This window comes from uncultured Intestinibacter sp. (assembly GCF_902468165.1).
In the GTDB taxonomy this organism is placed as follows: domain Bacteria; phylum Bacillota; class Clostridia; order Peptostreptococcales; family Peptostreptococcaceae; genus Intestinibacter.
In genome coordinates, this window is the sequence record NZ_CABQXJ010000014.1 from 1 (window position 1) to 46,383 (window position 46,383).

The window sequence follows — 46,383 nt, forward strand, 5'->3', positions numbered from 1 at the left end:
TAATAATTTTATTTCTACATGAAAATTAACCCGGATTTTTAGTGGGAAACAGGGTCTCTCTTGATAGAAAATGGGCTGATTAAACAATAGTCCCTAACTATTCACTCATAGGTCAAAAATGAACCCTTAATAATGATGAAAAAGTATGTTTATTAGTTGTTAAAGTTGGGTATAGGTTATGGACATAGGTTTATTATTTATATAGGATGATTATTATGTTTTTAAATTAAAATATATTGTTTTTTACTGAAGTTTTATTCTTAATCATAATAAATATCTATAATATATTCTTACATAATTATAAATTATTTTTACAAAATATTAAATTACATTTTTGTCATTTCAAATATAAAGGGGATAAGTTCACTGTAATTAGATTATGTAAACCTATCCCCTTTATATTTACTAAACTATTTTATATTATATTGTAAGCTTATCTTAATCAATTAACTAATAAGTTATTAATAATTAAATAACAATATATCAATAACTTACTAATGATATAATTCTTCTAAAATATCTTTTGCAAAGTGATTTACTATTACTAAATCGTCTTTTATCTTGTTTTTATCGATTAACCCTGTAAATATATTTGAATTTCTGACTTCAAGTAACATAAAGCTATTTATCTTACATAAAGACAGTATATATGAATAATCATCGTCTATTATAAAGGCATTTTCAAAGTCGTAATCTTTTTTGATTATTTCAAAATCGTCTCCGTATGTCCCCTTTTCTGTATGCACTATTGGTAGATTTTTATGAAATTTGCTTATAGCATGTGATTTTTCATATCTGATTTTTAGCCTTTCGTCTTGTGATAAATCAAAATAATTCTCTCCAAATATTGAAGCCACTAAATTATTTAGATTTTTAAGTTTAAATTGTCTACCTTGTATTATTACTACTAATGGTTCCATATTATCCCCCCTAAATAAAACCAAATTGTATTTTATATATTTTTACCCAGAATTAAGCATATTTACACTTAATTACTTTTAAAATTATATATTGGTTTTATGATTTTTTTGATATCTACTGTGTCCGTTATATTGTTTATTATCTCTTCAATCGGTTTATACGCCTGTGGAGCTTCATCTAGTGTAGATACATTTACACAAGTTGTAAAAATATCTTTCATAGAAGCTTTATAATCATTCATATGGATTTTATTTTTAGCTTCTGCCCTCGAAAGTATTCTCCCTGCTCCATGTGGTGCAGAATAATTCCAATTTGGGTTGCCCTTGCCCTTTCCGATAATAACCCCATCTCTCATATTTATCGGAATAAGAACATCTTCTCCTTCATATGCAGAAATAGCACCTTTTCTAAGCATATACTTGTCTACTTCTATATAATTATGTATACTTTCAAATTTATTTAGACTTTCGTAATCAAGTCCTATAAATTCTACAATTTTCTCTGCCATAAGCTCTCTATTTTTAGATGCATATCTTTGAACTATGTCCATATCGTGAAGATAATCATCTAGGTCTTGTCCTTGTACATAACATAAGTCTTTTGGTATTTTGCTTTCTATTTTAAGAGATTCTTTTAACTTTTTAAGCTCTTTTTCAATTTTCTTTTTATTGCCTGATTTTTTATAGCTTTCTATTATTTCTTTTGATTTTTCTTCATATTCACCATTATTATAATTTAAATTATTATATCCTACATCTTGGTAGTGTTTTGCTACTTGTAGCCCTATGTTTCTGCTTCCAGAGTGGATAACCAAGTATTTATTGTTAAAATCATCTTTATCTATTTCTATAAAGTGGTTACCGCCTCCAAGTGAGCCTAATGCTCTATTAAATTCCTCTGGTTTCTTTTTAATATTATTTATACAGCGTATTTTCAATATTTCGTCTATATAATCTACTACTGCTTTGTTATTTATATTAAATCCATGAGGTATGTTGTTTTTTATAAAATCATCTATTTTATCTAAGTTTAAGTCTATATCTCCAAGCTCAACACATAAAACTCCACATCCTATATCGACTCCAACTAAATTAGGTACGATTTTATCTTTTATAGTCATTGTTGTACCTATAACACATCCTGCTCCTTTGTGACAGTCTGGCATAACCCTAATATTTGAGTTTTTAACAAATTCTTGATCTAAAAGCTGTTTTATTTGAGATATTGTCTCTTTATCTATATTCTCTGTAAATACTTCAGCTTCATTAAAATCGCCTTTTATAATCATTAAAACACCCCTTTAATTTTTAAAAATTAAGTTATATATTAATATTATTATAACAAATTTAAATTTCATCTATTTAAACTTATTACAAATATTTAAGTTTTTTACAAGCATTAAATCCACCTATTATCTTAGTTTTATAGCCTTAAAATATATTTATTCATCCATTATGTAAGTAAAACTGTCAATTTTATTACGTATTTGTAATAAAACTGTAAGATTAGATATAAGGGTTGTATGATATACTTTATTAAAAGGTTGGTATTATATACTTTATTAAAATATTATTAAGGCGGTGACTTATGAATACTATAAATCCAAAAATTAGTGTTATTGTACCTGTTTACAATACAGCACAATACTTACCTCGCTGTCTAGATTCTATATTAAATCAGGACTTTGAAGCTTATGAGGTTATATGTGTAAACGACGGGTCTAGTGACAACTCAATTGAGATTTTAAGGGAATATGAAAATAAATCTTCAAAAATAAAAGTAATAAATCAAGCAAACAGCGGTGTTGCAACAACTCGTAATACTGCACTAAAGCACGCAAAAGGTGAATACCTAGCTTTTTTAGATAGTGATGACTTTGTAAGAGAAAACTACTTAAGCAGATTATATGACGCAGCTATAGATACTAGAAGCGATATAGTAATTTGCAATTTTTATAGATATTACGAACAAATAAATCTAGCTAAACCTGTGCTTTACAAGTTTAGAAGGGGTGTATTTGATAAACATGAAATATTAAAGGGATTAATTCCAGATAACTTAATTCATTCTTATTTATGGAATAAATTATGGAAAAGAGAAATATTTGAAAACTACAGCACATTTCCAAATATGAAATTTGAAGATTTTGCTGTTATGTCACAATTAATGTATAAAGCTGATAAAATAGCCGTTATAAACGACGCACTATATTACTACAGAATTAGAAAGACAAGCATAGTTAGAAGTATATCTCTACAAACACAAAATGATTATATGAAGGCTTATGCTCTTATTCGTCTATTTTTACAAGAATCTGGCGAATATAATAAATTTAAACGCCACTTTTTCTATTTATCGCTTAAAGTCTATATAGTTATGTTGGCTGTGATTTTAATGTTATTTAAAGAACATCCTTCACTAAAACTATTAGCTCAAAACATATACTCTACAAAAATGTTTATAAGAGCGTGTAGAGAAGATAACTTCTTAATGACACAAGAAGAGATATTAAATTACAATGTGCTTTCTTCAAGCGTTAAAGTACCAATACTTAATAGGAAGCTAAATACAAAAACTCCAAAGTAAATAAACTTTGGAGTTTTCTTATATTTTAAAATTTTATCGGTATTATATCGTCTTCGCTATATCTAGCTAGTATATATAAAAAGTCGGATAATCGATTTATATATTTTAGAAGCTCAGGATTTATTTCATCTTGTTTTGATAAAGTAGTTATCCTTCTTTCTGCCCTTCTACATATTGTTCTCGCTATATGTAAATTAGCTGAGCAAAGAGATGTTCCTGGTATTATAAATTCGTTTATTTTTTCTACTTTTGATGTATAATAATCTACTAAATTTTCTAATTCTTCTACATCTTCACTTGTTAAAATGGTTTTTAGTCTTTTATAATTTAAAGATGAAAGCTCTGCCCCCACATCAAATAATTTAGTTTGGATTTTTCTCAAAGCATCTCTATCTTCATTTTTTAAATAATGATAACAAAGACCTATATAAGAGTTTAATTCGTCTATTGTTCCATAAGCCTCTACTCTTATGCTGTCTTTTTCTATTCTGTTTCCTCCTATTAAGGAAGTTGTCCCTTTGTCCCCGCTTTTAGTGTATATTTTCATCTATTAACCCCTTTCTCAATTTATTAAGTATAAATCATATTTTAGATGTAGTTTATACTCTATATATATTTATTTATAAATGCGTCGACTTCCTTCCAATACTTTTCAGGATTTTCGTCTTCTGAGTGTGCGTGGCTCGCCCCATGTATAACTAATTTTTGCTTTTCGCTGCTACATGCTTCATAAAGCTCGTCTAGCATATAAAATGGTACAAACTTATCATCATCTCCATGTATAAACATAATAGGAACTTTAGCTTCTTTTACTGCCTCTATTGGAGATGCGTCATTTAAGAAGTATCCTGATTTTATTTTTACCATTAAATTTGCTATATTTAATATTGGAAATGACGGCATATTAAATAATTTTTTTAATTGATATTTAAATTGTTCCAAAGCTGTCGTATATCCGCAGTCTTCTATTATTACTTTTACATTTTGAGGTAGATTATCTAGTGAAGATGCTATCATAACAGTTGCAGCTCCCATAGATACACCGTGTATTAATATTTCAGCTTCTTTGTCTTTTGAAATTATATATTCAAGCCACTTTATAAGATCTTTTGCATCGTGATATCCCATTCCTATATAATTTCCCTTGCTTTTTCCATGTCCTCTTAAATCCATAGCTAATACATTATATCCCTCGTTATAGTAGTGAAAAGCCTTTGTACTAAGGCTAAATGCATCTGCCATATATCCATGAACAGTCACTGCCCATTTATGTGTGTCTTTGTTTAGTACTTGGTAACCATGTAATTTAAGATCGTCAAATGAAGTTGCAAATACTTCTTCAAATTTAGATGATTTTTCAAGCCATTCTTCTTCTGGTGTTAGCTCGTGGTGACTTAGCCCATCATTGCTAAAAATCATTTTCTTTGAGGAATTTGGATTTATAGCTAAGTTGTAAAAAAAGTTTCCGACAAAAATTGATGCAATTATTAATACAAGTAATAATGTTATAATTACTGCCAAACAAATTTTTAAAGTCATTGTATTCCCTATCCTTTCAATTAATTCACTTTGTCTATAGCTATTGACTTTGTCTTCTTCTTAAAAATTTTATATATTTGTGTAGACTCTGTCTTTTGCTTAGGTTTATATTGATTAAATATATTTAAATTTTATCCATATTCTTGATATTTTACAACTATAACAAAAAAATCTTTATTTAAAAAATAAAGATTTTTTAATTTAGCAACGTACAAAGTCGTTGTCGCTATATTTTTCTAAAATACTGTATATGCATGTAAACAATGGAGTAATATTTTAAAAATTTGGCTTCTAAGATATTCATTTTCCATTTAATATACTTATTAAGAAGAACCTACACCATTTAGTGCTCTTATATCAGATCATACAATGTAGGCCCTAAATTTATTTTTTATAGTAATAATAGTAATCGAATTTGGATTAATTACTACATATTACTTCATTTGTCAATTTTTAAGATCTTCATCTTGTTTCTTTTGTATGTCTTTTTTATCTGCTTTGTTTTCATTGCAGCCTTCTCTTCGGCGATTCAAACATTTACATGTTTGATGCGTACCAATGCTCGCCAGACCACTTAATGCTCCTGCAATTACGATTTCTGCTGTAATCTTCTCATTTAGTGATACATTTATAACTACCCCAACCATTAGCATAATCAAAGGAATATACTTGTTGGGAATAAAATCTAAACTTGTTTTAATTACATAACCTATGCACATACAAAAACCAATAACCAATGGAACCATATATTGAGTATATTGACTCAAATCCATAAATATCACCCCATTTACTATATTCTATTCAAAAAAAATAATAATGCTCCACATTATTTGAAAATTTGACAAAAAATACATAAAACTGCCATAATTAACTTATATAATAATTAGGAGGGGTATTATGTACGAAGAAAACTATGAATTTCCAGCAATAATAATAAATCACAGTAGTGATGACTACGAAATTAGAATATACGACTTTGAAGAAGTTACAGTCTATGACGATAACTTAGACGATTGTTATACATCTATAAAAGAGGCATTAGAAGGAGAAATTTACAAATATATCTGTTTAAATAAAGATATTCCAAAAGCAACATCAAAAGAAAACATAATTTTAGATTACAACCAAACCTTATTTCATATAAAAGTAAATACACAAGAAGCCATAAAAAACTCCAAAAGATTGGGCGTTATAGTACCTAAAGATTTATAATTTTTATCTGTATGTAAAATTCAAATAAACAAACAATAAAAGAAAAACGTATTAAGAGGTGATATAATGTTTATTCCTAAAAGGGTTATATTTGAAAAAGGTTCATTAGATACTGAAATAGGTCAAAATATCTTCAATAAAGTAAAAGACATTCCAAATGTTGAAATTATAAATGCAAGTTCTAACAGAATCAAAAGCAATATCCCTGGAGACAACTTATATGAACAATACAGATCCGGAAAAGAAACATTAGTCGTCGGTTATCGTAAAAGTCTAAAATTTCAAACATGTAAGCCATCTGCAAATTATCAACTGCCTTTAGTCAGCGGCTGTATGGGAAGATGTGAATACTGCTATCTAAATACTCAATTAGGCGATAAGCCTTATATAAGGGTGTTTGTCAATATAGACGATATCTTAAAAAAAGCAAAAGAATATATAGACGAAAGATCGCCTGCTGTAACTATATTTGAAGGTGCGGCGACATCCGACCCTATACCACTTGAACCCTATACTCATTCTTTGAGAAAAACGATAGAATTTATGGGAGCAGAAGAAAAAGCTCGCTTTAGATTTGTGACTAAATACAATGATGTAGATAGTTTATTAGATGCAAACCACAACAACCACACAGAAATTAGATTTAGCATAAATACACCAAAAATAATCGACATTTACGAACATTATACAGCTTCTGCCAGCAAGCGAATTGAAGCTGCTGTAAAAGTAGCTAATGCAGGATACCAAATAGGTTTTATAATCGCACCCGTATTTCTTTATGAAAATTGGAAAGATGAATACAGAGATTTAATTAAAAGTATAAAAGAAAAACTCCCAAAAGATTTTAATCAAAGCATTATATTTGAAGTGATATCTCATAGATACACTACAAAAGCAAAAAATAGAATAAACGAAATATATCCAGAGACTACATTGCCTATGAATGATGATAATAGAAAATTTAAATACGGTCAATTTGGATACGGCAAATACGTATATTCTAAAGAAGAATTAGATGATATGAAGGATTTCTTTAAAAAAGAGATTAAAGAGATTTTTCCAGATAGCTTTATAAAATATGTGATTTAAAATTCGCTTCGCTCATGACGCCAACGAATCAAAGATTCCGTTGCTTAAAAAAATTCCTCCCTTGTGGCTTGCCCGCTAGAGAGGAATTTCTATATACTTTGTTTTAATTTAATTTAATTTACTTTACTTTATATATAATTTTTAAATAGGCTATGTTTTAAATCAATGTTGATTTTATAATGTATTTTAACAAATAAAAAAGTAGGGGCATATACCTCTACTTTTTGGTTCGCATTATATTAATATTGTGCTTTAACTTCCTTTATAAACTTCGTTCTCTTTACATGATATAAAATTAAGTCAATAATCAAATATATAACTATCATTATTATCATCATTTTCAAATCTTTTATTTCAAATAAAAAATATACTACCTCTAATATCAATAATCTCATTGCAGTCTTAATTCGTTGAATACCTTCAAATCTACAATATGTAGCTTTATCTATATTTACGTTATATTTTTTATTAAATTTATCTACATAACTGTCTACTCCAAACATATAGTTTTTTTCTAATATACCTATACTTGCTGATAAAAGACCAATAGCTACAAACAATATACCTATATTTTGCTCCATGTAATTCTCCCCCTAAAATAATAGTTCTTCGCACTTTATAACAATTGTGTACTTATCTTTATTATAGCATTCTTTAAATTCATTTATAACTATTTAGATGAACTGTGGTGCTCTTAACCTAAAATCTTTTACTTTGGTATAAGCATATGTTACATTACTTTGTACAATAAAATTCTTAGTTTTTATAGAATCTCTATCAGTTTCAAAAACTCTTAACCACTTAAACCATTGCATATAGTTTGATATATACTTACTTGAAACACCATTAAATCTGCCCATCCATTTCTTTAAATTACTATGTAAGGCATTTATGTGTTGAATATGATAAATACCCTCTTTATGCTTACCTGTTTTTATGCGTTTGTGCTCTAAATCAAAGTCCGTAGCAAATTTAATATATGACTTATGACTATCGGTACATAATATAGAACCTTCTCCTATATGTCCTTTGTAAAGCCTTTCAAGCTCTTTATGTGTCATTCGACCTTTGCATAAAGGCTCTATTATTAAATTACCTTGTCTATCTAATGCTGTCGCTACACAAATTTGTTCTTTTGATATACCTCTCTTTTTAATTTCTTTACCTCTTTTACGAGATTTTCTTGGCATATTATCAGTTCTTGTACCTTTAAAGCTTTCAGCAAAAAACACTTCATCTGCCTCTATAACTCCATCAACATGACCAGTTCCTAAAAAAGCACTTATACAATCTAATATTTTATGCCTCCAAAAGAAACTTGTTGCTATATTTATACCTACGATTTTAGCAGATTTTCTTATTGACAACCCCATAATCATGCATTTGGCATATTTAAGCCACTTATCTAATGATTTCTTACTTCTATATGTCGCAGAGTTTGTAAAATCAGTAAAAGTCTTTCTACAATTTTTACAGATATATCTTTGTTTACCATTATACTTACCATTTCTTGATATTGATTCAGAGTTGCAATGAGGGCACACTTTCCCCTTGGCAAATCTAAATTCTTTAACTTCTTCACATACTTGTTCTGTTTGAGAACCTAATACAAGAAATTCTTCCAAATGAGATAATAATTCCTCAACTTGATTTAATGGTAATGTTTGTATATCTGTTAATATAGACTTTATACTTGGCATACAATAACCTCCGAAAGATTGATATATCTATATTATATCCTATATCTTAGAAAATATCCATTTTCAACACTATTTTAAAACATAGCCTAATTTTTAAATAAATTATTTAGGATTATCCCATCATAACAGAAGTTGCTTTTATTACAGCAGTTGCTTCTTTTCCTACTTCTAACCTTAGATTTTTTACTGATTCCATTGTTATTGTTGAAGATATAACATCTCCACTTGGTAATTGTAACTTAACTATAGCGTTTACTGCGCCTTCTTTTATTTCTATAACTTTTCCAGCTAATCTATTTCTTGCACTTAAGCCTTTTTCATCTTCTATCATTACTGAAGTCACTTTTACTATTGCAGTTGCTTCTTTTCCTTCTACTAATCCTAACTCTTTTACTGCTTCTATAGTTATAGTAGAAGTTATTATCATATCTTCTGCTATTTGTAATTTAACGATTGCATTTACTGCACCTTCGTCTACTGAAACAACTTTTCCAGTTAATTTGTTTCTCGCACTTAAGTTCATGGTTTTTCTCCCTTTAATAATATATTTTCCCTTTTTACACATATTACCATTTTTGGTTTTTTATTTCAAGTATTGTTTTTGGTTATATATGTATTTTACTTTACATTTGATTAATATAATGTAGTTTTAATTTAATTTTGTATAATACATAGGCTTTTCTATATATCATATGATTTTATTTTATTTTTGTGTCAAATTGTACATAACATGACTAACCATGACTAAGTTGTTAAAACAAATATTATTAAACGTGTTTTAATGAGTTTATATTATGATATTTTATGTTTATTTCTAATTATTTTATTTTATGTTTATATTACATATGTTTGGTATTTTTTTATTTTTTTGTTACCTTAATTTTTATACCTTTTGAATAAATTCTCTATAAATTTTACTTGGCACTTCATTATGCAGTTTAATTTTCATAGTTATAGGTTTTTCACCATTATATTCGACAGTATCACCTGTTCCAATATAAATATATGGTTGTGACTTTTTGTCAATCATCTTATATTTTCTAACAAATAAATGTAGATTAATTTTTCTATCTTTATTAAAAATCAAATTTTTTCCTCTATCACTACTTTGTGTTGTAGAATTTGGACTTTGCCATTGGAAGTATTCTCTATCCAAAAATTTATCTTTGTAATTTATTCTTTCTTCTATGCCTTCTTCTTTATGTAAATCTATAAATAAGAAATACTCATTATTATTTGTTAAAAGTCCACTTCCTCTAAATGCTGAATGTATCTTTCTATAGTTTGATAGTAAAGCTACATCTACCATTTTGTATTGTTCATATAATTTTAAAAATGGAAGTCCATAATTTTCTTCTTTAAACTCATTTTTATATCTCAGAATACCGTAATTTATTGCATCTTCTATATACTTTCTATATTTAATATTAGTTATAATTTCTTCAAATTCACTACTTCTAAATAAAATTTCATTTTTATATTCAACCATCTTTACTCTTTGATTAATCATAGATGAATCATAATATTGGTGATTTAAACATTCAAAAGCATGTTTTATACTATCTTGATTTATTTCTTCTATATATTTTAAAATTTCGTCATTAGCTTCTTTAATAGAAATAGATTTATGCTTTAGTAAATATTTTAAAATTACGAACTCATTAATTCTCTTTAATGGTAAGTTTCCATTTAGCTCTTTTAAAATCTTTTCAAAATTATTATCTAAAAGTAATGCCTTTAAATTTTCGTCTTTTTCAGTTTTTGCAACAAATCCTAAGTATGTCTTTTCTTTATCGATAAATTTTACTGGATCTGGAGCTCCATCATATTTTATATAATCTAATAACATGTATGGAATTTTACCAACACACAAACTTTTAAACTGATTATATTCTTCTTTTAAATATTTCATTTCTCTGAAGTTTTCTCCATCTATCTGAGCTAATATTCTTTCTTTTGCTATTTCATCTATTTGGATATTAGTGCATCCTGGAACATCTGTGAAGTCAGTCGCTACAGCTACTTTTAAGCTATCTTTATCATAATATCTAGCCCCGCTTAATGCTATAGAAATTAAGAATGCTTTATTGTGATTTCCTATAAAATCAAGTACAGTTAAAAACTCTTTATTTTCACTTTTTCTAAGTCCTCTTCCTAACTGTTGAATGAAAATTATTGGCGAATTTGTCGGCCTAAGCATTAAAACAGTATTTATATTCGGTATGTCAATACCTTCATTAAATATATCTACTGTAAAAATAGCCTGTAAATCATCTTTATCACTTTGTAATTTTGCTATATATTTCTTTCTTGTAGCTACGGAGTCTCTTCCGCTAAGTACAACACTTTTTATACCTATTTTTGTAAATTCATCTGCCATATATTGAGCATGTTCTATACTTACACAGAATCCCAGTAATTTTCTAAACTTACCATCATAACCGTAAAAATTCATCTTATCAATTATGAAATCTACTCTTCTATTTATCATAAGACGACTTGCAACTTCAGATATATCATCTAAATTTACTCCTTGTAAGTCTACTCCGTCTATGTCTGTTATTCCAAAATAGTGAAATGGTATAACTAAGTCATCTTCTAAAGCTTCATACAATCTAACCTCTAATGCTACATTGTTGTCGAATAAGTCAAATACGCTTAAACTATCCCCTCTTTCAGGTGTTGCTGTCATACCTAATGTAAATTTTGGATTAAAATATTCCATAATATTTACATATGAATCACTCGCAGCATGGTGGGCCTCATCAACCACAATATAGTCGAAATAAGTTTTATCAAATTCTTCATAATATCTATTCATTGTTTGAACAGTTGCAAATAAATAATCAGCATCGTATTCTTTTTTATTACCTGTAAATAATCCGGTTTTTATATTTCTTTCCTTTAAAACTTTATCAAATGTTTCTTTTGCCTTTTTTAAAATTTCTTCCCTATGAACTATAAAAAGCATCTTCTTTGGATTAAACTGCTTTACATCAAAAGCCGACATATAAGTCTTCCCTGTTCCAGTAGCTGCAATTACTAATGCCTTGCTTTCCCCATGTTCCCTAAGTCTATTTAAATTTTCCATAGCCCTTAATTGCATTTTATTAGGCTGTATAGTTTGTAAACTTTCAAATACTAATTGTCGTTTTACTTCCATTTTTTTAATCTCATTTAAAAATAACATGTACTTTTGAAGAACATCGTCATTTAATTCTGAACTCATATTCCACAGATTATCGTATTCTTTTAATACATCTTTTATAAATGGTGCGTCTTCTTTTGAAATTATTCTTACATTCCACTCTATATTGCTTTTTAATGCACTTTGAGTAAGATTCGATGAACCTATTATAATTTTATAATCGTTCTTATTTTCAAATATGTATGCTTTTGTGTGGAAACCTATATCTTTATTTGCAATAAATACTTTTAAATCTATGTTTTCGAACTCTTGAAGTCTTTCTAATGCCTTTGGTTCTGTAAAATTTAAATATGTAGTTGTAATTATTTGTCCTTTTACACCTTTCATTTCAAGTTCTTTAAACGTATCTAATAATAACTGTAGACCGCTGTAATTTATAAAAGCTACACTAAAATAAAATCTCTCACATTCTTTTAAGTTCTTTTTTAATTCATTTAATAAATTACCTTGTTTTGAATTTATTATTAATTTGTTATTATCCTCCATAAATACCCCTTTATATTCCTCTATTTTTTTAAATATTATAACATTTAGAATAAATTGTTTATAGATCTTTATTTTATGTATAAATATATAATTTCCTTAGAATTAAAAAAGTGATAAATATCGACTTTTAAGTCTATATCTATCATCTATATAAAAATCATTATATTGCCTCGATCTTGCAATGATGCTCTTTACTTTTTGAATCATAACATATTGCAACTGCCAGTACCTCTTTGCCTTCGTTTTCTACTTTAAACTTTTGAATATATTCCTTTTCTTTAATTTGCTTTATAGCAACTTCTGGCACCTCGTCTTTTTTAAGTTCTACTATAAATGCTGTGTCATTTTTTCGTCTTGGGTGGAACGTAAAATCTGCGTATCCTTTACCCGTTTTTTCTTCCCTCTCAACTCTGTAAGTATCTCTTGCAGATAAATATGCAAGTGTGACTACACAAGATAGACTGTTTTCGTCGTTGTATTGAAGAATTGGTATTTCAGAATTATGAATATCATGTAGGATTTTTTCTACTGTTTCTGTATCTTTGTTTACAGTCGCTTTCAACATTGTTCTAGAATTTTCGATTATTTCTGATACATAACCAAAAGATTTATCCCTAAGCGCTTTTATTACAGAACGTGGGTTATAAATTTTTACTCCATTTGCTGTAGTATATCCGTTATACCATAGTTCAAGTTGTATTTATTTAAATTTTCCTCGTAACTATTCACCTTACTTATATTCAAATTATCAAAAATATCTTTTGAATCCACTGCTTTTGAATAGTATGCAGCTACCATATCTGCAACACTTGTTTTTCCAAACCTTCTAGGTCTTGTTATGCATAGATATTTACTTCGTTTTCCGATAATTTTATTTAAACGTTCTATTATTAAAGATTTGTCTACAAAGTAATCACTTCTGTATAGTTCTTCATAATTTTTTAATGATCTATCACTATTTAAATATAACCCCATACAATTTCCTCCTCTCTAAAAGATACATTATTCCATTTTTCTATTATCGTCTTATTTTATATAATTATACCATAACGAATACATACAAACATCATCACATAAAAATCCCCTATAGAGATAGACATTTTTAGCGCCTAATCTATAGGGGATTTTTTAACTTATGATTTATTAGCTTATAGTTTGTAATTTTTAATTAAATCATTTCTAAAATGCATATAAAAATTATAAACTAAATCATATCAGCCAATTCTTTGACTGATTTTAATACTTCATCTATCATATCTTTAGTTATATTGTCGACATGAAACCCGCCTGAGCAAAGTACAACTGCATTTTTCTTTTTACATACTGTTTCTGCAACGTATCTGCATATGTACTCGTCTTTGTGACCTATCATATTTATTACAGATGATGTTGCGCTTATTGTGTTGTCGCCACTTAAAGACAACCTCGGTACAGAAAGTACGCTTGTGCCTATGTGGGGCTTTTCTCCGCCAAAAATCATTATATTATAGTCATCGCCAAGTTTTAATACGTGTAACTTGATTATTGAAAATGACAACTTTTTTTCGTATAAAGTCCCGTCCATCGTCTATACTCCTTTGCCTCAATACCAAATGGTTCTAATAGTTTCGCACCGATATGGTACATCATCTCGTCTATATCTTTTGGTAGATTGTAAAATGTCATCATAGGTGGAATTATTCTCACACCTTGCATTTGTGAAAGTTCGTACATATTTCTAAGATGGATTGGGCTAAGTGGAGTCTCCCTCGCAGCTATGACTAAAGTTCTTTGTTCTTTTATTGTTACATCGGCCGCTCTAAGTATTAAGTTTTCCCCATAACCACTGTTAATTCCGGCGATTGTCTTCATACTACATGGTACAATCAACATCCCATGCGTTTTGAATGAGCCACTAGCTGGTCCTGCTCCTATATCATTTTGATCTAGTACAAAATCTGCATAGCTATACACATCTTCTAATGAATAATTAGTTTCTTGTTTTAGTGTGAGTTTTGCACTGTCACTCATTATTAGATACGACTTAAAATCGTCGTTTTCTTTTATAATTTTTAAACATTGAACTAATAGCGGTAGTCCACTCGCCCCAGTCGCCGCCACTATGATATTTTTCTCCATCTTACAATCTCCTTTTACTAGCTTTTTATTAGATTTTTATTATATTTCCACTAAACTTTTATTAGATTTTCACTAGATTTTTATTATCTTTTTACTAGCTTTTCATCGCTTTAATATAATTTTTTATTAGCGTTATTATTATTTATTTTTCCGTTTGCCTCAATTATTTAATGTATTTTTATTTCTATTATTAAATCCTAAATAATCTAAATTTTACTATTAATTATTCAAGTGTTATATTTTTTCTCATTTTATATATTTTAAGTTATCTATTTCAAGTTATCTATTTCGTGATTTAAACTTTTCATATAACCTAAATCCTTATCCTATAACCAACGATTAGGGTTGACTTCCATAAATCTAGCCCTTTTAAATCTATCTTTTTGGTCAAATGGAACAGTACAATCGAAAATAGTTTTGCAAGCTATTCCATGGTCCCTTATGCTTGGTGAAAAACTAGGGTCGTTTGATGGGTCTAGTGGATGGCATCTCACTCCTGGAATTGTGATAATATCGACATCTCCCTGGAATCTAGTGTTCATCGCCCACAAAACATCATTCATATCAAAACAGTCGACATCTTCATCAACTATAAATATGTTTTTCAACTCGCTAAATGCTGAAAACGCCAACAATGCTGCTTGTCTTTGTCGTCCTTCATCACTTGCAACAGATTTTTTAAATTGAAGTACTGCCATGTATTTTCCTCCGCCTGCTGATGAACAATACACATTTTGTAGTCTGCCCGGCATTGCTTTTTCGACCATTCCATATATGCTCGCCTCTGTTGGAATTCCCGCCATAGATACGTGTTCTTCGCTAGGACCTATGCAAGTTTGCATAATTGGATTTTTTCTGTGAGTTACTGCACTTACTTTAATCATCCAGCATTGGTCGCTTGCCGGCCCTGTATACCCCGGAAACTCTGGCATTGCATACCCTGTGTTACTGTTTTGATCTTCTTTTACTCTTACATTTGGAATTACTTCACCTTCTATAACATACTCAGCATTTGCAATAGCTCTTTCGTTGACAGTTAAGCACTTGCAAAGCTCAACAGCCTCTCCCCTAAGTGCACCTGCAACTGCAAGCTCATCATAACCCATTGGCGTTGTCGGTGGTTCAAAGCATGAGCCGATTTCGATTGCAGGGTCAACGCCTATGCTTATCGAAATAGGTAGCCTTTGTCCTAATTGCTCTGCTCTTTCCGCCATTGCACCTATATGTCTAGCCCCTGGTGTAAAGAATATTGATAATTCATCTTTACTTTGTATACATAGACGGTGGATTGTTACATCACTGCATCCTGTTTCAGGATGTGTTGCATAACACATCCCAAGTGTTATGTATGGTCCGGCATCATCTGGCGTGTTTGTCGGTGCTGGAACTAATTTATATAAATCAAAATCCTCATCAGTTGACTTATGAACGACTTCTTGGCAAAGTGGTTTCTTATCTGTAAGCACTGGTGGTATTGGATTATCGACACTTTTATAAAGAAGTTTTCCCAAATTCTCAGGTTTTTCGCCCAAAAGCATTGCCACTCTTTTTCTACTTGCCAAAAGCCCTATCAAAACTCTCGCATCTTTATGCCCTTTTACGTTGTTAAATATCATAGCTGGTCCTTCTTTTGTCGGTCTTTGTACTGTTCCGCCCGCCCCAACGTGGCGATATACTCCAGAAAGTTCCGCCATTGGATCAACTTCTACATCCGTATCTATTAATTGATTTTCTTCCTTTTGCAATAATTCTAATGCACTTCTCAAATCCCTTACTTTATTCATCTTTCCTCCTATATTAAATATACTTTTATACTTATAAATTTCCTTCTCTTTGCAATTTTCTATATTAATTTTTCAGTTCTCTACATTTAATTAATTTAATTTTCTACCTTAATTATCAGTTTAAAATCTGCAATATAGAAAATCAATTCGACTTATGTTATAATTCATTCAGAAAATGAAACATTCAAATAAAAGATGATAATTATGAATTTATCAACTTTAAATATATTTAAATTAGGGGGATATCATGACTTTTGAACAACTAAATTATTTTATTGCTGTTGTAGAAAGTGATACTTTTTTTGATGCTGCTTACAAAATGAATATTTCACAGTCTAGCCTGTCTAAGCATATTATGAAACTTGAAAAGGAGCTAGATTTAAAACTTTTTGATAGGTCATCTCGAAGTGCAACTTTAACACAAGCTGGGGAATTTTTTTATAATGAGGCAAAACAATTAGTAAAACATTATCAAAATACATTAAAAAATGTCGAAAACTTCAAAACTACTCACGAAAATAAACTACATATTGCAGTTCTTCCAATCCAAACTCAGTATAATTTAAACGAGTTATTTAACAATTTTAAAAGACAAAACCCAAATATAGACCTTCAAATTACTGAGGTTGAAGATGATAAACTTATTGAGGGGATAGAAAAAAATAAATACGACTTGATAATTGCAAGAGAGGCTATGTTTGATAAAGCGAATTTTACAACTTACCTCCTTACACAGGATGAACTTGTTGTCACACTTTCATCAAATCATAGATTTTCACAATATAATAAACTCACTTTTTATGATATTGCTGACGAGGACTTTATCTTGATGAACCCTTATACATCGATTTATCAACTTTGCATAAATGAGCTAAAAAATCATAACATAAACGCAAATATAATAAAGACTGCTAGAACAGAATCCATCCTCGGCTCTGTCTCTATAAATGAAGGAATTAGCTTGCTTCCAAAGAGCAATTTTGAAGTATTTCACAAGAAAAATATAAACACAATTTCACTAGATCCAAGTATAAAATTGTCCGTTGTTTTAGCAAAACACAAAAGTACTAAGTATAATTTTTCAATAAAGAAATTTATAGATTTTGTAGAAGATTTTAAAAGTGAATTGTAAATATAAGTTATTTACTACATTCATAACGCCAATGACTTAGTATATTGTTTAGATAATAAGTTTGAAATTAAAAAGCCCTATACAAAAGCATCCCATGTGCTTTGCGTATAGGGTATTTTAATAATCTATCTCTTAGCTTTTCTATATCCAGCGTTTATCGCATCTTGCTCACTATTGAATACAACAAGATTAGCAGAATCTTTCATATCGTCATAATTTGCTTGACCTGGGCAGTGATATATTTTTGATTTTGAGTTTCCTCTTATCACGCCTGATACTTGTTGGTTTGAATTAGAATTGTTGCTAATGTTATTGTTTTTATTGCTAGTGCTAGCATTAGCATTACTATTAGTGCTAGTATTAGTGTTTTTATTGTTGCTAGTGCTATTATTACTGTTATTAACACTATTATTTTGACTACTATTAGTTGATTGTTTATTATCTACATTATTAGATTTATTGCTATTTGAATTATTTTTATTATTTGTAGTTTGTGCAGGTCTTTCCTCTCCACTTAACCAGCTCTCACCTGTAGCATAGTCAATTTCGATTCCAGGCTGAACATTATAAACAAATACATTGAACATTACACCTTCACCGTCATCTTCAACAGAATAAGCTTCCATTTGAACACCTTTTGCAACTAAGTTGTCACCATCATAAACTGGAGTAACTCTGAATAATACGTGGTTATTTGTTTCTTTTACATAGTCGGCAATCATATTTTCAAACGGCAACATTCCATCAACGTTGAAGTATCTAGTTCCTGTAATTAAGTTTCTCTCGTTGGCATCTTCTCCTGCAAGCTGATGTCCTATAAGGTGACATCTATTGTAGATATATCCACCATCAACTAAGCTAGTGTCGTATTTTTTGTTTAACCATCCACTTGGTTTTACACTACTTATATCGCCTCTTTTTTGAGTAGGCATTAAATCTCTACCTATATTTGCATATGCCTCACCACATCTGCCAAGGCTGTCAAGCGGGCTATATGTTTCAAAAGATGTTGTTGTTTTATCTTTTTCGTCAAAATTAGGTACATTGTTGTTTAAAGCTACAAAATCTTCACCGCTATACTCCGGTATATTATTTACAGAAGAATCTGTAGTTGTCGTACTGCCTTTTACTGCTCCTAATAAGCTGTTATTTAAAGATGTGTCATCCGCCTCGCATCCTACTAACATTAAACTCAGTAAGAATACCATTAAAAATCTCAATAATTTCATTTGTCTATTTCCTTCCTCATCTATACTTCGATTATTTCTAAAATTAAAATTTATTGATTGCATTATTTTAAACATATGATTAGACAGAAATTATTCATAAATCAAATGACTAGTTTGGTTATTTAATTGTAAATTTTCTCTCTTAGTTAGTTTCTGTATTTTTGCTATTTTGTGATGTTTGGCTAGTAGTGTTGTCGTCTTGATTAAGCTCGCTATCTCCTGTTTTGTAATCTATTTTTATACCAGGTTGAACATTATAAACAAAGACATTAAACATTATCCCTTCGCCGTCATCTTCTACAGACTGAGCCTCCATTTGAACACCTTTTGCGACTAAATTATCTCCATCATAAATCGGAGTAACCCTGTATAATACGTGGTTGTTTGTTTCTTTTACATAGTCGGCAACCATGTTTTCAAATGGCAACATTCCCTCAACATTAAAATATCTAGTTCCTGTAATTAAGTTCTTTTCGTTGGCATCTTCACCAGCAAGCTGATGTCCTATAAGATGGCATCTGTTGTAGATATATCCGCCATCAACTAAGCTAGTATCGTATTTTTTATTTATCCATCCAGTTGGCTTTACACTGCTTATATTGCCTCTTTTGTCTGTAGGCATCAAGTCTTTTCCTATATTCGCATATGCAACACCGCATCTTCCCAAACTGTCCAAATCACTATATGTTTCAAAAGACTTTTTAGCCTTGTCTATTTCGTCGTCAAAATCAGGTACATTATTATATAATGCAACAAAAGGTTCCCCAGGATATTCTGGCAAATTATCTAATGTTATTCCCTTATCTCTGTTGTCGTCTATATTGCTGTTTTGTGAAATATTTGTGTTCTCGCCACTATTTTGGTTGGTAGTTGTTTGACATCCGACTAAGGTTATACACAAGATAAAAGCCATTAATAATTTTAAAATTTTCATATTTCCCCCTATATAAACAATCTCTTGTATTATAAATACTAATAATTTTAAATATCTATTTCTTTAAAATAATTTTTTTGGTGATTTTCTCATGTGAATTACCGCAAAATTCTTCCTCAGATATTACTTCCCAATTACCATCTGAAAAATCAATATCAAACTTCAAATCGCTTGGATATCTTCTGTTCCAGTAGTAAACGATTATTTTATCAATTTCTGATTCAAACTTGCCCAATTGTTTGTCTTCAATAAACTGAAGATTATCCTTATCACAAAGAGGCAAATCTTCTCTCACAATAATATCTATCGTTGGATTATCTTTTTCAAACATTTTAAAAGAATAACTGTTCATTACAAGACTTTTTCCGTCCATATTGTTATATATATCTTCTCTTATAACTTTATCTTGGCTAAGTCTTCTCTTGTTAAACATCATTCCATTTTTATCTTCTAAACAAACAATTATATTCATTTGTCTACCTCCTCTCCACTCTCTACATTATAATTAATATACCTATTATTTACAATATAAACCTCCTTCTTAAAATCCTGTTTAAAAAAAGGAGATATCTTTGTTTTGATATCTCCTTTTATATAATTTATATTGTAATATGCTTATTTTATAGATGCTTGATAAATGCTGTCTATTGACTCTTCTAACAAATCATCAAACTCTTTTTCAGTTTGACCTGCGTTTAGTCCTTCTGTCAAAGCTCTTGAGAAACTAGCAATAAGTCCAGGATTTTTCGCAAGTTTTTCATTAGAATCTTCTCTTGTATATCCACCTGATAAAGCGACTACTCTAAGTACATTATCGTGTGCAATAACGTCAGAATAGAACCCTTCTTTTGATGGGATAGTAAGTTTAAGCATAACTTTTTGATCTTTATCTAGTTTGTCTAAATTTGCAAATATTTCTTTTTTAAGTATTTCTTCGCATTTTTCTTTGTCTGCACTGTGGATATCTACTTCCGGTTCGATTATAGGAACTAAATCGTAAGACAATATCTTTTTAGCTATATCAAACTGTTGAGCTACTATAGCTTTTATTCCTTCTTCGTTTGCAGATTTTATCACAGAACGCATTTTTGTTCCAAATACGTGTTTTTCAATACCTTTTTTAAGAAGTTCGTCCAAAGTAGGAATGTCTTTCATAAGTTGAACGCCGTTTGCTTCTTCTTGAAGACCTTTATCAACTTTAAGGAAAGGAACTACGCCCTTTTCTTCCCATAGATAATCTGCTGTAAATTTATCGTCGATTTTTCTTTCGATTGTTTTTTCAAACAAAATCGCACCGATTATTTTATCACCAGTAAATGAAGGACTTTTTATTATTCTTGTTCTCATTTCGTGGATTAAATCAAACATTTCGTCGTCGTTGTTGTATTTATCCTCTGGTATTCCATATAATCTAAGGGCTTTTGGTGTACTTCCGCCACTTTGGTCTAATGCCGCTATAAAGCCTTTTTTAGATTTCATTTGTTCTAATTGTTTTTCATTCATAATATGGATTCCCCCTAATTTTTTATTATTTAGTTACGTCAAATCCTATTATTTAATGTTGTTTTTTTATTTAATTAGTATATGTTTTTCTGCCAATAAACACCATTTTAGTTGTCTTATTAACTTCACAATACTATATGTTCTATACTACTTTCAATTTTCCTCTTTTATCTTACAAATTTTTCAGTATTTTATAAGTATTTTCGCTTATTTTGAATTTTTATGTAAAATAAAGAAAAATACAACAAACAATTAGCAAGCGATAAAGAATCTCTTATACCACACTAAGAATACATATATAGTGTAAATTTTTCTGGCATTGTTACATCTTTCATTAAAGTGGTCATCTAGAAGTTTAACAATTTTTGCTGTATCGAAAAACTCACTAGCATAATCACTTGTAAATGCTTCTTTAACCATATCGTAGTATTTTTGTTCTTTAAACCAGAATCTTATTGGAACTGGGAATCCTTTCTTTTGTCTTTTCGCCCACTCCTCTGGTAATACTTCTTTTGCTGCATATCTAAGTGCAACCTTTGTATTTTCGTCATTAACTTTATATTTAGTTGGTATACTTTCTCCAACTTTCATAACTTCTTTATCTAAGAAAGGAACTCTAAGCTCTATAGAGTGAGCCATACTCATCTTATCAGCTTTAAGAAGTATATCACCTGCTAACCAAAGTTTTAAATCAAGATATTGTTTTTTAGTTACATCATCTTCATTTTTTACATTGTTATATACAGGTCTTGTTATTTCTTTTATTGATGGCGATTTTGTATATGGACTTTGTAATATATCCACCGCTTCTCTTTCTTCAAATATCTGTGCTTGTCCTATGAAGTAGTCTTCAACAGAAGATCCACCTCTTATAAGAGTTGTTCTACCTTTGAAGTAAGGCATTTTTTCAGCAACTTTTGCTACTGGTTTTCTTATAAATGATGGTAGTTTTTTATATTTTTTAAGTTTTTCATCATCATCATACCACTCATATCCACCAAAGATTTCGTCAGCACCTTCTCCAGATAAAACAACTGTTACATGCTCTCTAGCAAGTTGTGCTAAGAAATATAGCGGCACTGAAGATGGGTTTGATTGTGGCTCATCCATGTGGTATTGGATAGTCGGCAACATATCGAAACACTCATCAGCAGTTATCATTTTTCTCACATTTTCTATTCCTAATATGTCAGATAGATCTTTTGCTAAGTCTGATTCGTCGAAGTTTTCTTGCTCAAAACCAACTGAGAAAGTCTTTTGTGGCATAAGGCATTTTGCGATATAACTTGAATCTACTCCACCTGATAAGAATGAACCTAGTGGCACCTCACTGTGGCTGTGTACTTCTACTGATTCGCTAACTGCATCTTTTATTCTATTTATACTTTCTTGTAAGTCTATATTTTCTTGATTAAATTCTACATCCCAATACTGTTCTATTTTTATTTTTCCGTCTTTATAAACCATAAAATGACCTGGTTTTAGTTTGAAAACTCCTTTAAAGAAAGTTTCATCAAGTACTGAATATTGGAATGTTAAGTATGGTTTTAAAGCGTGTTTATTTACTTCCTTTTTAAAATTAGGATGCATCAATAAACTCTTTATTTCTGAACCAAATATTAAACTTTTTTGTCCGTCTTTTTCAACTTGAGTATAGTAGAACGGTTTTATACCAAAATGGTCTCTTGCGGCAAATAGAGTTTTTTCGTTTTTGTCCCAAATTACAAAAGCGAACATCCCCCTTAGTTTTTTAACCATTTCAGTTTTACAATCTTCATATAAGTGTATTAATACTTCACTATCTGTTTCTGTTTTAAATATATGTCCTTTTTTGATTAAGTCTTCTCTTAATTCTTGGTAGTTGTATATTTCTCCGTTAAATACTAAAGCTAAGCTTCCGTCTTCGTTGTATAATGGTTGTAGCCCATTGCTTACACCGATTATACTAAGTCTTCTAAATCCTAAAGCGGCATTTTCATCTATATATTCTCCACTTTCATCTGGACCTCTATGGATTATTTCATCCATCATACTCTCCAAAACATTTTTCTTATTCGGTATATTATCTATAAAACCCGAAAATCCACACATAATTATTTCCCCCTAATTATTTTTATATTCTCAATAAACAAGAAAATCCTTAATATCTACATAATGGATTTTAAGATATGCATTAAATGAATATTTTTAGTTGTAATCTTTTTAATAATTTTTGAATGATTTTTTTGTAATTTATAATTATCTGTTTCTATATATCTTCCTAATTTGAATATAACTTATTTTATAAATAAATTATTAGTTTTCTATTATGTCTATTTTTTTACTTCTTATATTTAGTAATATCTTCGCAATTATAAATAATACCGGCAACTCAATTAATGGGCCTATTATAAGAGCTAAAGATATTAATGGTTTATCTAGAAATGTTGCTACTGCTATTGCTAAAGCTATAGGTGAATTTCTCGCTAATGTCGTCAAATTTAGTGATACATTATCTTCATAACTCAATTTCATAACTTTTCCTACTAATCTTCCTACACAAAAGTTTATTATAAAAAATAGTAATACTGGTATTAATAATATAAGTAATACTTGAATATTTTCTAAAAGTATTTTGCCTTGTGATGCAAACATACTTACAATTGCTGCATTTAGAAAATATCCTTGGTAGTCACAAGCCTTTGTCGCAACTTTTTCATCAAAATCTTCTTGGCTTATTTTATTTAAGATAATTTTTCTAATTAATATTGCGCATACTAATGGAATTATTAATGTCGATACAACGCCTTTTACTAAATCAATCGTATTCATATCTACGCTGTTTCCACCTATTAAAAATACATATACCGGTAATAATACTAATTGTAAAACTAAATTTAGTGGCAATATTGATGAGCCAAGCGCCACATTACCTTTTGCTATACCAGTAAAGATTAAGTACCAATCGGTACAAGGTGTCACCATAAGCATTATATATCCTATTAATAATTCTGGATAATTAGCTAAGAATATTTTACCTAAAATAAAGATTAAAAATGGTGTCCAGATAAAGTTTATTATCACTGCTGTCAAAGTAAATTTTAGATTTTTTGATGATTTTAATATATCTTTTAGCGGGATTTGTAAAAATACTAAAAATAACATAACCATTAAAAATGGTGTTATTAGGTACTCTGCATATTCCTGCACAAATCCTATCTGACCTAATAGTATCCCTAAAGCTACCATGAATAATATTACTAAGCTCTGAAATTTGTTTATATTCTCCATCTTTTCTCCTTAAAAATAATCATGCTTTATTAATAAATATATCTTTTCCCTTAATTTATTGAATTTTTTACTTTTATCTGCTCCACTATACCATAAAGTCGACATTATTTTCCATATTTATTACAGTTTTGTAATATAATGTAATAAATTTGAAAATTTATTTCATCTCAAATCCATTTAAGTTATTGTCGAGCCCTGCTATTTGGACCAGTCTTTCAACCCCGACTGATGCAATTGTGACTATGCTTTCTTCGTGGATGAAATCTGTAGAACCTAAATCAAATAGCATACTTGCTCTAGCTTCAAATTCTTCGTCTTCATCCCAAAATAAAAACTGAATCGGCATACATTCAAATGCATTTATTTCATACCCCATGTCAGATGCTTTTATCCTTTTTGCTCCTATTTTTTCGCATGCGTATTGTAATTTATCCATATGACCTGCGAATGTTTCTGCAAAAGGTTTTAAGACAGTTCTTACGAATGCGGGCTTAAATTGAGATGTATTTTTTAATTTTTCAAACGTTACCCACTCGCCTTTTATTTTAGCCCCTGGTTTCACATAGTAAAACAAAAGATATATGTTGAATTTTTCTGAGATAGAGATTGGAAGATCATCTTCCATTGAAATAATTTCCCCAGTTTCAATATGTATACCGAACTTTCTGCCAAAGTGGTATATTGTAAGATAATCTCCCTCAAGTTTAAGCTCTGGCACAAGAACTCTAAGTCGGTCTTTGTCCATATTCACAAAGACTTCTTGCCATCTTAAGCATGCAGCTTCATAATTTGATGTTATTTCTCTTTTCATATATTCCCCCTATTTATTACTTATTATCTGCTATCTTTTATTTTATCTCTAAAGTAGATTTTTGTAAAACTTCTAACTTATATATGTTTTTATATAATTTTTTGTAAAATGCTTGCAGTTTGTTTATTTTTATCTAAAAAACTTGGCAATTATACTGCTATTATTCAAAATTGATGTATTATACATAAATAAAACATCGCTATTTTCTTTTATTTTTATATATTTTTCAAACTGCGTTGAATTTATATATCTCAAATCTATAAGATGTATTTTTGAATAATTTTTTATTAAAAGTGGCGATAAACTGCTCCCAAACGAATCCCTAAATATATAGAGCTCTTTGCCTGTTGTGTTTGATGGATTTTCGATAGTTAAAAGAGATTTCGCCCCACCTAAAAACACATCATATGAATCTACGTTTTTAAAGTCTTTGTCGTCGTATACTTTTACATATTTTTGTTTTTCATAATCATACACCTTGCAATTTTCTATTGTTTTGTCACTTAAGTATGTCAGCTTGTCTGGTTTTATATTAGACGCCGATTGACCGTAGTATGAACCGTAGAAATTCTCAAATACTTTTTTTCTATAAGCATCATTTCTTTTTTTATCATTATCCATGGATTTCAGTATTTTGTCTGCAACTTGTGTTAGGTTTTCTTGCTTCCAATGCAAGTCAGTCCTATAGTAATCTCCAATTTTTAAATCATTTGTAATATCTATATAATCCATATTATGAGTGTTGTTTTTCATTATATTTATAAGTTTTTCATAATCTAGGTGTAGATAACCATTTTTCTGTGCTACAAAGTAGTTCTTGTCAGGAACTATTGTGTAGTATATATTTGAATTTTTAAAATAAGTCTGGGCTATTTTGTTGTATAAATTAGCACTGTTGTAAATTGAGTTTTCGTTTAATTTATACTCCATTTTATAAATCCCGTTATCTACTATATAGATATCGTTGTTGTCTTTTTCGTGAAATATCTTTGTATTTACAAAAGTCTTTATCTTTCTGAAGTTTTCCCTAAGATAAAATTGATCTAGTAAGTATTCTTCCATCTCTTCAAAATAGTTTCCATTTAATAATTTTTCTATCTTAAATTCTGGAAGTTGTGCTAATTTACGTCTTTCTTCATAAGATATTTCTTTGTCTTTTGCAAAAATATTTACTATCATAAATAAAACTAAGAAAATACCAAAACTACAGCTTATAACTATGTTTTTTATTTTTGTGTTCATCTTAATCCCTCCTAGAACCTAAAATATAAAAACGGATTAAACGAACCGTCTATTAAATATGCTGTCACAACAACTAATAAAACTATGTTTAATATTGGATTTATTGTAGATATGACTTTTTGCCCTGTGACATTTTTGTTTATCTTTTGAATAATATTTTTCAAAATGGGCGTCGCACCTATCACACTTACTATTAAAAGTACTGTGTAGCTTTTTAGATAATAAGTAGAAAAATCGTTGTATAAATCTAATCCCCTAAAATTAAACATATTGTAAAGACTTGACCACAAATCTTTTATATTTTCATTATTAAAAATAACAAAACTTATTATGATAAAGAATTTTGCATATATATGTTGAATTAATGCTGGAAGTTTGTTCAAGATATTTTGTAAAAACAGATTTTCTATTATAAGAAGTAGAGCAAAATAAAGCCCCCACAAAATAAAGTTCCAGCTATCTCCATGCCAAAGCCCTGTCAAACTCCACACTATAAGTAAGTTAAAAATCCATCTTACCCTGCTCACTCTGTTTCCACCTAGAGGAATATATACATAATCTCTAAAAAAACTAGAAAGCGAAATATGCCATCTTCTCCAAAATTCTTTTATGCTCTTTGATATAAATGGATAGTTGAAGTTTTCTAAAAAGTCAAACCCAAACATCCTCCCAAGCCCGATTGCCATGTCGCTATATCCCGAAAAATCATAGTAAATCTGTAGAGAAAAGAAAATCGCCACCATCCAATAAGACAGCACGCTTTTTTCATTACTCTTAGTCATAATGTCGACTATCATGCCTAAGTTGTTTGCCAAGATGACCTTTTTAGCAAGACCAACCACAAATCGATTTACACCGTATGCAAATTTATCAAATGAATGTGTTCTGTTTTTTAGCTCATCTTCTATCGTAGTATATCTCACAATAGGCCCTGCGATAAGTTGTGGGAATAGACATACATAAGTCGCAAAATCTACAAAACTTCTACATACTTTGGCATCTTTTTTATACACATCCACAATATAACTAAGCCCTTGGAAAGTGTAAAAACTAATTCCAATCGGCAACACAAGTCTCAATAGTGTTATATTTGAATTTGAGATATAATTTATGTTTTTTATTATAAAATCCATATATTTAAATACAATTAAAATACCCAAACTCACTACTAAACCGCTTACTAAAAATAATTTTGAATATCCTTTTTCTCTAAATTTCTCTATTAAAATACCGTGAATATACGCACTAAACGCCGATATCAACATCAACACTGTGTATTTTGGCTCTCCATAAAAATAGAAAAATAAACTCGCCAATAATAAGATAATATTTTTATATTTGTCTTTAGATACAAAATATAAAATCAAAGTAATTGGCAAGAAATAATATAAAAAACTTACGCTCGAAAATAACACTTTTAACCTCCAAATTTATATAATAATAGCCTGAAAAATTTCTTCTCAGGCTATTTTTTTCTATTTTGAATTTGCTAAGTTTAAGAAAGCTTCTTTTATTGGAGTCGCTTCTTCTTTATCCGCCATTAAAAATAGTACTACATTTCCTACGTTTTCTACTACTACTTCTTCAGCTTCAACACATATCCATTTTCTTGGATTTGCATTTTCTTTTATTTGTTTTTTCACAGCTTCGACATCTGCATTATCGTCTAATCTAAGTAATACTAATTCATAAGCTATTGCATTCATGCTTGGCTCTGAACATATACCTTCTTTGAAGTCTATGTTGCTATCTCCTAAGTACATATCTGCATTTGATTTATCTAATGTAATATTTTCATATCCTTTTAGATAATCATTCATCTCTTTGTCGTCGAAATTAGCCGTTTCGTAGATTTTTTCTACGATTTTTGTTAAGTCCTCTGATAAAACTGAATCTGATTTAGTTTTATTTGAACTACACCCTACTAATGAAAGTAGCATTATTGTCGCCATAAAAATACTTATAAATTTTTTCATGCGCCTTCTCCTTATTTTTTAAATTATCTTCAATTTATCATAATAATATAAGGTACTCAAGTTACAAAAAGTTACAAGATTTTTTATATTTTTCAGCTTATTTTTTGTTCTCGTCGTGTAAGTCTTTTACATATTTTTGGTCTAAGATGCTCTTTTTGTCGCCATATGCACATTTGCTAAATAGCTGTTCTGCCTCTTTAACATCAAGCCCCTTTATAGTCATCTTTTGTGGCTCGGCCTCTCCAAGATTATCTTTATAAAGCATGTATAGATAATTTACGGCTTGTGGCAAAAATCCAAGCAATCTCGCACCGATACAGTCTGCTGCAACTGGGTCTGTGCCTGCGATTATAAGCCCTGGTGTGTCTACTGCCTTTCCGAAAATTGGCCCAGTTCCTATCATAGCCTTGTCCATACTTATTATAGATAAATCGATTGGAACTTGTTTTGCAAAACTGCGTATAAATCCATGCAAGTCTTCGTGGATTCCTGTGTTCTTTTTCGGAAATCCATGCACACTAGCAGGAGGATACCCAAGACAGATGTTTTTGATGCTCGCTGTGATTGTCGCCTCTTCGTGATATTTAAGTTGAGTAAATGAAATTATAACATCTGCATCTTCAATTACTTTGTTTAAAGGTGTCGATTTTAAAATCGGTCCGTCTAGCTCTATATCAAAGAAAGGACCGTAGTTCATATCTACAAACTTTACGTTTTCTTCTTCTATTATTTTGTCAAATCCCGCAGTTTGTAAGACCTTCATGCTATCAGTTCCTCCAGATCCAAATGCTATGTATATTTCTGATGGTTCTCTTTGTTTGACATATTGTATTAATTTTTTAAGAGTCTTTGGTCCTGATACAACCCCATCTTTCGGCTTTTTATCTTTTACTCCATTTGGTGTGATTATTACCTTGTCGCCCTTTTTTATAATTTTATCCACAGGCAACATATCAAGCGCCTTTTCAAGCGAATGCCCCTCTGTCATTCCTTTTGTAATTGCTATTATCGGTTCTTTTATTTTTCGATTATGTCTCATACTTTCACCTCTAGTTAGAGTTTTTGCAATTTTAGGTTTGTTATGCATTCACTTCTTTCATGGCGCCAACGAATCGGAGATTCCGTTGCTCAAAATTCACTGCGTTCATGGCGCCAACGAATCGGAGATTCCGTTGCTCAAAAAAGGAGTAGATATATTTTATACCTACTCCTTTTTGTTAGATTATTATACCCTCAAAGTGGTCCATTTCGTGTTGGATTATTTGGGCTACGAATCCGTTAAATACTTGTGTTTTTTCTTTGAAATTTGCATCTAGATATTTTACTTCTATTGTTTCGTATCTAGTTGTGGGTCTTGCTCCTTCTAAAGACAGACAGCTTTCTTCTGCTTTGTAAGGTTTTTCTTTTTTTAGTATAACAGGGTTTACCATAGGGACTATTATATTTCCTCCTACAGCAAAAACTAGTATTGTCTTTTTGAACCCTATCATATTTGCTGCAAGCCCTACACAACCGTCAAGATTTGCTTTTAGTGTATCGATTAAATCAGTTACTATTGATTTATCTTCTTTTGTTGCTGGCTCTGATTTTTGTTCTAGAAATAATACATCTTTTACTATTGGTCTTATCATTGCTATCCCCCTTGTATTTCCTATAAATTATAATTATTCGATTTCTGCTTTTTTAATTCCATATATATTCTAAATGTTTTTGCTCTTGATGTCACTATTTATCGAAAACTTCTACTTTTTTCTATTATACTATATTTTTATAGGTTGTTGGGTCAGAAGGGTTTAAAATATACTATTGTTTTTGGATGGATATAGTTTTTTGAAATAAAAAAAGTAGGAGTATTTTAAATGGTATACTCCTACTTTTTACTTGCATAATATAAAAGTTATATACTAAGAATAATTATATTAATTAATATTTATTTAATTTTATTTTATCTATTTTAACTTGTATTCCATCTATATTATATTCTAAGTAAGTATCATTATTATTTATAAGCTCTACATTTCCATAATGTACTTGCCTATGATGATTCGGACATAAACATATTAAATTCTCTACTGACAATTTAGAGTTTTTAGTATCTGAAACAGGTATTATATGATGTGTTTCAACATAATATTCACCATTGTTTTTCTTAAATGAATACGGATTCGCCCCTAATACTTCACACATTTGACACTTATACTGAATATGTTTTTTTATTTCCTTTGCTATACTTCCTCTTTCTATTGTTTTAACAAGTCTCTCTTTTTGTTCTATACTTGAATTTGCGTAAATTCTATTTAAAAGTTCAATACCTTTAACCGAATTTCCTAAGTTTTTAATACCAATAATTTTTTCATATGTATCTATACTCATATTATTGCTTTCATCAATTAATGCGAGTATATTATAAAATACATCTTCCTCTAATGGCATTGTAGCTCTTTGAAATCCATTAACTAAAAATTTATCATTTTCTAGTTCTACTTTATTTTTTTCATTAAATACTATAGGTGAATCTATTAAATTTTTAGTTACTTTTATTTTTACTCTCCATTTTTCTTTATCTGCATCATCTTTATTTGCATAAAATTCACTATCATTATCTTTTACTAATTCAGGCGTAGACATAACTTTTACTATGGCATAAACGCCTGAATTCATCTTTTCTTTAGAATCTAACTGCGATTTATTTCTAGAATCTTTCCCTACTCTTATTACCCCTATATCTCCTATTTTAAATCTGTCTTTATGATGTGTATTAATTGAGTAATAAATTTCACTGTCTGATTTTTTACTCTTTAAAAAATCATCTACATACCAATATTTAGGATTTGCAAAAAACGTCCATATCTTATTTTCCACTTTTATACCCCCTATTAATATAATTTCTCTATAATATATTATATTAAAATTTATATTATAATCATACTTTAAATTTTCACAGCATCTATGTTTTTAATATATAATTTTATTATTAGGCTATGTTTTAATTTAGTGTTGAAAATAGATATTTTTATATATTTAGGTTATAATATAGATATATTAATGTTTAGGAGGTTGTAGAATGCCAAGTATAAAGTCTATATTAACAGATATACAAACATTACCATTGAATCAAGTAGAAGAGTTACTATCTTATTTGGAAGAATTTCTTGTATCAAACTCTCAAGTAGAACAAATTTATGAAGATGTCAAAGAGTTTAGATTTTCTAAGGGAAAGGTATGTCCTCACTGTAGCTCTGAGTTAATATCAAAAAATGGTAAATATAATGGAAAACAAAGATATATCTGTAAAGATTGTAAAAGGACTTTTACTGATTTTACAAACTCTGCCGTATATAGAAGTAAAAAATCATTAGATAAGTGGCTTAAATATGCAAAATGTATGATTATGGGCTTATCAATAAGAAAATCTGCTAAAATTGTAGGCATAAATATAGCGACGAGTTTCTTTTGGAGACATAAAATTCTTGATTGCATAAGTTCCTTTTTAGGAACTGGTCATGTTGATGGCTTAATAGAGGCTGATGAAGTCTTTTTTGCCGAAAGTTTTAAAGGAACAAAAACTATTAATATGCCAAGAGAATCTCATAAAAGAGGTAAATCTATTAAAAAGAGAGGTATATCTAAAGAACAGATATGTATAGCCACAGCCTTAGATAGACAAGGTAATTTAATAATAGAACCATTATGCAAAGGTAGAATGACATATAAAGAGCTTGAAAATTTATATAAAGGTCATATCGGTGAGAATTCTATATTATGCACAGATAGCCACAAATCTTACATTAGATTTGCTACAGATTTCAATTTAAACCATAAACGTATAAAAACAGGTAAGCATAAAGAAGATATTTACCATATTCAACACATTAATAGTTTACACAGTAATTTAAAGAGATGGATGGGTAGATTTAATGGTGTGGCAAGTAAATATATTTCCAACTATATGCACTGGTTTAAATGGCTAAGAATATTTGAAAGTGACAAAGATTCTATTAAAACTAAGAATTTTATTGTGCAAAGCAATGTAGTATATGCTTACACTAGAGTAAAAGATTTCAAATTAAGAACACTACAATTCATATAAATAGTTATAAAGAAATCAGAAATATAGTATAATGAAAAATAATTACGCAATTTTTAATATAATGTGAAGAAGCAGTGCATTTAGAATCATACAGATGACAAATAGCATAAAAGCATAGGAGGGGGATGACATATTGAAAAAGTTTTTTTCAAGTGAAGGTAAATTTAATATTTTTTTTGTAGTGGGACTAATTCTTATAATCTCAGGTTTTTTTTACACAAAATATCCGATTAGTCTTATAGGGTTATTGATTGCATTTATACCTGAAACAAAAAATACAATTAATCATTATAAAGAAACTGGAAAAATAAGTTCTTATTTAGTCGTAGAGGTATTACTTTTTATCACTACTCTTTATATAATAATTTCTACTATGTTAGGTATTTAGACTTAAATTAATAATAGTATTGTTGGGAACATAAAATAGAGAAACAATATTAATAAAATACGAACTAAAAAGCAGAGGTAATTAATACCCCTGCTTTTTTATGATAAAATATAAAAATATCAACATTTATTTAAAACATACCCTATTATTAAAGTACATTCATATCCTTAAAGATGTAGATTTCTTTGAAACGCATTAAAGGAAATTATATTTATCCACAATGTAAAGATGATTATAATTTCCTTTGCACTAAAAAAATAAGTTAGTAAATTTTACTTTACTAACTTATTTGCCCATTTGGGAATGGTATTGTCATTCCAAATTAGATTTCCATCTTTAAAATATATTATTTCTTTAAATCTATCTGTATTATCATATATATTTACTTCATCACAGATTTATATATTGATGTTTTTCCACATCCGTTAACCCCTGCAAATATTGTATACGTTGGCATATTATCTCTCCTCAGGATAAACAAGTCCCCACTCTCTTCTTATCCCAGTCATTATCTCCATAACATCCTTCGTATACTCAAGGTGAGCGACTTCTCTATCGCCCATTACTGCGTTTTCCATGTCTTGCATTTCGTAAAACAGTGCGTCTTCGTGTTTGCCGACTTCTATCTCTTCTCTTGCGCCTGTTTCTGTATAAGTTATGACTGCTTTTTGTGCTCTTGGGTATTCCATAATTTCGATATACCCTTTGTCACAAGATATCATTCCTCGTTTTGGTTGTTTTGAGTGAAGTGTAAGTGATATTGTCGCCATCTGTTGCTCGTCGTTCATAAGAAGGATTCCCGCTTGTTCGTCTACTCCTGTTGGTGCGTATTTCACCTGGCTTAGCACTTGGTTTGGTTTTGATGACATAAACCATCTCACAAATGAAATAGCATAAACTCCTATATCGAGAAGTGCCCCACCTGCTAGGTTCATATTGAAGAATCTATTTTTCATATTGTACTCTTTGTAACTTCCGAAGTTCATCTGAATCATTCTGACTTCACCTAAATCGCCACGCTCTACTATTTCTTTTAACTTTTTATATAAAGGCATGTGGTAAATAGTCATTGCCTCTGCTAACACGACGTTGTTTTTCTCTGCAAGTTCGATCGCTTTGTTTAACTCGTCGCTATTTAATGTGATTGATTTCTCGCAAAGTATATGTTTGCCGTTAGAGATCGCCTCCATCATAAAGTCTATATGTGTGTTGTGCGGTGTTGTTATGTAGATTATGTCCACATTTTTATCAGAAAACATCTCGTGAAAATCGTCGTATACCTTTTTAACTCCGTATTTTTCTGCAAAATCCACTGCTTTGCTGTGTGTTCTATTGCCGACTGCATATATTGATTTGCCCGCTTTTTTCAAAGCATTTGCCATTTCATTTGCAACTACCCCTGTTCCTAATATTGCCCAATTAAATTCCCTTTTGTTCATAATTTCCTCCAAATATTATTTATTGTCTATGTTGTAAGTTTATCACTATATATTTATTTTACCAATATTTTTTGGTGATTTATATTCTTGGTTTAAGTTGTATATTAATATCTATATCAATATACTTATTTATTGAGATACTTATTTATTGACATTTTTGAATTATCCTTGTAATATTGTTTTGTACAAAACAATTATAGATAAATAGTTTTGTACAAAACATTTTTTCTAGGAGGCAAATATGAAATCACAATTTCCAATAGGACTACATATAAATAAGCTTAGTCGTATAATATCGAGAAAGGTGGACGCTGCTGTTTTAAACGTGATTGATGACAATATCACAGTATCTCAGGCATATGTAATAGATTTTATAACTGACAATAAAGACAAAGACATATTCCAAAAGGACTTGGAGCTTGAGTTTGATTTAAAGCGTTCTTCGGTAAGTCTTATGCTTAATAATATGGAAAAACACGATCTTATAAAGAGGGTGCCAGTAGCTGGTGATGCCCGTTTGAAAAAACTTGTTTTAACAGAAAAGGCTGTTGAAATATCAAGGAAAATCTCATCTGCTATAGATTCTGTTGAAGGTAAATTATTAGAAAATATGGAGCAAGACGAGATAAACAGTCTTTTAAATATGTTGGGTAAAATTAGATCAAATATTGAATAGCACTGTTATTTTAAATTAAAGATTATCAATATAAGTCTATATATATAAATTGATTTATATTGATATAAATCTATCTATATTGATATAAACCTTATATAAATCAATGAAAATAACTATATTAAAATTTGGAAAGGAAGGCACATATATGTCAAAGGTTAAAGATTTTACACAGGGAAAAATTTTCTCACCTCTAGTAACATTCATCATCCCTATATTAGCGGCATTATTTTTGCAGACTATGTATGGTGCGGTGGATTTACTTGTAGTTGGTAGATTTGGTCATGCGGCGGATGTTTCTGCTGTTTCGACTGGGAGTCAATTTATGCAAGTTATAACTCTTACAGTTACAGGGCTTGCAATGGGAATAACTATATTAATAGGTCAAAAACTAGGTCAAGGAAAGAAAAAGGACGCTGGTGATGTTGTCGGCAGCGGTATCTCAATATTTGCAGTAATAGCAATCATCTTAACTATTGTTTTCGTTACATTTGCGCCAGGCGTTGCGTCATTTATGAATGCACCAAAAGAGGCATTTGATAGCACTTCAACTTATATCAGAATTTGTTGTGCTGGGTCTATTTTTATAGTTGCATACAACGTAATCGGCGGTATTTTTAGAGGGCTTGGAGATGCAAAAACTCCACTTATGACTGTTTTAATAGCATGTATTGTAAATATTGTAGGCGATTTAGTATTTGTCGGTTATTTTAATATGGCATCTACTGGGGCTGCGTTTGCAACTGTTCTTGCACAAGCTGTCAGCGTTATTTTATCGCTAGTAATAATCGCAAAAAGAGGATTGCCTTTTGAGTTTTCGCTAAAAAGCATAAAATTCCACAAAGGGCTAACTTCACAAATAATAAAATTCGGTGCACCGATAGCTCTACAAGAACTACTTGTTCAAATATCATTCTTAGTAATCGTAATGATTGGTAATTCTATGGGTGTTGTTCCATCAGCTGGTATGGGTGTTGCCCAAAAACTAGCGGCGTTTATAATGCTTGTTCCATCGTCATTCTCACAAGGTGTTTCGGCATTTGTGGCACAAAACTACGGAGCACAAAAATACGACAGAGCAAAAAAAGCACTTATTTATGCAATTGGAACTTCATTATGCTGTGGTGTTTGCATGTTCTTCTTGGCATTTTTCAAAGGAGATATGCTTTCTTCGATATTCTCTACTGATCATGAAGTTATTCTTGCTGCTTGGGATTATCTAAAATCATATGCAATAGACTGCTTCTTTACTGCATTTTTATTCTGCATGATTGGTTTCTTAAATGGATGTGGAAAAACAACAATCGTAATGATTCAAGGTATAGTCGGTGCGTTCTTCGTGAGAATACCTGTTGCTTATGTTATGAGTAAAATTGAACCAGTTTCTTTATTTAGAGTTGGTCTTGCAACTCCATCATCTACAATTGTTCAAATCGTAATATGTGGTGTTTATTTATTCTTCTTGTCGAGAACATTATTTAAAAAAGAAGAAACAAATGATGCCCCTAACCATGAATTATGTGATGCAGAAGCATAAGAAAATTATAATAAAATCTGTATGATAATAAAAAAAATAAGCATGTCTTAGTAATGTCAACAGATACTAAGGCATGCTTGTTTAATTTGTTGTAAGTGATTCGCAATATATTAATATTGTTTAATACTAATAAAATTAATTATTAGTATTAATTTTATACTTATCAAATCTAAAAGTAACAGTAAATTTCACAAAGTATACAATCCAAATAACAATCGATATCCATAAAACTAATTTAGATATTAGAACATAGCCAATTGCTCCTACTAAAAGTATTAAAGCTAATTTTAACATTATTATTCCATAATCTTTACTTAGTTTAAATTCATCATATAATTCTCTTTCATTTTTTGATATGAAATAATATCCAGTGATTAATATGGATGCTTTATCTTTAAGAAGAAAAAACATACATGATACGAATAATAATGCACATGACATAAATAATGAAATTTTCAACATACTAATTCCCCCCTTCATTTCATTCGTAATATATAACAATTGCGAACTTAATTATATTATATATTATTAATCACTAAGTTAGCTATCAGAATCTATTTTCAATCCATTTTAATTATATATTGACAGTTTCACAGGCTTATGTAATAGACTTTATATTAACTTCGCAAAATGCGTATAATATTGCAATCATCTAAAATCTAAAATAAATCAAATATATTAAAAACTCCCACATCGAAATTTAAATCAACATGGGAGTTTTTATCTATTTTACAAGTTTTTCTCTCTCTTCTATACTATGATATTCTGTAACCTTATGACCAATTCTTCCGATAAAGTTAGACATTGCTCTGATTTCATTTATAGCTTTATCTTTTTCTATTCCTTCTGTTACTAATTCTCTACGGCCAACATTACTGTATTTGTAAGTTACATATTTATCTCCAACTTTCCAAACTTCTCTTCTCTCACTACCTACTCCAGTTTTATAGTCTATTTGTGTACCATATACTAATTCTTTTTCGCCAAGTGCTTTAAATTGTAGTTCTATTGCAAATTCGTCTTCTATGTCTTTTTGTTTATTTAAAATTGGAAGTTTATTATATATTTCAATAGCATCATAAAATCCTATTTCATCTCTTTCAGTTTTATCAAATACTATAAGTGGCATTTGTTCAACATCATTAAGTTCGTTAAATTGGATTTTACACATAGCATCTGTATCTGCATATAATCCTGATGCATGCATAGATTTTATAAAGTTTAATATCTCTTCAAGACCATCTAATCTCTCGAATGTTATAAGTTTTGCATCATGTGTCATTACCTTTTCTACGCTTTTGAAGAATTTAAGTACACTATTTGCAACAACTATTGAATTTTCAACCTCATCTATGCTCCAAAAGCTTTTTAATTTAGGTAAATTAGTAATTTCAAGCATTGATCTATTAGATATAACTAAATCAAATTTTTCTTCTTTAAAGAATTTGTCCACTTTTTTTGCATCAACTGCTTCAAACTTTACATTCTCAACCCCTAGTTTTTGAGCTATTTCCTCTGCACATTTAATTCCCTTTTTACACTTATCCACACCAATTATTTCTGAATTTGGATAAAGATTTGCAATAAAACAAGTAGTTATACCATTGTCACATCCTAAATCAAGTATTTTCTTTCCATCTAGGTTTTTATCATATGAATTTTTAAAATCTATAAACCATGCAAAAAATTGTCTATATAAATCATAGTAATATCCGGCAAAATCCATAGTTGTTTCTAAATCTTTATTTTTTACCGTGTATATTTTTCCGTTTCCTTTATCTTTTCTAAGAGCTACTGCCAAATCCAAATCTTGTGTTAAATTCACCTTATGCTTTTCATCTATTTTCTTGAAAAATTCATCTCTATCATTTTCCTCTAGTATTCCTAATTTTTCAAAAAACTCCCCTATCACATTGTTGTTTAATTGTTCCATAATGCTAAATTTCTCCTTTAATATTCCCTTTTCCCATTTTATCTCTTATCAATAACTACTCTATACAACCCCATAAAAATTATTTTTAGTATATCGTAATTATGCCTATTTATATTATAACGTTTTTTATATTCATTTGTATTTTATTCCAACATATAGTTTTTTAATATAAAAAGACCAGGTATTGCTACCTAGCCTTTCGTTTTATAGTTCATTATTAAAGAATATTTTTACTTCGCTGTCTTTGAAGTCAATTCTGTAATAGTCGTATTCGTCATCTTCATCATAATACTCAGTAAACATGTCAAATGCTTCTGTTGCATGTACTAATTTTTCAATAGAATCTACTTTGAATTTTTCCATGTTCACATTTGTGTTGAAATATATACCAGTTATCCCCTTGTTTGTGTCCATCTTTAGCGAACTCGCATCATTTAAATATATATCGAATGCATTTGTTGTGATATATATACATTCTAGATCCTTTTGAGTTATTCTTTCTAACTCTGCTAATATTTCTTCTGGTTTTATTATTTCTATCATGTTATACCCCTCCCATTTTGGTCTTTAATTGTAGTATACCACAATATTCCAGTATCGAAACATTATTTAAATATTAATAGGATTTTGAGTAATTCATCAAAACTCATAAATAACACCCCTTTTCTTATTTAAATTATAGCATTGTTGGGGGTGTGTTTGATAATGAATATCATTTTAAAATAAATCAGCTAGCGTACATTAAAATTAATAATGTAGCGCACATTAAAATTAAAATAAATTGAATAGAATGCATAAAAAATAAATTAAGCAGCGCACAAGCACTGCTTAATCAAACTATATATCTAAAATTTAAATCATTTGTTATTTATAATCGAATTAGCTCCTATAAATGCGGCTACAGTCATTGCTATTGTTGCGATAACTGCTAAATATGCGCCCATTCCATGTGATGCTATTCCGTATGAATCCTGAACAACACTAGCTATAGACATAAAATCGACTATAGTTAAAAGCGCTGCTATTGCTGATAAAATAAAACCAATTCCTCCCCTTCTTGCAATATACGCTCCCATTGCAATCAAAATAAGTATTAATAAGACGATGCCGTTACCAGTTTGTATATATGACACGCTTTGAGAAAATCCAAAAGCCTGTGCTTTTGCATATGGTAAAAACAACGAGATAATTCCTACAACTCCCGCGATTATTGCGATAGTATTTTTTTGCATTTGTGTTCCAAGTAAAATATTTTTTAATCCTTTATCTGTGTTTTGTGGCACTTGGTTATTATTCATATATTTTACCCCCATTTTTATTTTTTGATAAAATTGGTTTTAACAATAAGCTGCTCAAATTTATATTACTCACTTTGTTTTAATGCGCCTACTTCGGGGCCGATACTTGTTAAGTCGATATTATTTATGCTGCAAAAATATTTTAGAAGGTCATCTGCAGATTTTTCGTACTTTGTACCCTTTTTCATGTCTGCAATATCTCTCAAAACTTGTACTGCCATTTGGTCTGTCATATATCTAAACAAGCCAGTTCCCCATCTTGTGTTTTCCTTTTTTCCGCTGTTGCTGTAATAATTCCAAAAGAGCATTTTTTTCGCTTCACCTTCTGAAAGTTTTATTCTATATCTCGATTTTGGAGCAGACATAACGTATCCTTCTTCGTTATTTTCAGGGTCACCCGCAAACACCTCATCAATCAAAAACACCGCAAATATATATCGCTTGTCTTCTGCCATGTCTGGATTTACAGTTGTTAAGATTGCAAGGTGATTTTCCTTCGCTCCGACTATTCTTCTTGGAACTGACTCACTTTTTTCATCGAGGGTAGCGCCTGCATATGCAGTCCAATTCTTCAACAAATCACTTTCATAGCAAATACCCTCATTTTCATAAATTTGCTCCAACTCATCTCTATCAATCATATTGTCGTAATAATGTCGACATGCGCAGTCTTGGAATTTGCACCATTCGCCCCTGCCCCTATCGATATTTTGAGCAATCGTTCTGTTACTACATATCCCACTAAATCCAACTTGTTCGCTGGACTTACCACCATCACAATAATTGCACTTAAATGCTATATTATGCCCTTTATAACTCTTGTTATGTTTGCCCTTTTCCTTTGTAGAAGTTATTTTCTTACCTTCCTTTTTCGCTCTCTTTCCTACTTTTGTCTTTCTAATTATCGGCTCATCCCTAATAAGATTTTTCTGTTCTTTTTCAATCTCTCTTTGTCTGATGATTGCCTCTTTTCTATCTATATCTTCCTTTTTTTGTACCAAATCAGCCACATAAGCCTTGAATTTTTCGTCCTTCGCTCTAATAATGTTTTTAAAAATATCTGGGAATTGGAATTCTTTTTGGTCACCAGAGAAATCAACGATAATATATGACTCTCTCTCTCTGATTTTATGATCACAAATTTTCCCCTCCCCAAGAGATTTGTGCTCAACAACTTGACCTATAACATTCATTTTATCTTCCCCCTTTTTATAAATAATCTATCTTTTTTAATTAAATTAGACTATATTTATGCTCGAACTAAAACTGCCCATACTATAATTATACATTAAAATTGTTCGAAAAATAATCAAATAAATTTGAAAATTTTTGAACCTGGCTTTGCTTATATTACTCCCACCTGTAAAATAAAAAAATTCACTTCGTTCATTGCGCTAACGAATCAAAGATTCCGTTGCTTAAAATTCACTTCGTTCATGGCGCCAACGACTGCGTCCGTTGCTTAAAATTCACTTCGCTCATGGCGCCAACGACTGCGTCCGTTGCTTTAGTTAATAGGTTGGAAATTATACATTATCCACAAACCAGATAATATATAATTTCCTTAGAATTAAAAAAGCCCAGGATAAATTTAAATATCTCTGGGCTTTTTCTATTTATTTAAACGTCTTCTTCTTTTTGTAGCTCTTTTTAATCGTTTATTTAGCGCTATTTTGTCGCCCTTTACCAAATCACTTCTAAATCTAGACATTTCTGCCATAAAGTCATCAATTACTTCTAGTAAATTTTCTTTGTTTCCTAAAAATAACTCAGTCCATAAATCTTCATTTATGTCTGCAACTCTTGTCGCATCTCTATAGCTTCCTCCCATATAGATTTCTGTATTTCTAGCTTCCACATCACTATTTATCAATGATACTGCCATAACATGCGGCAGATGTGAAGTAAATGCGATAATCTGGTCGTGAAAATCTGAGCTAATTCTTATAATTCTTTTAAAACCAAGCTTATATATTATAGATTGTAAAAAGAGGACATTGTCATCATCATTTCTCTCTGTATCTACTAATAGATAATTGGCACCTTTATAACATTGGGCGCTTGCATGGTCAATTCCCTTATTTTCACGCCCTGCCATAGGATGACCAAAAATAAAATCTATATTATCTGGTATAATATCATCTAATTCTTTAATTAAGGTTCCTTTAATCCCTGCAACATCTGTAACTATAGCGCCATCTTTAAAATTATTTTTATTCTCTAGGATAAAATTTTTTATTATTTTCGGATAAATGCATATAATCACTAAGTCAGATATTTTTAGAAACTCTCTTGCATTATCTGAACCATCTTTTATAATTCCCATATCTTTTGCTTTTTCTATTGATTCTTTATTTAAATCTATAGCATATACATCGTCAAAACCAGCTTCTTTAAATGCCATGGCAAAGGAGCCACCAATAACTCCTAAACCGACAATTGTGATTTTCATACTATATTGTTACACCTTCTAATTCAGTGTATACTTGCAATTGCTTCATTATTTTATCAAATGTATCTGGTTTTATTGATTGTTTTCCATCACATAGTGCTTTTGCTGGATTGTTATGTACTTCTATCATAAGTCCATCTGCACCAACTGCTATAGCCGCTTTTGCAAGTGGCTCAACTAAGTCACGTTTACCAGTTGCATGAGATGGATCTATTATTATTGGCAGATGTGATTTTTGTTTTATAACTGGTACTGCGCTTAGGTCTAATGTATTTCTTGTCGCTGTTTCAAATGTTCTTATTCCTCTTTCACAAAGAATTACATTTTCATTTCCTTCAGCCATTATATACTCTGCACTCATCAGCCATTCTTCTATTGTAGAACTCATTCCTCTTTTTAATAATACTGGTGTTTTAGTCTTACCAACTTCTTTTAATAAATCAAAGTTTTGCATATTTCTTGCACCGATTTGTATTACATCTACATCTTCTACAAATTTATCTAAGTACGCTGTAGACATTAATTCTGTTACTATTGGAAGATTAGTTTCTTGTTTTGCTATTTTTAATAATTCTAATCCTTCTAGTTCTAAACCTTGGAAACTATATGGTGATGTTCTCGGTTTAAAAGCTCCTCCTCTTAAGAAGTTTGCCCCTGATTTTTTTACTGCTTTTGCTATTTCTACGATTTGTTCTTCACTTTCTACAGAACAAGGTCCAGCCATTATTCCAAGATGTCCTCCACCTACTTTTGTTCCGTTCACATCTACTATTGTAGGTTCTGGATGGAATAATTTATTAGCTTTTTTATATGGTTCTTGTACTTTTAATATTTTTTCTACACATTTAAATGTCAATAATTCATCTGGATCTATATATGATGTATCCCCCACTAAGCCCAATACAGATGTTGCAATACCTTCTATTTTATCGACTGCTGCTCCTCTGCTTTCTACTGCTTCAACAACTTCATTTAATTCTTCTTGTGTGAATCCTGGTTTCATTACTATTATCATATCTATTCTCCTCCCACATCCACTTTGAATGCTTTATATTATTTTAAACATTTAATTATTTACCCCTTAAAACTTCTATTATTTTTATAGTATTATTGTATCTCCTAATACTATCTCTTTACCTTCTACTTCTGCATATTTTTTTACAGTTTGCATTATTTTATCAAATGCGTCTGGTTTTATTGATTGTTTTCCATCACATAATGCTTTTTCTGGATTGTTGTGTACTTCTATCATAAGTCCATCTGCACCAACTGCCATAGCAGCTTTTGCAAGTGGTTCTACTAAGTCACGTTTCCCAGTTGCATGAGATGGGTCTATTATTATTGGCAGATGTGATTTTTGTTTTATAACTGGTACTGCACTTAGGTCTAATGTGTTTCTTGTCGCTGTTTCAAATGTTCTTATTCCTCTTTCACAAAGAATTACATTTTCATTTCCTTCAGCCATTATATACTCTGCACTCATCAGCCATTCTTCTATTGTAGAACTCATTCCTCTTTTTAATAATACTGGTGTTTTAGTCTTACCAACTTCTTTTAATAAATCAAAGTTTTGCATATTTCTTGCACCGATTTGTATTACATCTACATCTTCTACAAATTTATCTAAGTACGCTGTAGACATTAATTCTGTTACTATTGGAAGATTAGTTTCTTGTTTTGCTATTTTTAATAATTCTAATCCTTCTAGTTCTAAACCTTGGAAACTATATGGTGATGTTCTCGGTTTAAAAGCTCCTCCTCTTAAGAAGTTTGCCCCTGATTTTTTTACTGCTTTTGCTACTTCTATTATTTGCTCTTCACTTTCTACTGAGCAAGGACCTGCCATTATTCCTACAAAATTTTCACCGACTTTACTTCCATTTACATCGACAATAGTGTCTGCTGGGTGGAATAATCTATTAGCTTTTTTGTATGGTTCGCTTACATTCATAACTTTTTCTATATATGAGAAAGCTAATATTTCATCTGGATCTACTAATGTAGTATCGCCTATAACTCCTATAACACACATTTGTTTCCCATGAGATATAGATACTCTTAATCCTCTTACTTTTAAGAAGTTTAATATCTCATTTAATTGGTCTTGTGTATATCCTATTTTTAATACAACTATCATAACTTTATCCTCCACAATAAATTTTATATTTTTAATGGCATATTTATCTCTTTATTTTAAATGATTATTTTTATATATATGTGTATTAATTTAAAATTTATTTACACTTAATATCTCTATAACAACCTAAAAGTTTAAAATATTTAGAGTTTCTTGCAATTACATTTACCGCTTGTTTTATATTTTCATCAAATAGATTTCCATCAAAATCTACAAAGAATATATAGTTCCAAGGGTTATTTCTATTTGGTCTAGATTCAATTTTTGACATATTTAAACCAAATTCTTTAATATCTCTTATTAAATTATATAATCCTCCACTAGTATCTTCAACTGAGAATAATATACTTACTTTATCACAGGTTTCATCACACTCTAAATCTCTACCTATAACAATGAATCTTGTATAATTGTTTTTTAAATCATTTACATCTTTTTTAATTATTTTTAAATCATATAATTTTGCAGCTCTTTCAGATGCTATCGCTGCCTTACTCTTATCTTTTAAATCAGATACTAATTTTGCTGATATTGCTGTATTAGAATAAGGAATTAAATTATAATTTTTATGCTTATCGAAAAATTTTGTACTTTGTTCAAATCCTTGTGGATGAGAGTAAACTTCTTTTATATCATCTACTGTAGCACCTTTTATTCCAACTAGATTTTGACTTATTTTTATACATTCTTCTCCAACAATATATAAATTATATTCCTTTAATAGATCTTCTACAGTTCCAATTCCACCAGTTGATGAATTTTCTACTGGCAGTATTCCATATTCTATTTCCCCACTTTCAACGGCTTTAAACACTTCTTCAAATTTTTCATATGATTTAGCTTCTTTTATATTTTTAAAATATTTTAGCATAGCTTCATTTCCAAATGAGCCTGCTACACCTTGATATCCTACTACTAAATTTTCCCTATCATTTTTATAAGGTTTAGTATATATTTTATTTTCTGGATATATTTCTTTTTGTTGTACTAATCTACTCAAATACATCAGGTTATCATAAAAACTTTCTACTAATTCTTCATACTCCTTATTTTCTAAATATCCCTTGTTTTTTTCTATAACCATTTTCTCTCTATCCGGATGAAAAATTTGCATGTTATTTTCCATTTTATATTTAGAAATAGCTTTTGCAACGTTCATTCTCTTTTCTAATAATTGTGTTATTTCTCTATCTATTTTATCGATCTCTACTCTATAGTCTTCTAGTAACTCCATCCTATCACCCTTCCTATATCTAAATGCATCATTTACTATGTGTTATTAAAAAAAGAGAACTCCTAAGAGTCCTCTTTTATAAAATAAGTATTATTTACCAATTCCATATTTTAAGATTTAACCTTTAAATTAAGATTAATATGAACTCATTAGAAAAGATTTATTTTTTATATTTTTACAGTAAAAGTGTCCAGCGCTAAAATAAAAGCCCCAGAACATAAAGTAAAAAAAGTTATATAATTTTGCAAAGTCTTTTCTAATTACTTTCATCATTTTTTCCTCCATTTAAAGTATTTTTATAAATGAAACTATCTATTTATTGTTATTTGATTAAATATATAGTTTCAAAAATTTATATTTATAAGCTAAATACTTTTTATTATTAGCTTATACCTTAATTTTATTATATTAAAAAAAGTTGTCAACTTAAAAATTAATTTTATATATATAAAATACATATTT

The 46,383-nt window shown here is 29.7% G+C and carries 45 protein-coding genes; 8 read left to right on the top strand and 37 right to left on the bottom strand.

The window, feature by feature from the left end:
• Positions 1-494: 494 nt before the first annotated feature.
• Together RDX53_RS04160 and RDX53_RS04165 are read right to left on the bottom strand one after the other, a co-directional pair.
• Positions 495-920, bottom strand: a complete 426-nt coding sequence (locus RDX53_RS04160) for a hypothetical protein (protein ID WP_195930906.1) — start codon at positions 918-920, stop codon at positions 495-497.
• 68 nt (positions 921-988) lie between these two features.
• Positions 989-2,209, bottom strand: a complete 1,221-nt coding sequence (locus tag RDX53_RS04165; RefSeq protein ID WP_307993752.1) for an RtcB family protein — start codon at positions 2,207-2,209, stop codon at positions 989-991.
• A 299-nt stretch (positions 2,210-2,508) separates the two neighbouring features.
• Here RDX53_RS04165 and RDX53_RS04170 point away from each other — a divergent pair, with 299 nt between their 5' ends.
• Entirely contained in the window at positions 2,509-3,507 is a 999-nt protein-coding gene (locus RDX53_RS04170) for a glycosyltransferase (protein WP_307993753.1), read from the top strand.
• Between the two features lie 25 nt (positions 3,508-3,532).
• Here RDX53_RS04170 and RDX53_RS04175 read toward each other — a convergent pair whose 3' ends face one another.
• From RDX53_RS04175 to RDX53_RS04185, 3 genes are all read right to left on the bottom strand, one after another.
• Positions 3,533-4,054, bottom strand: a complete 522-nt coding sequence (locus RDX53_RS04175; protein WP_195930909.1) for a cob(I)yrinic acid a,c-diamide adenosyltransferase — start codon at positions 4,052-4,054, stop codon at positions 3,533-3,535.
• Between the two features lie 59 nt (positions 4,055-4,113).
• Positions 4,114-5,028, bottom strand: a complete 915-nt coding sequence (locus tag RDX53_RS04180) for an alpha/beta hydrolase (RefSeq protein ID WP_295572025.1) — start codon at positions 5,026-5,028, stop codon at positions 4,114-4,116.
• 464 nt (positions 5,029-5,492) lie between these two features.
• Positions 5,493-5,819 (bottom strand): phage holin family protein, encoded by a 327-nt coding sequence (locus RDX53_RS04185; protein WP_195931227.1) that lies wholly within the window; start codon positions 5,817-5,819, stop codon positions 5,493-5,495.
• Positions 5,820-5,943: 124 nt separating this feature from the next.
• Here RDX53_RS04185 and RDX53_RS04190 point away from each other — a divergent pair, with 124 nt between their 5' ends.
• Together RDX53_RS04190 and splB are read left to right on the top strand one after the other, a co-directional pair.
• A complete protein-coding gene (locus RDX53_RS04190; RefSeq protein ID WP_195931229.1) occupies positions 5,944-6,258 on the top strand; it encodes a type II toxin-antitoxin system HicB family antitoxin in 315 nt (104 codons plus the stop codon).
• Between the two features lie 66 nt (positions 6,259-6,324).
• On the top strand, positions 6,325-7,347 hold the full coding sequence (splB, locus tag RDX53_RS04195; RefSeq protein WP_295762558.1) for a spore photoproduct lyase: 1,023 nt from the start codon (positions 6,325-6,327) through the stop codon (positions 7,345-7,347).
• Positions 7,348-7,586: 239 nt separating this feature from the next.
• Here splB and RDX53_RS04200 read toward each other — a convergent pair whose 3' ends face one another.
• The 9 genes from RDX53_RS04200 to RDX53_RS04235 all read right to left on the bottom strand — a co-directional run bounded on the left by RDX53_RS04200 (position 7,587) and on the right by RDX53_RS04235 (position 16,643).
• Positions 7,587-7,928 carry a hypothetical protein gene (locus RDX53_RS04200; protein WP_195929732.1) on the bottom strand — a complete coding sequence of 114 codons (342 nt, stop codon included), beginning with the start codon at positions 7,926-7,928 and terminating at the stop codon, positions 7,587-7,589.
• Between the two features lie 93 nt (positions 7,929-8,021).
• The gene (locus tag RDX53_RS04205; RefSeq protein WP_270771720.1) at positions 8,022-9,047 is read right to left on the bottom strand and encodes an IS1595 family transposase; all 1,026 of its coding nucleotides are present in this window, start codon (positions 9,045-9,047) and stop codon (positions 8,022-8,024) included.
• A 112-nt stretch (positions 9,048-9,159) separates the two neighbouring features.
• Complete coding sequence (locus tag RDX53_RS04210) at positions 9,160-9,570, bottom strand: TOBE domain-containing protein (protein WP_307993754.1); 411 nt, start codon at positions 9,568-9,570, stop codon at positions 9,160-9,162.
• Positions 9,571-9,930: 360 nt separating this feature from the next.
• Complete coding sequence (locus RDX53_RS04215; RefSeq protein WP_307993755.1) at positions 9,931-12,741, bottom strand: DEAD/DEAH box helicase; 2,811 nt, start codon at positions 12,739-12,741, stop codon at positions 9,931-9,933.
• Positions 12,742-12,901: 160 nt separating this feature from the next.
• Entirely contained in the window at positions 12,902-13,306 is a 405-nt protein-coding gene (locus RDX53_RS14030) for a PD-(D/E)XK nuclease domain-containing protein (protein WP_331606715.1), read from the bottom strand.
• Between the two features lie 86 nt (positions 13,307-13,392).
• Positions 13,393-13,716 (bottom strand): AAA family ATPase, encoded by a 324-nt coding sequence (locus tag RDX53_RS14035; RefSeq protein ID WP_331606717.1) that lies wholly within the window; start codon positions 13,714-13,716, stop codon positions 13,393-13,395.
• Positions 13,717-13,945: 229 nt separating this feature from the next.
• Positions 13,946-14,305, bottom strand: coding sequence for a hypothetical protein (locus RDX53_RS04225; protein ID WP_307993756.1), 360 nt, complete (start codon positions 14,303-14,305; stop codon positions 13,946-13,948).
• Positions 14,263-14,859 carry a UbiX family flavin prenyltransferase gene (locus tag RDX53_RS04230; protein WP_307993757.1) on the bottom strand — a complete coding sequence of 199 codons (597 nt, stop codon included), beginning with the start codon at positions 14,857-14,859 and terminating at the stop codon, positions 14,263-14,265. Before RDX53_RS04230 ends, RDX53_RS04225 begins: the two co-directional genes overlap by 43 nt.
• Before the next feature lie 326 nt (positions 14,860-15,185).
• Positions 15,186-16,643 (bottom strand): UbiD family decarboxylase, encoded by a 1,458-nt coding sequence (locus tag RDX53_RS04235; protein WP_307993758.1) that lies wholly within the window; start codon positions 16,641-16,643, stop codon positions 15,186-15,188.
• Between the two features lie 247 nt (positions 16,644-16,890).
• Here RDX53_RS04235 and RDX53_RS04240 point away from each other — a divergent pair, with 247 nt between their 5' ends.
• Positions 16,891-17,775, top strand: coding sequence for a LysR family transcriptional regulator (locus RDX53_RS04240; RefSeq protein WP_295779345.1), 885 nt, complete (start codon positions 16,891-16,893; stop codon positions 17,773-17,775).
• 125 nt (positions 17,776-17,900) lie between these two features.
• Here the strand turns inward: RDX53_RS04240 and RDX53_RS04245 are convergent, their stop codons facing one another.
• The 13 genes from RDX53_RS04245 to RDX53_RS04305 all read right to left on the bottom strand — a co-directional run bounded on the left by RDX53_RS04245 (position 17,901) and on the right by RDX53_RS04305 (position 31,602).
• Complete coding sequence (locus tag RDX53_RS04245; protein ID WP_307993759.1) at positions 17,901-19,004, bottom strand: DNA/RNA non-specific endonuclease; 1,104 nt, start codon at positions 19,002-19,004, stop codon at positions 17,901-17,903.
• Between the two features lie 142 nt (positions 19,005-19,146).
• Positions 19,147-19,938, bottom strand: a complete 792-nt coding sequence (locus RDX53_RS04250; protein WP_307993760.1) for a DNA/RNA non-specific endonuclease — start codon at positions 19,936-19,938, stop codon at positions 19,147-19,149.
• A 55-nt stretch (positions 19,939-19,993) separates the two neighbouring features.
• Positions 19,994-20,410 (bottom strand): ribonuclease Z, encoded by a 417-nt coding sequence (locus RDX53_RS04255; RefSeq protein ID WP_295571696.1) that lies wholly within the window; start codon positions 20,408-20,410, stop codon positions 19,994-19,996.
• A 143-nt stretch (positions 20,411-20,553) separates the two neighbouring features.
• Complete coding sequence (locus RDX53_RS04260) at positions 20,554-21,441, bottom strand: fructose bisphosphate aldolase (RefSeq protein ID WP_295676801.1); 888 nt, start codon at positions 21,439-21,441, stop codon at positions 20,554-20,556.
• Positions 21,442-21,693: 252 nt separating this feature from the next.
• A complete protein-coding gene (gene asnB, locus RDX53_RS04265) occupies positions 21,694-23,532 on the bottom strand; it encodes an asparagine synthase (glutamine-hydrolyzing) (RefSeq protein ID WP_195929724.1) in 1,839 nt (612 codons plus the stop codon).
• Between the two features lie 204 nt (positions 23,533-23,736).
• The gene (locus RDX53_RS04270) at positions 23,737-24,711 is read right to left on the bottom strand and encodes a bile acid:sodium symporter (protein ID WP_307993761.1); all 975 of its coding nucleotides are present in this window, start codon (positions 24,709-24,711) and stop codon (positions 23,737-23,739) included.
• A gap of 157 nt (positions 24,712-24,868) precedes the next feature.
• On the bottom strand, positions 24,869-25,522 hold the full coding sequence (locus RDX53_RS04275) for a DUF3786 domain-containing protein (protein WP_195929722.1): 654 nt from the start codon (positions 25,520-25,522) through the stop codon (positions 24,869-24,871).
• A 129-nt stretch (positions 25,523-25,651) separates the two neighbouring features.
• The gene (locus RDX53_RS04280) at positions 25,652-26,764 is read right to left on the bottom strand and encodes a DHHW family protein (protein WP_295734872.1); all 1,113 of its coding nucleotides are present in this window, start codon (positions 26,762-26,764) and stop codon (positions 25,652-25,654) included.
• 11 nt (positions 26,765-26,775) lie between these two features.
• Positions 26,776-28,029 (bottom strand): MBOAT family O-acyltransferase, encoded by a 1,254-nt coding sequence (locus RDX53_RS04285; protein WP_307993762.1) that lies wholly within the window; start codon positions 28,027-28,029, stop codon positions 26,776-26,778.
• 210 nt (positions 28,030-28,239) lie between these two features.
• Entirely contained in the window at positions 28,240-28,740 is a 501-nt protein-coding gene (locus RDX53_RS04290) for a hypothetical protein (protein WP_195929719.1), read from the bottom strand.
• A gap of 97 nt (positions 28,741-28,837) precedes the next feature.
• Complete coding sequence (locus tag RDX53_RS04295) at positions 28,838-29,779, bottom strand: DUF362 domain-containing protein (protein ID WP_195929718.1); 942 nt, start codon at positions 29,777-29,779, stop codon at positions 28,838-28,840.
• 178 nt (positions 29,780-29,957) lie between these two features.
• Positions 29,958-30,371: a peptide deformylase gene (locus RDX53_RS04300; RefSeq protein ID WP_195929717.1), complete on the bottom strand. Its 414-nt coding sequence runs from the start codon at positions 30,369-30,371 to the stop codon at positions 29,958-29,960.
• 292 nt (positions 30,372-30,663) lie between these two features.
• On the bottom strand, positions 30,664-31,602 hold the full coding sequence (locus RDX53_RS04305; protein WP_195929716.1) for an EVE domain-containing protein: 939 nt from the start codon (positions 31,600-31,602) through the stop codon (positions 30,664-30,666).
• Between the two features lie 202 nt (positions 31,603-31,804).
• Between RDX53_RS04305 and RDX53_RS04310 the strand changes: the two genes are divergently transcribed.
• Both RDX53_RS04310 and RDX53_RS04315 read left to right on the top strand, forming a co-directional pair.
• The gene (locus RDX53_RS04310) at positions 31,805-32,830 is read left to right on the top strand and encodes an IS1595 family transposase (protein ID WP_307993763.1); all 1,026 of its coding nucleotides are present in this window, start codon (positions 31,805-31,807) and stop codon (positions 32,828-32,830) included.
• 133 nt (positions 32,831-32,963) lie between these two features.
• Positions 32,964-33,218 (top strand): hypothetical protein, encoded by a 255-nt coding sequence (locus RDX53_RS04315; RefSeq protein ID WP_195930808.1) that lies wholly within the window; start codon positions 32,964-32,966, stop codon positions 33,216-33,218.
• A gap of 458 nt (positions 33,219-33,676) precedes the next feature.
• Here the strand turns inward: RDX53_RS04315 and RDX53_RS04320 are convergent, their stop codons facing one another.
• Positions 33,677-34,657 (bottom strand): Gfo/Idh/MocA family oxidoreductase, encoded by a 981-nt coding sequence (locus tag RDX53_RS04320; RefSeq protein WP_307993764.1) that lies wholly within the window; start codon positions 34,655-34,657, stop codon positions 33,677-33,679.
• A 241-nt stretch (positions 34,658-34,898) separates the two neighbouring features.
• Here RDX53_RS04320 and RDX53_RS04325 point away from each other — a divergent pair, with 241 nt between their 5' ends.
• Positions 34,899-35,333: a MarR family winged helix-turn-helix transcriptional regulator gene (locus RDX53_RS04325; protein WP_195930807.1), complete on the top strand. Its 435-nt coding sequence runs from the start codon at positions 34,899-34,901 to the stop codon at positions 35,331-35,333.
• Positions 35,334-35,478: 145 nt separating this feature from the next.
• Complete coding sequence (locus tag RDX53_RS04330; RefSeq protein WP_195930806.1) at positions 35,479-36,867, top strand: MATE family efflux transporter; 1,389 nt, start codon at positions 35,479-35,481, stop codon at positions 36,865-36,867.
• A 135-nt stretch (positions 36,868-37,002) separates the two neighbouring features.
• On the opposite strand, the gene RDX53_RS04335 is transcribed toward RDX53_RS04330, so the two are convergent.
• From RDX53_RS04335 to RDX53_RS04375, 9 genes are all read right to left on the bottom strand, one after another.
• Positions 37,003-37,329 carry a DUF3784 domain-containing protein gene (locus RDX53_RS04335; RefSeq protein WP_022071309.1) on the bottom strand — a complete coding sequence of 109 codons (327 nt, stop codon included), beginning with the start codon at positions 37,327-37,329 and terminating at the stop codon, positions 37,003-37,005.
• Positions 37,330-37,591: 262 nt separating this feature from the next.
• Entirely contained in the window at positions 37,592-38,800 is a 1,209-nt protein-coding gene (locus tag RDX53_RS04340; RefSeq protein WP_195930805.1) for a class I SAM-dependent methyltransferase, read from the bottom strand.
• Between the two features lie 204 nt (positions 38,801-39,004).
• On the bottom strand, positions 39,005-39,343 hold the full coding sequence (locus tag RDX53_RS04345) for a hypothetical protein (RefSeq protein WP_195930804.1): 339 nt from the start codon (positions 39,341-39,343) through the stop codon (positions 39,005-39,007).
• A 314-nt stretch (positions 39,344-39,657) separates the two neighbouring features.
• Positions 39,658-40,098 carry a hypothetical protein gene (locus RDX53_RS04350; protein ID WP_295677718.1) on the bottom strand — a complete coding sequence of 147 codons (441 nt, stop codon included), beginning with the start codon at positions 40,096-40,098 and terminating at the stop codon, positions 39,658-39,660.
• A 65-nt stretch (positions 40,099-40,163) separates the two neighbouring features.
• Complete coding sequence (locus RDX53_RS04355) at positions 40,164-41,291, bottom strand: hypothetical protein (protein WP_295761905.1); 1,128 nt, start codon at positions 41,289-41,291, stop codon at positions 40,164-40,166.
• Between the two features lie 419 nt (positions 41,292-41,710).
• Entirely contained in the window at positions 41,711-42,550 is an 840-nt protein-coding gene (locus tag RDX53_RS04360; RefSeq protein ID WP_195929465.1) for a prephenate dehydrogenase, read from the bottom strand.
• A gap of 1 nt (position 42,551) precedes the next feature.
• A complete protein-coding gene (aroF, locus tag RDX53_RS04365) occupies positions 42,552-43,565 on the bottom strand; it encodes a 3-deoxy-7-phosphoheptulonate synthase (RefSeq protein ID WP_307993765.1) in 1,014 nt (337 codons plus the stop codon).
• 84 nt (positions 43,566-43,649) lie between these two features.
• Positions 43,650-44,687 carry a 3-deoxy-7-phosphoheptulonate synthase gene (gene aroF / locus RDX53_RS04370; RefSeq protein WP_307993766.1) on the bottom strand — a complete coding sequence of 346 codons (1,038 nt, stop codon included), beginning with the start codon at positions 44,685-44,687 and terminating at the stop codon, positions 43,650-43,652.
• 97 nt (positions 44,688-44,784) lie between these two features.
• Positions 44,785-45,921: a chorismate mutase gene (locus RDX53_RS04375; RefSeq protein WP_307993767.1), complete on the bottom strand. Its 1,137-nt coding sequence runs from the start codon at positions 45,919-45,921 to the stop codon at positions 44,785-44,787.
• Positions 45,922-46,383 lie beyond the last annotated feature (462 nt).

What these genes read in the sequence shown, in the direction of transcription:
- RDX53_RS04160 (WP_195930906.1), bottom strand. Translation starts at nt 920, where the DNA reads ATGGAACCATTAGTAGTAATAATACAAGGTAGACAATTTAAACTTAAA.
- RDX53_RS04165 (WP_307993752.1), bottom strand. Translation starts at nt 2,209, where the DNA reads ATGATTATAAAAGGCGATTTTAATGAAGCTGAAGTATTTACAGAGAAT.
- RDX53_RS04170 (WP_307993753.1), top strand. Translation starts at nt 2,509, where the DNA reads ATGAATACTATAAATCCAAAAATTAGTGTTATTGTACCTGTTTACAAT.
- RDX53_RS04175 (WP_195930909.1), bottom strand. Translation starts at nt 4,054, where the DNA reads ATGAAAATATACACTAAAAGCGGGGACAAAGGGACAACTTCCTTAATA.
- RDX53_RS04185 (WP_195931227.1), bottom strand. Translation starts at nt 5,819, where the DNA reads ATGGATTTGAGTCAATATACTCAATATATGGTTCCATTGGTTATTGGT.
- RDX53_RS04190 (WP_195931229.1), top strand. Translation starts at nt 5,944, where the DNA reads ATGTACGAAGAAAACTATGAATTTCCAGCAATAATAATAAATCACAGT.
- splB (WP_295762558.1), top strand. Translation starts at nt 6,325, where the DNA reads ATGTTTATTCCTAAAAGGGTTATATTTGAAAAAGGTTCATTAGATACT.
- RDX53_RS04200 (WP_195929732.1), bottom strand. Translation starts at nt 7,928, where the DNA reads ATGGAGCAAAATATAGGTATATTGTTTGTAGCTATTGGTCTTTTATCA.
- RDX53_RS04205 (WP_270771720.1), bottom strand. Translation starts at nt 9,047, where the DNA reads ATGCCAAGTATAAAGTCTATATTAACAGATATACAAACATTACCATTA.
- RDX53_RS04210 (WP_307993754.1), bottom strand. Translation starts at nt 9,570, where the DNA reads ATGAACTTAAGTGCGAGAAACAAATTAACTGGAAAAGTTGTTTCAGTA.
- RDX53_RS04215 (WP_307993755.1), bottom strand. Translation starts at nt 12,741, where the DNA reads ATGGAGGATAATAACAAATTAATAATAAATTCAAAACAAGGTAATTTA.
- RDX53_RS14030 (WP_331606715.1), bottom strand. Translation starts at nt 13,306, where the DNA reads ATGTTGAAAGCGACTGTAAACAAAGATACAGAAACAGTAGAAAAAATC.
- RDX53_RS14035 (WP_331606717.1), bottom strand. Translation starts at nt 13,716, where the DNA reads ATGGGGTTATATTTAAATAGTGATAGATCATTAAAAAATTATGAAGAA.
- RDX53_RS04225 (WP_307993756.1), bottom strand. Translation starts at nt 14,305, where the DNA reads ATGGACGGGACTTTATACGAAAAAAAGTTGTCATTTTCAATAATCAAG.
- RDX53_RS04230 (WP_307993757.1), bottom strand. Translation starts at nt 14,859, where the DNA reads ATGGAGAAAAATATCATAGTGGCGGCGACTGGGGCGAGTGGACTACCG.
- RDX53_RS04235 (WP_307993758.1), bottom strand. Translation starts at nt 16,643, where the DNA reads ATGAATAAAGTAAGGGATTTGAGAAGTGCATTAGAATTATTGCAAAAG.
- RDX53_RS04240 (WP_295779345.1), top strand. Translation starts at nt 16,891, where the DNA reads ATGACTTTTGAACAACTAAATTATTTTATTGCTGTTGTAGAAAGTGAT.
- RDX53_RS04245 (WP_307993759.1), bottom strand. Translation starts at nt 19,004, where the DNA reads ATGAAATTATTGAGATTTTTAATGGTATTCTTACTGAGTTTAATGTTA.
- RDX53_RS04250 (WP_307993760.1), bottom strand. Translation starts at nt 19,938, where the DNA reads ATGAAAATTTTAAAATTATTAATGGCTTTTATCTTGTGTATAACCTTA.
- RDX53_RS04255 (WP_295571696.1), bottom strand. Translation starts at nt 20,410, where the DNA reads ATGAATATAATTGTTTGTTTAGAAGATAAAAATGGAATGATGTTTAAC.
- RDX53_RS04260 (WP_295676801.1), bottom strand. Translation starts at nt 21,441, where the DNA reads ATGAATGAAAAACAATTAGAACAAATGAAATCTAAAAAAGGCTTTATA.
- asnB (WP_195929724.1), bottom strand. Translation starts at nt 23,532, where the DNA reads ATGTGTGGATTTTCGGGTTTTATAGATAATATACCGAATAAGAAAAAT.
- RDX53_RS04270 (WP_307993761.1), bottom strand. Translation starts at nt 24,711, where the DNA reads ATGGAGAATATAAACAAATTTCAGAGCTTAGTAATATTATTCATGGTA.
- RDX53_RS04275 (WP_195929722.1), bottom strand. Translation starts at nt 25,522, where the DNA reads ATGAAAAGAGAAATAACATCAAATTATGAAGCTGCATGCTTAAGATGG.
- RDX53_RS04280 (WP_295734872.1), bottom strand. Translation starts at nt 26,764, where the DNA reads ATGAACACAAAAATAAAAAACATAGTTATAAGCTGTAGTTTTGGTATT.
- RDX53_RS04285 (WP_307993762.1), bottom strand. Translation starts at nt 28,029, where the DNA reads ATGTTGATATCGGCGTTTAGTGCGTATATTCACGGTATTTTAATAGAG.
- RDX53_RS04290 (WP_195929719.1), bottom strand. Translation starts at nt 28,740, where the DNA reads ATGAAAAAATTTATAAGTATTTTTATGGCGACAATAATGCTACTTTCA.
- RDX53_RS04295 (WP_195929718.1), bottom strand. Translation starts at nt 29,779, where the DNA reads ATGAGACATAATCGAAAAATAAAAGAACCGATAATAGCAATTACAAAA.
- RDX53_RS04300 (WP_195929717.1), bottom strand. Translation starts at nt 30,371, where the DNA reads ATGATAAGACCAATAGTAAAAGATGTATTATTTCTAGAACAAAAATCA.
- RDX53_RS04310 (WP_307993763.1), top strand. Translation starts at nt 31,805, where the DNA reads ATGCCAAGTATAAAGTCTATATTAACAGATATACAAACATTACCATTG.
- RDX53_RS04320 (WP_307993764.1), bottom strand. Translation starts at nt 34,657, where the DNA reads ATGAACAAAAGGGAATTTAATTGGGCAATATTAGGAACAGGGGTAGTT.
- RDX53_RS04325 (WP_195930807.1), top strand. Translation starts at nt 34,899, where the DNA reads ATGAAATCACAATTTCCAATAGGACTACATATAAATAAGCTTAGTCGT.
- RDX53_RS04330 (WP_195930806.1), top strand. Translation starts at nt 35,479, where the DNA reads ATGTCAAAGGTTAAAGATTTTACACAGGGAAAAATTTTCTCACCTCTA.
- RDX53_RS04335 (WP_022071309.1), bottom strand. Translation starts at nt 37,329, where the DNA reads ATGTTGAAAATTTCATTATTTATGTCATGTGCATTATTATTCGTATCA.
- RDX53_RS04340 (WP_195930805.1), bottom strand. Translation starts at nt 38,800, where the DNA reads ATGGAACAATTAAACAACAATGTGATAGGGGAGTTTTTTGAAAAATTA.
- RDX53_RS04345 (WP_195930804.1), bottom strand. Translation starts at nt 39,343, where the DNA reads ATGATAGAAATAATAAAACCAGAAGAAATATTAGCAGAGTTAGAAAGA.
- RDX53_RS04350 (WP_295677718.1), bottom strand. Translation starts at nt 40,098, where the DNA reads ATGAATAATAACCAAGTGCCACAAAACACAGATAAAGGATTAAAAAAT.
- RDX53_RS04355 (WP_295761905.1), bottom strand. Translation starts at nt 41,291, where the DNA reads ATGAATGTTATAGGTCAAGTTGTTGAGCACAAATCTCTTGGGGAGGGG.
- RDX53_RS04360 (WP_195929465.1), bottom strand. Translation starts at nt 42,550, where the DNA reads ATGAAAATCACAATTGTCGGTTTAGGAGTTATTGGTGGCTCCTTTGCC.
- aroF (WP_307993765.1), bottom strand. Translation starts at nt 43,565, where the DNA reads ATGATAATAGTAATGAAACCAGGATTCACACAAGAAGAATTAAATGAA.
- aroF (WP_307993766.1), bottom strand. Translation starts at nt 44,687, where the DNA reads ATGATAGTTGTATTAAAAATAGGATATACACAAGACCAATTAAATGAG.
- RDX53_RS04375 (WP_307993767.1), bottom strand. Translation starts at nt 45,921, where the DNA reads ATGGAGTTACTAGAAGACTATAGAGTAGAGATCGATAAAATAGATAGA.